The sequence below is a fragment of the Mycobacterium angelicum genome, from assembly GCF_002086155.1.
GTDB lineage: Bacteria > Actinomycetota > Actinomycetes > Mycobacteriales > Mycobacteriaceae > Mycobacterium > Mycobacterium angelicum.
In genome coordinates this window covers 1-57,671 of sequence record NZ_MVHE01000006.1, presented here as the reverse complement: position 1 = coordinate 57,671, position 57,671 = coordinate 1, and the positions used below count along the sequence as shown (strand labels likewise).

Genomic DNA, 57,671 nt, shown 5'->3' with positions numbered 1-57,671 from the left:
AGCGCGGCGTACGTCTTGGCGCCCGCGCGGTTTACCGCGGCGCCGTCGACGAACTGATCGACATGGTCCAGCGTCACCGGCTCGCCCGCGGCCAGGGCTGCCATCATCGCGGCGGCCCCGGCGGGCTCGATGCCCAGCACGGCCGTGTTGCTGGTCCGCTCGGCCAGATAAGTGGTGATGCCCGCAATGCAGCCGCCCCCGCCCACCGGTACCACCACCAGGTCGGGCTCCTCGTCGAGCGCCTCGAGTATCTCCACGGCGATGGTGCCCTGCCCGGCCATGGTGCGCACGTCGTCGTACGGCGGTACCAGCGTGGCACCGGTGCGTGCGACGTCATCGAGGGCGGCCGCGGCGGCCAGATCGTACGTCGATCCCCCGACGATCAGCTCGATGAACTTCCCGCCGTGGTAGCGGATCCGGTCCCGCTTCTGCTTGGGCGTCTTGGCCGGCACATAGACACGGCCGTGCACACCCAGTGACCGGCACGCGTATGCGAAGCCCTGAGCGTGGTTGCCTGCAGACGAACACACCACGCCGGTGGCAAGTTCCTCATCGGACAGCTGCACCAACAGGTTGTAGGCGCCGCGCAGCTTGTAGGAGCGCACCACCTGCAGGTCTTCGCGTTTGAGGTAGACGGTCGCACCGGTGATCTCCGACAGCCGATCGCTGAGCTGTAACGGAGTGGGCGTAATGACCGGAGCAATCCGCTTCGCCGCGCCGTCGATGTCAGCCGCAGACAGCGGTGACGGGTGCAGGCTCCTGCTCAGTTCAGCGGACACCGGTCAATGGTGCCATGCCAGGCACAAGGCGATATCAGCTCACCGGGGTCAGCACGAACACCGGAATCTGACGCTCGGTCTTCTTCTGGTACTCGGCGTAGTCCGGCCAGGCCTCGACGGCCCGTTCCCACCAGGCTGCCTTCTCGTCGCCGAACACTTCCCGGGCGTCATAATCGCGGGTGACGGCGCCGTCCTGCAGCTCGACTCGCGGATTCTTCACCACGTTGTGGTACCAAACCGGGTTCTTCGGGGCGCCGCCCAGCGAGGCCACGATCGCGTACTCGCCCGCGTGCTCGACCCGCATGAGCGGGGTCTTGCGGAGTTTGCCCGTCTTGGCTCCGAGCGTGGTCAGCAAGATGATCGGCTTGCCCTTCATATCGGCAGCTTCGGAGCCACCGGATTCGGCGAACTTCTCGGCTTGCTCGCGGGACCAATCCCAGGGGCTCGGGGCGTATTCACCGGAAAGCGGCATGCCCACCACTCTATGCCCGCCCCTTATGAGCTCGGCCACATCCAATGTTTCGAGTGCCCGAAAATAAGACTGGCGGGTACTCTCAATTCATGACCGGGCCGGCCCTGAAAAGTTCTGAAGTGCTGATCGCGGGTGTCCCCTGGCCACGGCACAAGCTGTACGCGATAGTCGCGGGGTTTATCGCGCTACTGCTGGTCGGAGCGCTGACGACGAGTGCCGCACCTGCGGTGCTGGGTGGCACCGCGGTTGCCATCGTGGTGGCGGTAGCGGTCAGAGCGGTTGACTACCGGCGCGGCTGACGCTCGTTCTCGCCAATTCGGCAATCACGTTGACCCGCCTTATTGCGGTGGCAATCTCGTCGGCGAATTCGCGCCGGCGCTTGGCAATGTGCTCATGATCGCCGCCGCCAACCAGTTCGCGGTGCCGCGCCAGCCGCAGCGCCGTCTTGAACAGCTCCATCGACCTCGACTCGGCATTGGCGATCCGGCGCTGCAGCTCCCACTGCTTGCCCACCTCTAGACATTCGCCCAGGAACGCGTCCTCGTCGAGTTCTTCGTCCTCGAGCGCGGCCAACCGGTCGGCGACGATGTGGTAGGCGTCGAGGAACGGGCGCAACACCAAGTGAGCCAACAGCAGATCGGCCGATTCCAACAGCCGTCGCACATCGCTTGCATTGGCCGCCTTGCTGGTGTCGGCCACCGGCCCGATCAACCGCACCTCGTCGGCGAGCTCCTTTTCGAACTGGGCGCGGCCGGAGAACAGGAATTCGAATTTCAGCAACTCGCGCAAGCTCAGCGCCTCGTCACGCACGGTAGCCGGGGCCACGGTGCCGTCCTGCGCTGCCGCGGCGTCCTCGGTGGCCGCCAGCAGCGCGGTCTCGGCAATGGCGCGGTCAACCAGGATGTGGATCGCGGTATTGCGGTAGAACGCCGCGACCAGATTCCGGTCCGCCCCGATCCCCCAGACCGCCTCGGTGCCGGCGTCGTAGACGCTGGCCACGCCCGACGCGACCATCTGATGCAGGGTCCAGCGGATCGTCGAGCGGTTGGTCAGGTCCGCGGCGCCGGCGACCGTCCAGTTACGCGCCGCGATGTAGCTGGCCAGCGGACGCACCGTGGCAAGCACCTCGCTGATGGACAACGAGCGGTCGGCACCCAGCAGCGCCAGGCTCACCACCGCCGTCGGGGTGACCGGCGTGGCGCGGTTGATCCGGTGCTCGACGTCCAGTGCGATGCGTTCGACGACGGTCTCGGTGCCCGACGGGTCGGCGCGCAGTTCATCGAGCCGTTTCCGCAGCGGCAGCGGGTCGCCGAAATCGAGATAGGCCCGGCCCAGCCGCTCACCTTGCTGCCTCGACAGCCGGATCAGGAACCGCAGGTCTTCGGGCCGCTTCACCGCGCCGTAGGCCTCGCTGGTCATGGCCTCCACCTCGTGCAACTGGTCGTACACGATGGAGGTGGGCACCAAATACACTTCGGGACCGTCGATTTCGTCGACGGCGTCGGTGAGGTAACGCAGGATGCCGAATACCGGAGGCCGCAGCTTGCCGGTCCTGGTCCGCCCGCCTTCGATCGACCAGGTCAGGTTGACGTGGTTCTGCACCAGCTGCGCGGTGTATGCGCGCAGCACGAACCGGTAGACCGGGATGTCCTTGGTCTGCCGTCGGATGAAGATCGTCCCGGTGCGCTTGGCGAAGCCACCCATCGGGAAGAAGTTGAGGTTCGCCCCGCCGAAGGTCAGTGCCGCCGACAGGCGGTTGGCCACGATGACCTCGGGCAGCAGTAAACCATCGAGATAGGAGCGATGTGAAAACGCAAACGCCAGCGTCGCCTTGCGATCCAGGGCGCGCAGCGCCGCGATCTGGTCCTCATCGACCAGCACGTCGTAGGCCCGCATCAGCCACCGGCTGAAGCCGCGCCAGGCCTGCACCGCGCGCTCGTCCATCGACGCGGCCACCTCGCGCAGGTAGCCGGCCGCCTCCACCCGCACACTTTCGGGGTCGCGGCCCAGCTCGTCGGCCAGCGCGTCCAGCCGCTCGCCGAACCATTGAGCGTCCAGCAGCTGGCCAACCTCGGCCGGGTCCGTCGACAGCGGTGTCGTGGACTCCTCGACAATGCCGCTGCGCTGCAACAACTTTCGCAGCCCGACCCGCCCGACCTCCCGTGCAGTCACCGCTTCTCCCCCATCACGCCGGTTGGACCGTTGACGCCGAGGCCGGCTCGTGGACTCCCGGCCCCGGCTCAGTTGCGTACAGTTCGTCGATCTCCGCAGAGTATTTGACGAGAATCGGCCGGCGCTTGAGCTTCATCGTCAGCGTGATCTCGTCACCACCCGGCTCCCACAAGCTGGGCAGGACGCGAAAGCGCTTGATCTGCTCGACCCGCGAGAGTTTCGCGTTGCCCTCGGCCACCCCGGCGGCGATGCGCGCGATCACCTCGGGGTCCGCGGCCAGGGCCGCCGGCGACGCGTCGGACAGTCCGTGCTGCGCCGCATACGGGCCGACCGAATCGGCGTCGAACACCAAAAGCGCTGTGTTGTAAGGCTTTCCGTCGCCGATCGCCATCATCACGCCCACCATCGGGCATGCGGCCAGGATGGTGTTCTCGATATTGGCCGGCGACATGTTCTTTCCGGCCGCGTTGATGATCAACTCCTTCTTGCGGTCCACCACCCGTAAGTACCCATCGGAGTCGACCTCAATGATGTCTCCGGTGTGCAGCCAGCCGTCGGCGTCGATCGCCTCGGCGGTCTTCTCCGGCTCGCTGCGGTAGCCCTTCATCACCAAAGGACCGCGGATTAGATACTCTCCGTCGTCGGCGATCTTGCCCTCCAAGCCGGGCAGCAGCTTGCCGACGCTACCCAGGCGTGCGTCGCGAGGATGACTGACGCTGGCTGCGCAGCTGAGTTCGGACATGCCCCAGATTTCGGCGATCGGTATACCGATGCCGGCGAAAAACGCAAGCGTCTCCCTGGGGATCGGCGCCGCACCCGAGACCGCCCAGCGCAACTCGCCGAAACCGAGCCGCTCGCGCAGCCTGGACAGCACCAGCTCGTCCGCTTTGGCCCATTCGGCCGCGGCCTCATCCGGCAGCGGCTGATCGGCAAGCAGCGCCGCGGCGCGTCGCGAGGCAACCGTCATCGCCCACTGCAGCGCCGCCTGCTTCGTCTCATCGGTTTCGTGGCCGACCATGAATTCGATTCCGGCCTTGAGCTTTTCCCATACCCGTGGCACGGCGCCCCACACGGTGGGGCGGACGTCGGACAGCGCGGCCGCGATCTTGCGCCCGTCGCCGACCACCGTGACCTGGGTGCCGAACATCTCCTGCAGGTACAGGCCCATCATCCGGTCGGCGATGTGCGCGGTGGGCAGGAAGGAGGTGACCCGGTCACCGAATTCGACGCCCAGCACGTCTGCCAATCCGTATCCCTCGAACAGCAGATTGGTGTGCGTCATCTCGACGCCCTTGGGGTTTCCCGTGGTGCCGGAGGTATAGATCAGCGTGATGACATCCCCGGGTTGCACGGCCCGCCAAGTGGACTCGAAGTCGAAGTCCGGCTTGGCCGCCGCATAGAGGTCGTCCACCGAAAGCGTTCCGGCCGGCGACCCGTCGATGCAGACGATGTGCTCAAGGGGTGCGCCGCTGGCCCTGATCCGGTCGACGTACTGCTCCTCGCAGATCGCGACCTTGGTGCCGGCGTTGTCGAACAGGTACGTCAGCTGTTCGGCGGGAAGGGTGTTGTACACCGAAAACGATGTGGCGCCAACATGTTGGGCACCCACCTCCAGCGGATAGAACTCAATGCGGTTCGCCATCATCAGCGAAACTGTGTCGCCGCGGCGCACGCCCAAACCGGCGAGGCCAGCTGCCACCTGGCGCACCTGCGTGGCGTACTCGCGCCAGGTCAGCGTCTGGGTATCGCCCGGTGTGCGCATTGCCACGGCCTCCGGGTCGATGACCGCATTGCGTTGAAATGCCTCGCACATGGTCGCCGGACGCTCCGTCGTTCGCTTCACACCGGTGAGCGTACGTCCGAGGTCAAAGGGCACGGAATACCCTCTCCTACGCCGGGGCGGCGATCCGGGCACCGGCCGCAGCCGGGCCGTAGCCCGCCCGCGGCTGAATTACATTTACTGCCAACGACTTTGCGCCGTTCGAGGCCTTGGGCGTCCGCGCCCAGGACGGGGCTTGGGCGATATCAGCCCTGGCCAGGGCATTGCTGGGTACGATCTGGCCGTGCCCAGCAATGCGGCCTCCCGCCCTGCGATCTGCCTCAACATGATCGTGCGGAACGAGGCACGGGTGGTGACTGAGGTGCTCGACGTGGTCGGGCCCTACATCAGCTCGTGGGTGATCGTGGACACCGGCTCGACCGACGGTACCCAGGACCTGATCCGAAACCACATGGCCCGGCTGGGCATCCCGGGTCGACTGCACGAACGGCCGTGGCGCAACTTCGGCGACAACCGGACCGAAGCCCTGGCACTTGCGCAGGGGCACGGCGACTACGTCTGGGTGATGGACGCCGACGACACGGTTTTGGGCGTACCCGACTTCTCCCGGCTCGACGCCGACGTCTACTGGCTGCGCTGCGTGGACACCACTTCCGACATCTTCTGGCGACCGCTGCTGTTCCGCGACGGCGCACCCGTGCGCTGGGTGGGCGTCACCCATGAATACGCCGCCTGGGACCGCTCCTGCGTCGAGGTGAAGTTGGCCGGCGACTACTACGTCCAGTACCGAAACATCGGCGCCCGCAACGCATCTGGAACCAAGCACACCAACGACCGCGATCTGCTGCTGGCCGAGGTCGAGCGCAACCCCGAGGATGCGCGATCGGTCTTCTACCTGGCGCAGACCTATTTCTGTCTGCGCGATTTCGCCCAGGCACGCCAGTGGTACGCCCGGCGAACCGAGCTGGGCGGCTATGCAGAAGAGGTCTACTACTCGCTGTGGCGGATAGCCGTGTCAATGGCGCAACTCGGCGAACCGTGGCCGAATGTTCAAGACGCCTACCTGCGGGCCTGGGAGTTCCGGCCGACCCGAGCCGAGCCGCTGTATGAAATCGCCCGCCAGTACCGCATCGATCAGCGCTACACGCTGGGCCACCTGTTCGCCGAGCGCGCCGCCGCCATCCCCTTCCCCGACGAGGACACGTTGTTCGTCTGCGGAAACATCTATGCCTGGCACGCCACCGACGAGCAGGCGGTTTGCGCATCCTGGATCGGCAAGGACACCGAAGCCTTCGCCCTGTGCCGGCGCCTGGCGGCCCTGCCCGACATTCCCGAGGACGACCGGCAACGGATCATCCGCAACCGCGACGGCTGCGTGCCGACGATGCTCGATGCGGCGTTGGCGTATCCGGCCACCACGCTGGTGCAGTCCCTGCGAGACGGTGTCCGGCGTGACGCCGAGGTGACCGTCAGCGTGGTTGCCGGTCCGGATCGCGCCGGCACCGAGCAGACGCTGAACTCATTCCTGAACTGCTGCACCGACATTTCGCGGGTCGGGCGCTTCCTGGTGATCGATGCCGGCCTCTCGCCCCAGGATCGGACACTGTTGGGCGAGCGCTACGGATTTCTCGAATTCGCCGATCCCGCGACCGGTGTTCGACTAGCGCGAATCCGCGCTCAGATCGGCGGGCGGTGCTGGCTGCATCTGGGTCAAGGCTGGCAGTTCTTTGCACCGGAGAACCTGATCAGCCGCCTCATCGGGGTCCTCGACGCCGAACCGCAGACATTCCAGGTGGGTATCAACTTCGCGGATGCGACGCAGCTGACCGGCATCTGCGGGGCCGAGCAAGAGGTGCGCCGAGCAGCCGATGCCGGTCGCTACGTCCTAGCCGACGAGCTCGCGCGCGGCCCGGCGATGTTCGACACGGCACGACTGGATCTGGCGGGCGGTCTGGATGACACCGCTGCCGATCCGATCGCCGAACTTGGCACGCGGGCCGGCGCCGCCGGACTGCATGCCGCCAGCCTCGACGAGGTGCTCTGCATCAACGCGCTATCTGACGCAGCGCAGCCTCGGCCCGAGGTGAACACCGAAGCGACCCCCTACACCCCGGCCTTCTACCACTGGCAGGCGGCGGGATCGGCCGCCTCGGCCCGGGTGATCGTGCCGATGCTGGCCGCGCTGACCCGGCCCGGTTCGGTGCTCGACGTCGGTTGCGGGGTCGGCGGCTGGGTCGGCGTCTGGCTGGATAGCGGCGCCGACGCGATCGGTGTGGACGGCGACTATGTCCCGCTGGACCAGTTGTGCGTCGCCCCGGATCGGTTCAGGGCTCATGACCTGACCACCCCGCTGGACCTGGGCCGTCGATTCGACATGGTCACGTGCCTTGAAGTCGCCGAACACCTACCCCCGGAGGCCGCCGAGACCCTCGTCGACAGCCTGTGCGGGCATGCCGACACCATCGCCTTCTCCGCGGCCGTTCCGGGCCAGGGCGGCACCGGCCATCTGAACGAGCGATGGCCGACGTATTGGGCCAAGCTGTTCGCCGCCCACGGCTATCGGCCATACGACCTGCTGCGCAGCAAGTTGTGGTGGGACGAGCGGTGTGAGTGGTGGTACCGCCAGAACCTGCTCGTCTACGCCACGGACGAAGTGGCCCGCGAGCGCGGGTGGCCCGAAACGACCGGGCCGCTGGACATGGTTCATCCCGAGCTGTTCACGGCGCACGGCGGGCAGTGATGCCGTTCAGACCGGCACTGCTGTGTGAATCCCGCACGTGCAGGCGTCGATCGACGGACACGTGCACCGCATGCCCCACTCGATGACGGCTCGTGCTTTGGCCAGCGACGCCATTTGGCTGTCGATTTCGGCCAGCTTCGCCTCGGCCAGTGCGCGGCTGACGGGCCGGCCCGGCTCGTCGTCGGCGAACAGCAGCTGGATCTCGTCCAGGGCGAACCCCGCGGCCTTGCACAGCCGGATCACTTCGAGGCGCGCCAGAACCGACTCGTCGTAGCGGCGTTGGCCGCCGAGCCGCCCCGGCGCCGGCAGCAAGCCGAGCTTCTCGTAGAAGCGCAGTGTGGTCGCGGCGACCCCGGTCTCGCGCGCCACCTCTCCAATGGTCAGGCCCACGGTCATCTCCCATGCTTGACTTAGAGTCAACTCTAAGTCGTTAACTGAGTGTCATGCACACACTTCATGCGCTGGAAAGCGCCCAGTACGCGGTGCTGCGAACTTTTCGCCGCGACGGCACGCCCATCGACACCCCCATCTGGTTCGCTTTCGACGGCGACGCGTTGCTATTCCGCACCAAGGTCGGTCCCAAGACCAAGCGACTGACCGCCCGGCCCGAGGTTGAACTCGCCGCGTGCGACTACCGGGGCCGGGTGCGGCCAGGAGCGCCGACGATGGCCGGACGGGCCACTGTGCTGTCCGGTGCAGAGGCCGAGCGAGCCAACCGCGTGCTGCACAAGCGATATGGCTGGCAGTGGAACATCGTGCCGCTGCTCAAGATTCCGGGCGTGACCAATGTCCACCGGGATTTGCCGTTTCGGGAAAAGCTGCGGCGCGCGCGTGATCGCGGGGTTTGGCGCGACAGCGTCATCGTCCGGATCGACCGTGCATAATGTTGCCGACGCGGCGATGACGCCGGGGCCGATTGCGGTCACCGTTCGAGCGCTTCGACGCCGTGCACGGTCGGTGCTACGGTGACTGAATCGAGCACTCTCACTTCTGATTTGAGGGTTGGTATCCATGGCGAACTCTGTGATGGGCGACCTGGTCAGCCAGTTGCGCATAGCGAGTCATCGGTTCCACGACTGGGCCTATCCCGATGAGCTGAGTCATGACCTCTTTCGCGCCTTCATGAAGACCTCGCACGACGTCGGTGGTGAACCGGACGCCCCGGCAACATACGAGGAGAAGGAAGAGGAGCAGTGGGAGCTTGACACGTTTGTGACGTGTGAGGTCCTCGGCTGGCGCGGCATCTGGACGTCGGAGGAGCGCAGAAGGCTGGGCAACGTCGACGTCGGGCGGATGCAGTATCTCGGCTTCCCCTACTACGGCCGCTGGGTACTGGCAGCGGCGCGCTGCCTAATCGACAAGCGCCACATCACCCTTGGTGAGTTGATCGAGCGAGCAAGCGAGGTACGCGCACGCGCTGACGCCGGCAAGACACCACTGGAACCCATGCCGCGCTCGGCCGGTGACGCGGAGGCGGTCCCGAGGAACGAGCATCACCTCGATGCCCTCGGCAAGGGAGATCCGCAATGTTTCGCGGGAATGGCCGGCGCCGCCAGATTCGCGGTCGGCGACCCGGTGCTGGTGCGCGATCTGCCCACCATCTTTTACACGCGCACCCAGGAATACCTGCGCGGTAAGCCGGGCACGGTGGTCAAAGTGACGTATGAGAGTTTGGCGGCCGAAGACGAGGCGTTCGACCGCGAGGACCAAGCTCCGGAGTGGTTCTACATTGTGCGGTTCAAGATGGCCGACCTGTGGGAGCCCTACCAGGGCAGCCCGAACGACACGCTGCAAGCGGAGATATCGGAACGTTGGCTGCAGCCACTAGATGATCGGGATAACTAGATGACACACGACGGCGAGGCCGGCCAGGTGGCTGAACGCCACGGGGCACCGATGGTTGAGGAAGTGACCGACTTCGAGGTGCTGGAAATCGCGTTGCGCGAGTTGGCGATCGAGAAGGGCCTCTTTACCGCCGAAGATCATCGCCACTACACCGAGTTCGTCGAGCAGATCGGACCGGCGCCGGGCGCCCGGTTCGTCGCCAAGGCCTGGGTCGATCCGGACTTCAAGAAGCTGGCCCTCGATGACGCGATCGCCGCCAGCCGTGAGGTGGGAATCGACTGGTTACATCCCACCGGCTTCGGAACGCCGAGCGACTTCACCGCACTGCACGTGCTCGAGGACACTCCGACGCTGCATCACGTGATCGTGTGCACGCTGTGCTCCTGCTATCCCCGGCCGCTGCTGGGAAACTCGCCCGAGTGGTACCGGACGCCGAACTACCGGCGCCGCATCGTGCGCTGGCCGCGCCAAGTGCTCGCCGAGTTCGGCCTGTACCTGCCGGACAGCGTCGAGATCCGCGTCGAAGACTCCAATTCCAAACACAGGTTCCTCGTCCTGCCGGTCCGGCCGGAAGGGACAGACGGCTGGAGCGAGGAGCGGCTCGCCGAGATCGTGACCCGTGACTGCATGATCGGTGTCGCTCTGCCCAAGCCTGGGGTGACATCCAACGCGGACCGGCCGGTGCATCCCGCGGTCCGCCCGGCCGAAAACTACTGAGGGCCAACGGATGCCACCCGAGGTCGACATCACCGAGACCACTGTGCAAACGTTGGCGCGCATTGCCGAAGGCGGACAGGCCTGGCCGCAGGTGGCTGAGAAGTATGGCGTGACGAATCCGGTACCACCCTGGAAGTCCAGCCTCGAAGGGATGTGCGAGGCGCTCGACAGGGCAGGAACAGCGCTATTGCCGCTGACGCGCCGGCAAGACGAGGACCGTCTTGCCGAAGGGGTGTATGCAAACCTGCCGTATCCCGAGACTCAGCTGATTGCGCTGGCGCATTCCCTCATCGCCCGAGACGTCATCGACGAGACCGCACTGGCCGAGCGCATGGCGGCAGTTCGTGCGCGGCTGGAAGCCGGCTAGCCTAACCGCCGAGGCACCCCGGACCGAGCAGCTCCTTGAGGTCACCCATCAGCGCCGGCGACGGCGTCACCCGCAGCGACTGATCCAGTTCCAGCGTGGTGATCCGATCGCCGCTGATGAGCCGGAGATGCACCTGGGAGGTTCCGGGGTGGCGGGCCAGCACTTGCTTGAGCGCACTGACCTTGTCGATGGTGCACTGCCGGGTGGGCAGGCTGACGGCCAGTGGCCGGTCCGTCTGGGCGCTGGAAAAGTCCGGCACCACAAGCTCATTGGCGATCAAGCTGGTGCGGTCATCGCGGATGGCCACCTTCGCATTGACCAGCACCACGGCGTCGTCGGCGATGTCGGCGCCGTAGTTGGAGTATGTGTGCGGAAAGAACATCACCTCGATACCGCCGGTGAGGTCCTCCAATTGCGCTGAGGCCCAGGGCATTCCGTTCTTGTTGACGCGACGGTTCACCGAGGCCAGGATGCCGCCGACGCGCACCTGGGTGTCGTTGGGAATGTCGCCGTCCAGGATCGCCGGAATGGCGGTGTCGACCTGGGTGGCGAGCAGGTGCGCGACCTTGTTGAGCGGGTGCCCGGACACGTACAGCCCCAGCATCTCGCGCTCTAAGGCGAGCTTGTGTTTGTCCTCCCACTCGTCGTCGGGCACCTTGATGGTGAACACCGCATCGCCGGCGCCCTCCCCGTCCGAGCCGCCGAATAGGTCGAACTGGCCCATCGCCTCGGCTTTCTTGGTGCCCAGCACGGAGTCCACCGCGTCGGTGTGCACCAGGAACAGCCCCTTGCGGGCGTGGCCGAGGGAATCGAACGCGCCCGCCTTGATCAGCGACTCGGTGACTTTCTTGTTGCACGCCGAGATGTCGATCTTGTTCAGGTAATCCGAGAAGTCGGTGAACTTGCCCTTGTCGCTGCGGGTGTTGATCAGCGAGCCGACGACGTTGGCACCGACATTGCGCACCGCGCCCAGCCCGAAGCGGATATCGGCGCCCACCGAGGCAAAGTTCACCAGAGATTCGTTAACGTCCGGCGGCAACACCGTAATGCCCAGCTTGCGGCAGTCGGCCAGGTACACGGCCGCCTTGTCCTTGTCATCGCCGACCGAGGTCAGCAGGCCGGCCATGTATTCGCCGGGATAGTTGGCCTTCAGGTAGGCCGTCCAGTAGGAGACCAGGCCGTAGCCGGCCGCGTGCGACTTGTTGAACGCATAACCGGCGAACGGAAGAATGGTGTCCCACAACGCTTTCACCGCACGCTCGGAGAAACCGTTGGCGGTCATGCCTTCGTAGAAGCCCTTGTACTCGGCTTCCAGCACTTCGAGTTTCTTCTTGCCCATCGCTTTGCGCAGCGCGTCGGCCTTGCCCATCGTGTAGGAGGCGACCTTCTGGGCGATGAACATGATCTGCTCTTGATAGACGATCAGCCCGTAGGTTTCGGCGAGGATTTCACGCAGCGGTTCTTCGAGCTCGGGATGGATCGGCTTGATCGGCTGGCGGTTGTTCTTGCGGTCGGCGTAGTCGTTGTGGGCGTTCATGCCCATCGGCCCTGGGCGGTACAGCGCCAGCACGGCGACGATGTCGTTGAACTCGGTGGGCTGCATGCGGCGCAGCAGATCGCGCATCGGCCCGCCGTCGAGCTGGAACACGCCCAGGGTGTCGCCGCGGCCCAGCAGCTCGTAGGTGGGGCCGTCGTCCAGGGGCACCGACTCCAGGTCGAGGTCAATTCCCTTGTTGGCCTTGATGTTCTCGATCGCATCGCCGATGATCGTCAGGTTGCGCAGGCCCAGGAAGTCCATCTTCAACAAACCGATGGCCTCGCACGACGGGTAGTCCCAGCCGGTGATGATGGCGCCGTCCTGCGGGCGTTTCCACAGCGGGATGGCCTCGGTCAGCGGCTCGCTGCTCATGATCACCGCGCACGCGTGCACGCCGGCGTTGCGGATCAGGCCCTCCAGGCCGCGGGCCGTCTGGTAGATGGTGCGCACGTCCGGGTCGGTTTCAATCAGGCTGCGGACCTCAGCCGCTTCCTTGAACCGCTCGTGGGCGGGATCGGTGATCCCGGACAGCGGAATGTCTTTGGCCATGATGGCCGGCGGCAGTGCCTTGGTGATCCGGTCGGCAATGGCGAACCCTGGCTGCCCGTAGTGGATTCGCGCCGAATCCTTCAGGGCCGCTTTGGTTTTGATGGTGCCGAAGGTGATGACCTGGGCGACGCGATCCTGGCCCCACTTTTCGGCGGCGTAGCGCACCATCTCACCGCGGCGACGGTCGTCGAAGTCGATGTCGATGTCGGGGGCCGACGGGCGCTCGGGGTTGAGGAAGCGCTCGAACAGCAGACCGTGTGGGATGGGGTCGATGTTGGTGATGCCCAGTGCGTAGGCGACCAGCGAACCCGCCGCCGACCCACGGCCCGGCCCGACGCGGATATCTATTGACCGCGCGTGGTTGATCAGATCGGCCACGATCAGGAAGTACGCCGGGAAACCCTTGTCGCAGATGACCTTGATCTCGTACTCGGCGCGGTCGAGATAGTCCTGGCCGGCACCGGCCGGAAACCGTCGCCGTAGCCCCGCCATCACCTCGTGGTGCAGCCAGGACGCCTGGTCGTGCCCCTCGGGCACCGGGAAGATCGGCATCCGGTCGCGCGGCGTCCACACGTCGGCGTAGGACTGCACCCGCTCGGCGATCAGCAGGGTCGAGTCGCACGCGCCGGGCACCTCGTCGTCCCAGATCTTGCGCATCTCGGCAGCGGACTTCAGGTAGTAGCCGTCGCCGTCGAACTTGAACCGGTTGGGATCCGACAGCGTCTTACCGGTCTGCACACACAACAGCGCCTCGTGGTTGTGCGCGGCGTCGCGGGTGACGTAGTGGCAGTCGTTGGTGGCCAGCGGCGGGATGTTCAGCTTGCGGCCGATCTCCAGCAGACCCTCGCGGACCCGCTGTTCGATGGACAGCCCGTGGTCCATGAGTTCGAGGAAGTAATTGTCGGCCCCGAAGATCTCGCGCCACTTGGCCGCCGACTCCAGCGCTTCGTCGACATGGCCCAGCCGCAGCCGGGTCTGCACCTCGCCGGACGGGCATCCGGTGGTAGCGATGATGCCCTCGGCGTGTTCGGCGACGAGTTCGGCGTCCATGCGTGACCACTTGCCGAGCTGGCCTTCGAAGGAGGCCAGCGAGGACAGCTTGAAGAGGTTGCGCAGGCCGGTCGCGTTCTCGGCCACCATCGTCAGGTGCGTGTACGAGCCGCTGCCGGAGACGTCGTCGGATTTCTGGCTGGGATCACCCCAGAGAATCCGGCGGGTATCGAAACGGGAAGCGGGCGCTATATAGGCCTCCACGCCGATGATCGGCTTGACCCCGGCCTTGGTCGCGGTGTTGTAGAACTCGCTGGCGCCGAACATGTTTCCGTGATCGGTCATCCCGATCGCGGGCATCTCCAGCCGCTCCACCTCGGCCAGCATCGGGGTGATCTTCGCGGCACCGTCGAGCATCGAATACTCGGTGTGGTTGTGCAGGTGCACGAAGGAGGACCCCGACGAAGAACCGTTCATAGGGACGCCAGTCTATGACCGAGCACCGACACAGGTTGGGCGTGTCGCGAAGTGTGTCTCGGCCGAATCTGGCCAGGGGGCCTTACAGGTTTTTGGACTCAGCTCCAGAACCGCGCACTCTCAGCGGGTTTCGCATCCACCATCCACCACTCGGCGATATTGCCGTCCGAGATTCGCAGCAGGTGGGCCGCCTAGTTGTGCGGTGACATCGGCAGCGAGCAACTGTTCCATCGCGTCGAGGTCAGCGGCTGAGAAAGCTTGAACGAACCGCTGGGCAACCGCGGTCGCTTGGTGCGAAGCCAATGGTCTCTACGCGTAGCGCTCGACGAACAACTTCAGCGACTTTTCCACGTCGCCCTTGACGGCACGTGCCGCGGCCGAACCGACGGGACCGAACAGCGCCCGCCCGCCCAGCTCGAGGCGCAAACCCATGGTGGACCCGTCTTCGTTCGCCGTCACGGTGACCGTCACGCCGTACTTCGCTCCGCCCTTGCCGTTGCCCGACATCGCCATCTCGTGCGGGGGGTCCCACTTGGTGACGGTCCAGGTCACCCTGTTGCGCAACCCCTTGGACCTTGCCACGCCGACGATTTCGGTTCCTTCGTTGATCTCGTCGGGCAGCTCACTGCGCCAGCCCTCGTGCATCACGAGCCATTCGCCCAACTCCGACAGGTCCGACACGTGGTCCCACATGTCCTGGGGGCTCATCGGTACGTCGGAGCTCATCTCAACGGAAGCCATTGGCTGAGCCTAACCGGCGGCGTCGCACAACAGCGATCTCTGGCCGGCGGCGAAGCCAAGCCGCCGGGTTACGCTCGGCGGCAAGCGTCAATTGGGGGTGGGTGTGGTCGAGGACTCGGCGGTCAGCCAACCAGCCGATGCTCGGGTGGGTTCGCTGTTCGGGCCCTATCGGCTCGTCCGGCTCTTGGGCAGCGGCGGATTCGGCGAGGTGTATGAAGCCGAAGACACCACCATGAACCGCACCGTGGCGCTGAAGTTGCTGGGCAGCACTTTTTCCCAGAACCCCGTGTTCCGCGAACGGCTATTCCGCGAGGCTCACACCGCCGGGCGGCTGCGCGAACCGCACGTGCTGCCCATCCACCGCTGCGGCGAGATCGACGGTCAGGTCTACATCGACATGCGCCTGGTGCGCGGCGTCGACCTTGAGACGGTGCTGCAACGCGAGGGCAGGCTGGAGCCGGCCCGGGCGGTGACCATCGTCCGCCAGGTCGCCGCGGCTCTGGATGCCGCCCACGCCGAGAGGGTGATTCATCGCGACGTCAAACCCGCCAACATCCTGGTCGCGGGCGACGACTTCGCGAGCCTGGTCGACTTCGGGCTGGCCAACGCGGCGGGCGACGCTCGGCTCACCAAGCCCGGCAGCGCCGTCGGCACCTTCGACTATGTCGCCCCGGAACGACTCACCAATGCCCCGGTGGATCACCGCTGCGACGTCTACGCGCTTGCCTGCGTGCTCTACGAATTCCTCACCGGCCAGCCGCCGTACGCCCAGCACCGCGATCTGCATGAGCTGATGAACGCGCACATCTCCGCGCCGATCCCGCTGCCCAGCCAGCAGCGGCCCGAAGTTCCGCCGGGATTCGACGAAGTCATCGCGCGCGGCCTGGCCAAAAACCCCGACGCCCGCTACCGCAGCGCCGGCGAACTGGCGGCCGCCGCCGAGCGCGCCCTGGGAGCCGGTCCGCCTCGGCAGCCGCAGTACGCGCCGATTACGGCACCCTGGCAGCATCCGCCGCACCCGCTCGGGCCCACTCAAGCGCCAACCCTGACTCCGCCCCTCCCCTACCTGCCCCCCCGACGGGCGAAATCCCGGCGCCGCACCGTGATCACCGTCACCGCGATCACTCTCGTCGCGGCCGTCGCGGCGGTCCTGGCGATCTGGGTGGTCCCGTGGCCCGGCTCAGCCCCGCATCCGGCGACGAGCAAGCCGCGCCCGTCGTCGACGACCCCCACCACACTGCCGTTCCCCGCGTTGACGGAGGCCCGCGGCGTAGCAGTGGACGCTGCCGGCACCGTCTACGCCGCCGAGCTGGGGGTGCAGGTCCCCGAAGGCCAGATCCTGAAACTGGTTCCGGGCCAAACGACCACAACCGAGCTCCCGTTCGGGGAGATCTACGCCTTCGGGGTGGCGGTGGACGGGGCAGGCAATGTGTACGCGGCAGACACTCACGCGCCCGGCGTGTGGAAGCTGGCGCCGGGTGCGCGGGGTCCCTCGCTGGTGCCGTTCGGCCATCTGGGCAATCCGGTCGGCGTGGCGGTGGGCAAGGACGGCAGCCTCTTCGTCGCCGACCAGGGGTCGAAGCAGGTGCTCAAGCTCGCCGCCGGCGCGACGAGCCCAACCCGGTTGATGCCTACCACTGCTTTGAGTTCGCCTGCGGCCGTGGCGGTGGACGACGACGGCGCTCTCTACATCGTCGACTCCGACGAGCGGCGGGTGCTGAAGTTATCCGCTGGAGCCGACACCCCCACCGAGTTGCCGTTCGCGGGACTCGATCGCCCCTATGGCGTCGCGGTGGACAAGGACAAGAACGTCTACGTCTCGGACCCCAACAAGCATCGGCTGTTGAAACTGCCCGCGGGCGCGACCACCGCCGGCGACTTAAATTTCCCCGGGCTCAACTACCCGTTCGGTGTGGCAGTCGACCAGGACGGCGACATCTTTGTCGTCGACTGCCAACGCGTCGACAAGTGCGCGACAGGCAAGGTGCTGGAATTGGGGGCGGCCTCGTGAACCAGTCGCCGGGATCCCGGGTCGGTACGCGGTTCGGGCCGTATCTGCTGTTGAAGCTGCTGGGCCGCGGCGGATTCGGCGAGGTTTACCAAGCCGAGGACACCACCATGAACCGCGTGGTGGCGTTGAAACTGCTGAGCAGCAGCTACTCGCACAACCCGGCGTTTCGGGAACGCTTGTTCAGGGAGGCCCACACCGCCGGCCGATTGCACGAACCACACGTGGTGCCCATCCACAGCTGCGGGGAGATCGACGGGCAGCTCTACATCGACATGCGCCTCATCGACGGCACCGACCTGCAGGGCGTGCTCGATCGCGGCGGGGCGCTGGACCCAGCCCGAGCGGTGAACATCGTGCGCCAAATCGCCGGGGCGCTGGACGCCGCCCACGCTCAGCAGGTGATTCACCGCGACGTCAAGCCGGCCAACATTCTGCTCGGCAATGACGACTTCGCCTGCCTGGTGGATTTCGGGTTGGCCAACGCCGCGACCGACACCAAGCTCACCAGCGAAGGCACGACCATCGGTTCGTTCGCGTACCTGGCGCCCGAACGACTCGCGTCCGGCCGGGTCACCCCCGGAGCCGACATCTACGCGTTGGCTTGTGTGCTGCACGAATGCCTGACCGGGTCGATGCCTTATCTCCGCGACGAGATACCCGCGCTGGTCGCCGCGCACTTGACCGCCCCGCCGCCGCGCCCCAGCCAGCAACGTCCCGGGGTTCCAGCGGGATTCGACGAGGTCATCGCGCGCGGCATGGCCAAGAACCCCGACCATCGGTTCCGCACGGCCGGCGAACTGGCCGCCGCAGCGCAGCGCGCCCTGAATACCGCTGTGCCGGAACGCATTTGGTCACCACAATTCGCGCGGACGGCACCAGCGCGTCCTGGCCGTTCCCGTCGGCGCGGCGCGTTTATCGCCGCCGTGGGTGCCGTGACAGCCGTCTTAGCGGGTATCGCCGTCATCGTCGCGATCGTCGGCCACCGGGCCCCCGCCCAACGGGCCACCAACACGAGCCGAGCACCGCAACCCACGTCCACCACATTGCCGGCGACACCGAGTGCCCTCCCGCCGCTCAAGGCGACCCCGCTGCCGGTGGTGGGCTCCGGGAGCCTCGGTGGTGTGGCGGTAGACAAGGACGGCAACGTCTATGTCCTCGACCCGCTGAACCCCAGGGTGCTGAAGTTGGCCGCCGGCGCATCGGCACCCAGCGAGATGCCGTTCCGCGGGCTCACCAAGCCCAAGCAGGTGACGGTCAACGCGGCCGGCGATGTGTTCGTGACCGACTGGAACCGTGCGGGAGCGGGCCGGGTGCTGAAACTGGCTGCGGGAGCCAGCGCACCCACCGAGCTGCCGTTCAGCGGCATTCTGCCCACCGGGGTCGCCGCCGACCCAGCCGGCAATGTGTACGTGGCCAGCCGCTACCAGGTACTGGAACTGGCCGTCGGCGCCGCCGACCCGAGCGTGCTGCCGTTCGGCAACGGCCTCTACGAAAGTGTTGCGGTGGACAACGCAGGTGCCGTCTATGCCGCCGACGCGGGCCGGGTGCTCAAACTGGCCCCGGGCGCGGCCTCCCCCACCCAGCTGCCGTTCGGCCAACTCGGCCGGGCCCAGTTCCTGGCGATCGACGCCGCCGGCAATGTCTACGTCGCCGACAATGCAGACCTCATGGGCCGGTTGGTGAAACTCCCGCTGGGCGCCGCCGCGTCGATTCCGCTGTTCGCACCGGAGCGCCAGGAGTTCGGCGGCATGGCGGTGGACGCCGCCGGCAATATCTATCTGACCGAGAACAATCGACTACTGAAGGTGGCTTCGCAGTGACGGCCGCGGGTCCCGGCGGACACACCACTCTCAAAGCGGTGCTGACCCAGGGTGGGCCGCTCGACGCGGCGCGCGCGGTGCACATCGTCGGCCAAATCGCCGCGGCGGTCGACGAGACCTACCGCAAGCGGGCGCCTCACCGCGAGGTCACCCTGGCCACCGTCCTGCTGTCCGCTAACGGCTACGCCCATCTGGCCGACGCCACCGGCCCCGGCTCCCCCGAACCGGCGATCGACGAGACGGCTTACCGCACCGACATCCGCGCGCTGGCCGCCGTACTTTACGAATGCTTGACCGGGTCGCCCCCCAATCGGCCGGAGGGCGCCGACGCACCACCGAGCCGGCAGCGACCAGGCATCCCGGTCGGCTTCGACCAGGTCATTGCCCGCGGACTGGCCGAAAATCCGGATACCTGCTTCCGCAGCGCCGGTGAGCTTGCCGCCGCCGCGCAAACAGCCCTGGCCAGCACACCGCACTACACCCCGAGCAACCGGCCGACCAGCCCGGACACCGCCACCCCCGACCGCGACGGGCCCACCCAAACAATTCGGCTGGCCCCCACCGCGCCGCCAGCTGGTATCAATCATGTTGCTCCCCAATGGCATCCGAGGGCAGCCCCGTTCCCGCCGGCCCCACGCTCGCAGACAGCCTCGAAACGGCCGCGATACATTGCGATCGCGATAGCCGTGGTCCTCACCGTCGGCGTGGTCGTCAGCGGCGCCGTCGTGATACCCCGACTCGTGGGGCAGACCAACACCACTACCGCCACCGCCGGGCCGGCTCGCCAATCCAGCCCGCCGACTCGATACACCTACACTTCCCAGCCCGTCGAGCTGCCATTCCCCGGCCTCAAGGTGCCGCAGAATGTGGCGGCCGACGGGGCCGGCAACGTGTACGTGCTGACCTCGATTCCCGATCCCGGCGATACGGGTCTGAGCTTCTCCACGGTGCGGCAGATCTTTCGGCTGGCCCCCGGTGCGGCGAGCGCGAGCACGCTCGACGTTCCCGGTGTCGATATCCGCATGGCCGAAGACCTGGCAGTCGATACCGTCGGCAAGCTTTACCTCAGCGACCACCGCAATGTATGGGAGTGGACGGTAGGTTCGGCCAGCCCGATCCGGCTGCCGTTCCGTGGATTCGTCACCGTCGATGCTGTCGCGGTGGACCCCGCCGGCATCGTGTACGCGGTCGGCGCCCTGTCCGGCACATATGACCTGCGGTATGGAGCCAAGAAGCTCGCCCCGGGAGACACTCGGTCGACTGATCTGCCGTTCACCGATCTCTATCTGCCGCGCGGGATAGCAGCCGACAAAGCCGGCAATGTCTACATCGGCGACAGCGTCAAGGGCAGTGCCAAAGGCCGGGTCCTCAAACTCGCCGCCGGTACCGCCACTCCCGCACCGCTGCCCTTCCCAGAACTCAAAGAACCCTCAGCTGTGGCAGTCGATACGGCCGGAAACCTTTTCGTAGCAGACACTTTCACCACTGGCGTGTTCGAGCTGCCGGTCGGCGCCACCAATCCGGTCACGGTGCCCGTCGGTGTGCGCGCCCGCGGTGTGACGTTTGACCCGGCGAACAATCTGTACGTCGTCTCAGCGACCACCCAAGACGAATCCGACCACGTGACCAAACCGGGCCAGGTACTCAAAGTGCCGCCCGACCGCTAGCGCGACCGGCCCCCGCTTCGTCAATGAGCGGTTTCACGGGTACGGTCCGAGCCATGAGTCTTGTTGCGGAAGGACTTTGGCTTTCCTCAGATGAACTACCCTCGGCGCGCGACTTCTTGACGTCTGCGGGTTTCGGTGGCGCCGCGGCGCTGGCCGCAGTGCTCATCCTGGCGCTGATCGCGATGTTCGCCGCCCGCCGCGCCACCAAGCGGCACCGGGCACTGATTGAGCAACAAGAGCGCCACCACCAAGAGCTTCGCGAAGACGAGCAGCGCGCCGCGGCAATTGCGCGATGCTGGCAGCGGCTGGTATGGGTGGTGGAAACCGCGGGGATGGAACCGGCGTCCAGCGAAAGTGCCACGCTGGGCCTGGGTCCCGAACTTGCCCTGGAACTGCTGCGCGGGCTGCTCCGCGACGCCGAGCAGCTCGGCGATGAAACGCTGGCCGCATCCGTGATGGTGTATCTCAATCAATTCTCTTTGGTGCTGGCACAGCAGGCCGGCTCACTTGCTGGCCTGACGGCCGCTCGGCCGGCACCGGAGGCGAATCTGGGCGAAGATTCGACTCAGGTGATCCCCACGCCGCCACCGCCGCCACCGGGGCCACCGTCACCGGGGCCATCGGCGCCACCGCCGCCACCGCCGCCACCGCCGCCAGCCGACGAACCCCCCGACGTCGCCGCGGTCAAGGGAAGGCGTTGGCGCGGGTGACCACCACACGCCAACACATCGAGGACCTCGATCCCGAGGCGTGGGCGGCTCTGGCCAAACGCGCCGCCGCGGTTGCGGTAGCCGCAGCCGACCGGCTCGAGAAACCCGCCCCCGCCGAGTTGCTCGCGGTCGCGGCGATGAGCGAGCCGGATCTGGTCGCACACCGCAACCGCACGGGGCCGGACCGTAAGCGGTTGTCGGCCGTAATGCGGCTGGTCGAGGCGGACCACTTGCGGGTATTGGCCGAGGGGCACGCCCGCGAGGCCCAACAGGGAAAGAAAGACGCCGAAGCCGCCGCGGCGCTGGCGCGCACGGAACTCCAACAAGCCGCACGAGATGCCACGACAGCCCACGAGCACGCCCGTGAGGTACAGGCGCAGGCGGCGCGGCGGGAAGCGGAGCGGTCCGCGGAGCGGGCAACCAGCCAGCGGGACTTCGAACAGTTGCGCACCGAGCTCGAACGGGTCCGTGCCGATGCTGCGGCCGAGGTCGCCGCGGCACGTGAGCAGGTCAACGCCGCCGAGGCGCGCGCCGAGGAGCGCACCCGAGAACGCACCTCCGAAAAAGCGACCGCTCGGCAGGCCTTCGAACAATTGCGCCTCGAGCTCGAACAGCTCCGTGCTGACACTGCCGCCGAGGTCGCCGCTGCAGGCGAACGGGTCAGCGCCGCCGAAGCGCGCGCCCAACAGCGAGCCGACGAGCGGGCGGCCGAGCGCGCGACCGCGCAGCAGGCGCTGGCCCGGCTGAGTGCTGAGCTGGAACAGGTCCGGGCCGACGCGGCGTCGGAGGTCGCCGCGGCGCGCGGGCAGGCCAGCGGTGAGATCGCGGCCGCCCACCAAGCTGCCGAGGCCGAGGTTTCGCGGACCCGCGCCGAAGTCGCCGAAGCCATCCAGGCCGTCGCGCAGGCGCGGGCTGAGGTCGAGCAGATCCGGGCGGCCACACAGGCCGACGGCTCGGCACTGCAACTGCTGGCCATTCCGATTCCACCCCTGGGCGCATCTGCCTATACGGGACGGATTGAGCATGCGGTTTCCGTGCTGCGGCAGATCGACTACGTGCTGGAAGCCGGTCTCGTCGAAGACTCCGGTGCCGATGCCGGGGCAGGGCGGCGCGTCGACGTCGAGCTGGTGCGCAACCTGCTGCGCACCGTGCAGGAGCAGGCCGGGGATCTATCCGAGGAGTTGCGCAACCTGCCGTCGTACTACAGCGCACAGTGGCAGGCCGAGGCCGCCAACACTTACGCCAACGCCGCCGCCAACGCGTACGGCGCTCTGCTGCAACGGATTGCCACGGTTACCGAGCAACTGCGCCACCAGGACGAAAACACCGACGTCGTCGAACTCGTCACCGCGATGCTCGACGAGCACCCCTGGCGCAGATACTGATCCCGGCCACACATCAGCGGCCGGGCCCACCCCGCAACTTGTTGCCGATCCGGATCCCGGGCAGGAGCAGGGTCCGTGGGATGTATCGGCCGCCGGTGCTCATGACCTTGGGCACCAAGCCGGGTACCACGGTGCGCTTACCGGCGAGCATCCCGCCGATCGCGGCCTCGGCGACTTCCTGCGGCGAGACCTGGGCGAGGGGAATGTTGAACCGCTCGGCGCTGGCGATCTCAGCCCATTCGGTGGGTACCGGACCGGGGCACAGCGCGGTCACCGAAACGCCCGTCCCGTGCAGCTCCTCCTGAACGGCTTCGGAGAAGGTCAGCACGAAGGCCTTGGTGGCCGAGTAGACCGCCATGTAGGGCATCGGCTGGAAGCCGGCGATAGAAGCGATGTTGAGCACCGCTCCGGCACCGCGCTCCACCATGCCAGGCAGCACCGCGTGGGTGAGTTCCATCAACGCCAGCGCATTGAGGGTCACTTCCTCGCTTTCCCGTTCGAACGGCAACTCGTAGAAGACCCCGCTGGTGCCGAAACCCGCACTGTTGCACAGGCCCCCGATCGGGTCGCTGCGCAGCCGATCGGCCAGCTGGGCCCGGGATTGGGCGTCGGACAGGTCGAGGGGCAGCACCTCGACGCCGACGTCGTACTCGTCGCCCAGTTGGTCGGCGAGCTCGTCGAGACGTTCGCGGCGCCGCGCGACCAGCATCAGCGGAAAGCCGCGACCGGCCAGGCCTTTGGCCAGTTCGACACCGATGCCGGACGAGGCGCCGGTGATGACGACGGTGGACTCTGTGCTCGGTTTCGGCAGACTCATGACGTCACCAATGTATCCCTCGGGTCGCCTGCAGGAAGGTTTCGCTGCGCTTGTCGAGACCTGATGTGTCGCTTGCGGATTCGCTGCCCTTGGCCGCGGCGGAGTCCTGGAACATGCCGAAGGCGCGGTTACGCACCCGGTCCATCACTGCCGGGTTCACCGCGTCGGCCACCGCGGCGAACTGACCGAACGGCGAGCTGGACCGCCGCGGCCGGTGCACGATCGCGTCGGTGATCACGCCGGCGGCCTGATCCGGTGTCAGTGCCGGGAACTTGTCGTACATGGTGGTTGGGCTGATCATCGGGGTCCGTACCAGCGCCATGTGCACGGTGGTGAAGCGGATGTTCTCGTTGACGACTTCGGCCTGCAGCGCGTCGCACAGGCTGTCCAGCGCGGCCTTGCTTGCGATGTAAGCGCCGAAGCGGGGGGCGCGCGTCTGCACGCCGACCGACGAGACGTTGATGATCTGGCCGTAGCCGCGTTCGCGCATCCCGGGAATGAACTTGAGGATGAGCTGAACCGCGCCCAGGTAGTTCAGCTGCATGGTCCGCTGGTAGTCGTGGATGCGGTCGTAGGACAGTTCCAGGGATCGCCGAATCGACCGCCCCGCGTTGTTGATCAGGATGTCGACGCCGCCCAGGTCGGCGAGCACCTTGTCGGCCATCGCTGCGATCGCGTCCATGTCGGACAGGTCGCACGGGTAGACGTGGGCGTCTCCGCCGTTGCCGCGGATGTCGTCGGCAACTTTTTCCAGGTTCTCCAGCGTCCGCGCGACCAGCGCCACCGTGCCGCCGGCTTCGGCGATCTTGTGTGCGGCCGCCTCGCCGATGCCCGAGGACCCGCCGGTGATGAGGATGGTTCTGCCCTCGACGGCGTCGTTGAGTTTGCGGCCCTGTACCGCATCGAGCAGGTTGCGCAGATAAAACGGGCGATATCGCCCAGCCGAATTCGGCGTGTTGATGATGTTGGACACCGTTGCGAACGGTTTTTCCACGAGGTTCGTCAGGTCACCGAGATTCATCGATTGTCGCTCCTGATAGCAAGGATGTGACACGGGTCATACGGCCAACCTAGGGCATCCGCCGCCGTGGGGGTGCACAGGGGGGCGTCGACGCCGGACGTGAACCCCGTCACACCGCAATCAGCTTGTTACGTAAGGCAATCCGGGCGTGATCGGTGCCTAACTGTCGCGCAACCTGGCCATGGTTGCCTGACGCGATGGGACTACTCTCACGCTTGCGCAAACGCGCGCCGGTCAGCATCTACGACAAAATCGGTGGCCACGAGGCGATCGAGGTCGTCGTCGAGGACTTCTATGTCCGCGTGCTGGCCGACGATCAATTGTCGGGGTTCTTCGCCGGAACGAACATGAGCCGGCTGAAAGGCAAACAGGCGGAGTTCTTTGCGGCCGCCCTCGGCGGACCGGAGCCCTACACCGGCGCGCCGATGAAGCAGGTGCATCAGGGACGCGGAATCACCATGCACCACTTCAGCCTGGTCGCCGGACATCTGGGCGACGCGCTGAGCGCGGCCGGAGTTCCGTCGGCGACGGTGACCGAGATTCTCGGTCTCATCGCCCCGTTGGCCGCCGACGTCGCATCCGGAGAGACCAGCACGGCCAAGGTCTGAGCGCCCGGCCAATTCCGCCCGTTGTGGGCGTGTCGCGTTCCGCCTGCCAATGGCAACCGGTAGTCAGCACATATGAGACTGATCGCCGTGCTCGTGGCAGCCCTGGTTTTGAGTGCCTGCAGTTCGAAAGCGACGCCGCCGGCGTCCAGTTCGCCTTCCAGCGGATCACCGGCTGCAGCCCCGGCGGCCCCGGTTGCCGGGACGTCGCTCGACTGCGCCAAGCCGGCCAACGCCGCCCAGCAGCTGGTGTGCACCGACCCGAAGTTGACCGATCTCGACCACCGGTTGCAGGCGGCCTACACCCAGGCACTGGAGCGTCCGGGTGCGGACAAGGCGGCGCTGACTGCCGCGGAAAACAATTGGGCCGCAACTCGTGACCAGTGCGCGCAGAACCCCGACCTGTCCACCTGCGTGCTGCAGGCCTACCAGACGCGACTGGTCCAATTGGCCATCGCCGATCCCGCCACGTCGACACCCCAGGTGATCACCTATCGCTGCCCGGCCGACAAAGGCCCCCTGACCGCGCAGTTCTATAACCAGTTCGACCCCAAAGCGGCGGTACTGAATTGGAAAGGCGACCAGTACATCTTGTTCGTGGAAATGTCCGGCAGCGGCGCCCGGTACGGCCGCCAGGGCATCGAATACTGGGAGCACCAGGGTGAGGTGCGCCTGGACTTCAACGGCGACAAGTTCGTCTGTCAAACACCCTGAGCGCCATCAGGTTTCGTCGTCGCCAAGGGCGGCCAAGCGCCGGTTGAGATATCTGGCGACCCCGGCGTCCACGGTGAGGGCGATGGCCCTGCGGTAGGCGTCGGCCGCGGGCCGGCCGGCTTCGGCCAGCAGATGCGCACGGACACTCCACGCGGGCTGGAACTCTCCGACCGCCGGGTCGGTAATCGCGTCGAGGGCACGCAAGCCTGCCTCCGGTCCGTCCAGCTCGCTGTCCACGACGGCCAGCGAAACCATTGCACCCAACGACGGCGCGACACGCAGTAGCGCCCGGTGCAGCTTGCCTAGCGCCACCCAGTCGACCTGGCCGCCTGCCGCGCGGGCGCAGTGCGTCGATTGGATCGCCGCCTCGTACTGATAGCGGCCCGGCCGGCCGAGGCGGTGGGCGCGATGCAGTAGCGCCTCCCCGCGCGCGATCAGCGCCGCATCCCACAGCCTGCTGTCCTGTTGGTCCAGCGGGACGAATTCGCCGCTGCCGGTGCGCCGCGCCGATCTGCGGGACTCGGCCAGGCATACCAGCGCGGCCAGGCCCAGCGCTTCGGGCTCGTCGGGCAGCAATTCGGCCAGGACCAGCGCCAGGTGCAGCGCCTCGGCCGTCAACGACTCGATGGGCGCGCCCGCCGGCTCGAGCTGCCAATCGATCGCCCAGGCACCGTAGACGGCCTCCAGCACCGCCGGCAGCCGCTCGTCGAGATCGGCCCGGTCCGGGACGACGAACGGAATACGGGCGTCGCGGATCCGTCGTTTCGCGCGGACCAGCCGTTGTGCCATCGTCGCGGCCGGCACCGAGAACGCGCGCGCGATCGCGGCGGCCTCGATGCCGAGCACCGTCTGCAACATCAGCGGCGTTCGGCAGCTGGCGGCGATCGCGGGGTGCGCGCACACCAGCATCAGCTCGAGACGGCGATCGGGAATAGCGTCGGGGTCGCGCCATTCTTCCTCGAAAGTGGTTGCGGCGCTCTCTGTTTCGGGCAGCGGGCCGGTCATTCGGTACGCATGCGACTTCCAGCGGTCGCGCAACCGGTTGCGCGCCACGGTGAGTATCCACGCTTCCGGGTTTACCGGGACCCCTTGGCTGGGCCACCCGATGAGGGCGCGCTCGATTGCGTCGGCGATGGCGTCCTCGGCCGCCGCGATGTCGCCGGTCGGTGCGGCCAGCAGCGCCAGCAACCGGCCGTACGATTCGCTAACCACCGCGGCCACCCGGGCCGCCACCTCACTCAGGCTGGTACCAACCTTTGCCACTGGCGTAAGTGACTGCGACGGGCCGTATTTCGATCGAACCCCACGCGGCGGCCGGGCAGCGTTCGGCCCAGGACAGCGCGGCGTCGAGGTCTGGCACGTCGACGACGAAGACCCCACCGAGGCGTTCCTTCGTGTCGGCGAACGGGCCGTCCTGAATCCGCGGGGTACCCTCGCGCGCGGTGAAGGTGGTGGAGGCGTGCGCCGATTGCAGCACCTGGGTGCCTACCAGAACACCGGCGGCATCCAAGTCGTCGGCGTACTTGGCGAACGCCGCTCGCGCGGGCGCCATGTCTTCGTCGGTCAGCCCGATCTCGCCGCCCTCCTGATAGTGCATGAGCAGGCAATATTGCATGATGTGTCCCCTTTCGATACCGAGTCGATGGTGTCACCCGTATGACGATTGACCCGGCCTCCGATCGACAAGTGAGAGCGCCCACCAGAAATTCCTGCGGCCATCACACGTCCGGGTAAGAATGCACGTCATGGGCCGCTCATTCGAGTTTCTGGTGGCGGAGGCCCTCGCGGCACCAGTCGAGGGCTGGGATTTCTCCTGGCTCGATGGGCGTGCGACCGAGGAACGACCATCTTGGGGCTACCAACGGCTGATGAGCCAACGTTTGGCCAGCGCCTCAGCTGCATTGGACATCCACACCGGTGGCGGGGAGGTGCTGGCGGGTGCGGAGAAGTTCCCGCCGACGATGGCGGCCACCGAATCGTGGCCGCCGAACGCGGCGCTGGCCACCAAGCGATTGCATCCGCGCGGAGTGGTGGTTGTCGCGACGCGCGAGGAGCCGCCGCTGCCGTTCGCCGACGAGTCGTTCGACCTGGTGACCAGTCGGCACCCGATCACCGTGTGGTGGAGCGAGATTGCCCGGCTGCTGCGCCCGGGCGGTGTCTACTTCGCACAGCATGCCGGACCGGCGACGGTGTGCGAACTGATCACGCACGTGATCGGCCCCCAGCCCCAAGCGTGGTCCCAGCTCGAGCCGGCCGCCCAGCGGGCCCAGGCACATGCGGCCGGGCTGGAGATCGTGGACATGCGCATGGAGCGGCTCAGAGCTGAGTTCTTCGACATCGGCGCCATCATCTATTTCCTGCGCAAGCTCATCTGGACGGTACCGGACTTAACCGTCGAGCCCTACTACGAGCGGTTGCGCGAATTGCATGAACGCATCGAGGCCGAGGGGCGCTTCGTCACCCACCCGACGCGGGTTCTCGTCGAAGCGCGCAAACCGCACCGGGACTTCGATTGAGCAACCCGGTCACCCTTCGTCCCGTAACACGTCGAGCGCGCGCTGCAGATCGGGTGGGTACGGGCTGACGATCTCGATCCGCCGGCCATCCGCCGGATGGGCGAATGCCAGTGAACGCGCGTGCAGCCATTGGCGTTCCAGCCCAAGCTTTTTCGCCAGCGTCGGGTCGGCTCCGTAGACGAGGTCGCCACAGCAGGGATGGTGCAGGGCGGCGAAATGCACCCGAATCTGGTGCGTGCGACCGGTTTCCAGGTGCACGTCGAGAAGGCTGGCGGCGACGAAGGCCTCCAGGGTGTCGTAGTGGGTGAGGCTGTGTCGGCCGTTCTTGGTGACCGCGAACTTCCACTCATTGCCAGGGTGCCGGCCGATCGGCGCATCGATCGTGCCGCTGGACGGGTCCGGATGTCCTTGCACCAGCGCGTGGTACCGCTTGTCCACCGTGCGCTGTTTGAATGCCCGTTTGAGCACGGTGTATGCCCGCTCCGATATCGCCACCACCATCACGCCCGAGGTGCCGACGTCGAGGCGATGCACGATGCCCTGACGCTCGTGCACACCCGATGTGGTGATCCGGTATCCGGCGGCTGCCAAGCCGCCGAGGACGGTGGGGCCGGTCCAGCCCACCGAGGCGTGTGCCGCGACCGCCGCGGGTTTGTCCACGGCGACGATGTCGGCATCGGAATACAGAATCGTCATGCCCTCGATTTCGACGGGCGTGTTCTCCAGCGGGGCTGGCGCCTCGGGCAGCCGCACCTGCAGCCAGGCGCCGGACGTCAGGCGGTCGGATTTTCCTGCCTGTACTCCGTCCAGCTCGACGCCGCCGTCTTCGGCCAGCGCGGCTGCGGCGGTGCGGGACAGCCCCAGCAACCGGGCCAGGCCAGCGTCAACACGCATGCCCGCCAATCCTTCTGGAACCGGCATCGAACGATGGGGCATCAGCGTTGATCGGCTTTGCGGCCACCGGTTGCGCCTTCGGCTTTCCGCCGGCCCACGGTGTCGAAGTCGTAGCCGAAGATCGACAGGACCACAAGCAGGATCGCACCGCCTACCACCGACGGATCGGCGACATTGAACACCGGCCACCAGCCGACCGACAGAAAATCCACGACATGACCTCGCAGGGGCCCGGGCGCCCGGAAGAAGCGGTCCACCAGGTTGCCCATGGCGCCGCCCAGGATCATCCCGAGACCCAAAGCCCACCAAGGCGACACGAGCCGGCGTCCCATCCAGAAGATGCCAACCACCACTCCCGTCGCGATCAGTGTCAACACCCAGGTGTAGCCGGTGGCCATCGAAAATGCGGCCCCCGAGTTGCGCACCAAAGTCCAGGTGACGGTGTCGCCGATGATCGACACCGGCTGTCCGGGGGGCAGCAGTTTGACGGCCAGTACCTTAGTGACGATGTCGAGGACCAGAACGACCGCCGCGACCGACAACAGCAGGCGTAGCCGCCGCGGCGGTGCAGGAGCTTCTGGTTCGCCAGCGTCCCCGGTCCCCTTGGCTGAGGTCAGCGGATCCCCCGATCCGGTTGGTTCGTCACGCACTCTCCCATCATCCCCCAAACCCACCCTGGTCCCCGCACGCGGATGGGCGTCCCGCGCATGCGAGATGATGCCCTGATGGGCCGGCTGACCGTCATCGCCACCGGAGGGACGATATCGACCAGCACCGGCACGGACGGGGTACGCCGCCCCGCCCGCAGCGGTGTGGAACTGACATCCGGATTGGACGTGGATGTCGTGGATTTGATGTCCATCGACAGCTCGCAGCTGATACCGGCCGACTGGGATCGGATCCGCACCGCGATACAGGCTGCAATCGATGCTGATGCCGACGGCATCGTCGTCCTGCACGGCACGGACACAATGGAAGAAAGCGCGCTCTGGCTGGAGCTCACCTATTCGGGGAACGTACCGGTCGTACTGACCGGCGCAATGCGCAGCGCCGACGCCCCCGACGCCGACGGTCCGGGCAATCTGCGTCATGCGCTGGCGGTGGCGGCCAGCCCGCAGGCGCGCGACCTCGGCGTGTTGGTGTGTTTCGCGGGCCGCGTGTTGCAGCCGCTGGGCCTGCGCAAGGCGGTTACCGATGACCTGAGCGGGTTCTGCGGACAGCTGCTGGGCACCATCGACACGCAGTTAACCCTGACCGGCACTAAAACCCGGCCACATGCTGGCAACCTCAGCGCCGTAGCCGATGCGCCCCGCGTTGACATTGTCGCCGCGTATTTGGGCAGTGACTCGGTAGCGCTGGACGCGTATGTGGCTGCCGGGGCGCGTGCGGTGGTGTTGGAGGCACTGGGCTCCGGCAACGCCGGACGCGCGGTGATCGACGGAGTGCGCCGGCATTGCCGCGACGGGATCGTGGTTGCAGTGTCCACCCGCGTCGCCGGTGGGCGGGTCGGTGCGAATTACGGTCCCGGGCATGAGCTGGTTGAGGCCGGCGCAGTGATGGCGCCGCGGCTAGCACCGCCGCAAGTCCGGGTGCTGTTGATGGCGGCGCTGGCGGCCGAGCTACCGGTCGCCGACGTCGTCGGCCGCTGGGGGTGAACTCGACTCCTCGACCCTCAGTTCACCGACATAGGTGGGCCAGTCCAGGCTGTCCACCGGGTTGGCGCTGGTGACGTCGTCGGTGTCGATGGGGAAGGTGCGGGCCGGGCCCGGGCCCGTGGCACGAGTCTCGAACCGGATGGTGACCACACCGTGGCCCGCGCCCTGCACCCAGCCATGCCCGAACTCGCGGTGCGCGACGTCATCGCCGATCCGCCACGGCGCGGTGCCCGGGCCGGCCAGCTGCGCGGCGCGCATCGACTCGAAATCCTGATGGGCTTCCTCCGAGGTCTCCGGCGAAAAATCCAGATCCGGAAACAGCGACTCTTGGCGCACGTCGCTCAACCCCGAAAACCCAACGCCCAGCAGCCGAATCGGGCCGATCTGCAGCGGATCGAGCAGCAGCCGCCGGGCCACCACAAGCAGCGCTCCCGCCTCGGTCGTCGCATAAGGCAGCGTCGCGGAGCGGGTCAGCGTGCTCATGTCGGACTTCTTCAACTTCACCGTGACGGTCCGTGCGCCGCGGCCGTCGCGCAGTAGGCGTTGATGGGCGTGCTCGGCGATCGGCTCGATCGCCTCCTGCAGCTGGTCCAGGCTGGTCAGATCGACCGCGAAGGTGGATTCAGCGCTGATCTGTTTGGCTTCGGCCCGCTCGGTGACCGGGCGGTCGTCAATGCCGCCGGCCAGCCGATGCAGCGCGGGACCAATCGAGGCGCCGAGGATGTTGGCCGCTTCGGCGTCGGTCAGTGCGGCCAGTTCTCCGATCGTCTCGATACCGAGTCGATGTAGCTTCTCTTCGGCCACCGGGCCAATACCCCATAGCCGCCGCACCGGCAATCCGCCGAGCAACGGCTGTTCTTCGGCCCGCCGGACCACCCGAATTCCGTCGGGTTTGGCCAGGCCAGAGGCGATCTTGGCGATCTGCTTCCCCGAGCCCGCGCCCACCGAGGCGATCAGACCCGTCTCGTCGCGCACCCGGCGTCGCAGCTCCTCGCAGAACGTCTCGACATCCTCGGCCGACGCCCCGGCCAGTTGTTGCGGCTCGCCGAAGGCCTCGTCAAAAGACAGTTGCTCGACGACGGGAACCAGGCCGCGCACCGTGTCGAAGACGCGCCGGCTCGCCAACCCGTACACCACCCCGCGCGGCGGCAGCACCACTGCCGTCACGCCGATCAGCCGACGGGCCTGATGCATCGGCATCGCGGAGCGCGCGCCGAATACCCGCGCCTCATAGCTGGCCCCGGCCACCACGCCGCGGCCCCCCAAGCCGCCGACCAGTACCGGCCGGCCGCGCAGGGTGGGTCGGGTCAGTTGTTCGACGGATGCGAAGAACGCGTCCATGTCCAGGTGCAGCACCCAACGGGACTCCACGATTGCCGATGCTATTTCTCCTGGACGGGCTAACGTGCTTCCGTATGGCGATGAACTTGTGTCACAGGTTGTGCTGCAGCTCGAATCGCTGGGCGCGGGAAGTGGAAGAGCGCGTGTTGCCCTGGGCGCTCGCTGGCGTAGAACTGGGCGACAACACTCTGGAGATCGGACCGGGATACGGCGCGTTTCTGCGAATGCTGGTGAACAAGACAGCAAAGCTCACCGCGGTCGAAATTGACGCCTCGATGGCGCAGCGGCTGCAGGACCAGTACGGAAACCGCGCGCACATCATCAACGGCGACGGGACCGATACCGGTTTGCCCGCCGATGAGTTCAGCTCGGTGATGTCTTTCACGATGCTGCACCACGTCCCTACCGCCGAACTGCAGAACCGGCTGTTCGACGAGGCCTTCCGGGTGCTTCGCCCCGGCGGGGTCTTTGCCGGCAGCGACGGCGTGCCGTCGGTGATGTTCAGAATTTTGCACTTCCGCGACACCTGCAACCCGGTGCCGCCGGAGCACATGCCGGATCGATTGCGCGCAGCGGGATTTCACGATATCGACGTACTAGTCGATGCCGGCACGCAACGCTGGCGTGCAGTCAAACCGGATTCGTGAAAATTCCCCCGCCGAAGTAGTCGAAGTAGTCGAAGTAGTCCTTGGCCTGGTGATTCCTTCGCTAGACTGCGGACCACCGAGACGCCCCAGCGCCGAAAATGAGAAGGAACGTGTCGCCGTCCCATACCGAGTCCACTGCAGTGGCCCGATTCGGTGGTGATCCCTCGGCTGAACTCCGCCGACAGGTCAAGACATGGACAGATAATCCCGCCTTGGCCGAGCTCGTCGACATGTTTGGCGGCAGCCTCCCGCAGGAACTCAACCTCAGCGCTCGACTGGCGTTTCTGGACGAGTTCAGTGCCGTGTGGGATTACCGGGGGCGGGCGCGGGCCCGCGGTGCCGGCCGGTTGCACAGCCAGGATGCCGCCGGCGCGGTCAGGTGGTTGATTCCCCGCCTGGAATTACCTGGCTCGCAGTTGGACAAGATCACTGTGCTGGCCGGCGAGCTAGGGCTCACCGGCGAATCAACCCCGGAAGCAACCGAGTTCGACCATCTCCTGGTGATCGGCGGGGGTCGGTATACGAACCTGCTCCGGGCCGGCTACGCGCGTGAAATGGCTACCGGCCGGCGTGTGGGCCACGTGGTGTTGGCCGCCGCCTCACGCCGCCTACTGGACTCCGAACAAGACGCGGTTGCCGCCTGTGCTCCCGGGGCACAGACGGAATTCGATCTCCTGGTGGCCGCGGCAGCCGACGCGTTCGGACTCGACACCCGGCGAGCCCGGGACCACCGCGCGCGCGAACGCGCCGACCGGCCCCAGCGCGACCGCACGGTCTGGGAATTCGCACCCGATACCAATGACCTTGGTGTGCCAATCACTTTGCTCGAAACACCGTCGCCAGACCCGGAGAATCGTCGGGCCAACTCCGGTGACACGTACACGTTTGCCGCGCAGACGGTTGGCATGCATCGATCTACGTGCTTGCTGGTGACGGGTCAGCCGGTGGTCCCCTACCTACACTTCGAGGCATTGCGAACTCTGGCGCTGCCCTTCGGAATTCGCGTGGAGTCAGCGGGCTTCGGGGTGGAGCGGTACAACAGGCTCAGTGAATTGGACCAGCAACATCCGGCGAAGCTCCTGCAGGAGGTGCGCTCGACGATCCGATCCGGCCGAGCCTTAGTTGAACAGCTCGCGGCCCCGCAGGTCATGCCTACGTCCGACGGATGACGCCGGGTTGGTCAGGCGGATATGGTGCACGGCGTTACCGGAGCATAACTGCCCAGCACAGGCCGTGGGCGTCCCTGCGGCGGCCACGGCTGCAGCCCGATGTTCGCCAGATAGCGCAACGGGCTGGTGTGCTTACCGCCGACATGAACCTCGAAATGCAGGTACCCGTCCATTGATTCGGTTTCACTGCCCAATGTGCCGATCCGCGCGCCGGCGGTTATCTGATCCTCGACTGTGATCCGTCGGTCTCCAGCGGATCTGAAGACGTAGACGGTATCGACATTGGCGTTGCAGACCGTGATCGACCGAAGCCCGGTGCTATCGTCGAGATCGGCTGCACGACAAACTATTCCGGAAGAAACGGCATAGATCGGGGTCCCCGGCGCGGCGGCGAAGTCGACACCGGGGTGGAAGCCACCCGCCTTGGGGCCGTAGGCAGAACCGAAAGCCAGCCGCTCCCGGTCGATGGGCAGCCGCGCGCCCGGCTCGGCCGGGTCAAAGTCACCGCGCACTCGCCGCCAATAGTCGGCCTTCAACAGATCAATCTCTTCGAGCGCGTAGCCGAACAACAGTGCCCGGTCGTAGGGGACTCCGAAGTTCAACTGACAGTTCGGATCTAACCTGCGGTAGTGCTCGACCTTAGCGATCCGTTCGGCAAGTGAAGCCCACCCGGTGTGGACCAACCGAATCTCATTCACCAGTTCAATCCGGCCGTGGTCGGTGATGTTGGCCGGCCAGTGCGGATTATGCAGCGCCTTGGAGCCTGCACGTAGGCCCGGGCGCCAGCGCCAGAACGGCCCGCGCACGGATTCCGCGCTTCCCATGACTGGGATCATGTCCGGGAAGTCCGGATCGTCCCAGCGCGGAATCATCGGGCACATCAGCGCGGCGACGTCCGGCGGCAGGCGCGACAGGACACCGCGAATATCGACGTCGGACTCGACCAGCTGATCCGAATCGATCATCAAAATCCAGTCCGGGCGGCAGAAATCAGCCATCCGGTACAGCAATTCCAACCCGACGGACTCAGGAATCAGCCACGGCGTCGGCGGTAGATCCGAACGGGCGCGAACGACGTTCGTCACCGCAGAATGTCGCCTCAGGATCTGGCTGGTGTTATCCGTACTGCGGTCGTCAATCACATAGATGTCGTTGCAACAGCCGGATAACGAATCCAACGCTGCAGGCAACGTGCGCTCTCCGTTGTGCACACGAAGCAGCGCCAGAACCCGCATCGCCCCTCCGCTACCAGGGCGGGCCTCTGTCCGCCACCGTAACCGTATCGAGTACGCAAGAACTCAGGTTCCACCCTATGGCGCTTCGCCGATACCCGACCCGGAATTCGGCCACCCAATAATGGCGAAACGGTTGCTCTTCTCAAACCACGAGAGGCACCATCCCGGTAATGGATTTAGACCGAGTTGGCTAGCATACGGCCGTGGACGACAGGCTCGCATACCCCGATCAAGCCGCGTTTCTCGCACTGCGGGCACTTGGCTTTGCGACGCTCATTCAGTTCACCTGGGTTTACGACCGTGCAATTGATCTGGACGGGTTAGTCCGCTTTCAGCACAACCTCGGCTACGGCTTAATGGGACGCAGAATCGAACGATCGCCGTTGGGTTTCGCGCGTGATCGGTGGGTTCTGTCTGCGGCACCTCGGACTATCGACATGGCTGCGAAGCCGCGTCGACGCGCCGACCTCAGCGCGTGGGTGGACGAGCGGGCGCACTTGCCTATCGATCCGGAACACGGACCCAGCTGGCATCTCGGCGTCCTTCCGCTCGAGGACGGTGGGTTTGCGGTGAGTCTGGTGGCTTCCCACGTGGTTATCGACGGAGTGGGGATGTGCCTTGCGATCGCCGATGCCGTGGAAGGCAGGACCCGCGATCTGGGATATCGACCTGCGGGTTCGCGCACCTTCGGGCGGGCACTGATCGAGGACGGCTGGCACACCCTGGCCGCCACGCCGGAGTTGATGCGGGCATCGCTCGCAGGCGCGCGGTGGGCCTGGCGCAACCGCGCGGGCCTGTTCTCGTTCAGTGCGGCCACGCTCATTTCCGCCCGGGACTGGGGCGCCGATCAGGCTGTTGCAGTACCCACCCTCATCGCGTACCTCGACGCCGAAGAATGGGATGATCGCGCGAGACGCCTTGGTGGAACCAGTAATTCACTGCTGGCAGGATTTGCATCCAGACTCGCAGTCAGAGTTGGGCGGGTTCTTGACGATGGAACAGTAACCCTCTGGATGCCGGTAAACGAGCGCGCCCCAGCCGATTCGCGCGGAAACGCGTGGACGAGAGCGATCGTCAGGGTCGACGCGACGGGCGCGGCGCGAGACCTCAGCGAGATACGGGTCAAAATAAAAGAGGCACTTGTCGATCAGGCGCCAGGCTCCAACGAGTGGCTAGCGCTGTTGCCGCTGACATCGATGACACCGAAATGGCTTTACCGAAGGTTCATGGCTATGTTGTCGACAGTCAGCGATTTTCCGATCGATTGCTCCAATTCCGGTCAGCTCGACACCGCAGTGAACCGCCCGGACGGCACCGAGGCCGACTACCTGTTCGTGCAACCTGTCGAGCCCGGTATCCAGAAGAGCCGCCTTGAGCACATGGGTGGACAGCTGTTCCTGGGTTCGATGCGGATCCATGGAAAAATCTGCATCTCGATCACGGCTTATCTGGTCGGCCGGGAAAATTCCAAAGATGAGTTGCGCAAGCTAATATCACCCACCTTCGCCGAATTCGATCTGACCGCGGCGATCGACTGATTTTCTCGCCTAAGCGAGGCGAACGTCTCGGGCAATCGCTACCCGAACGCCGTCGCCGATCTCGACCCCATCGGCGGGTTCGCCGAATTCGAAGCTGGTGGCCAGGATTTCCCCGGCGATCAGATCGCGATGCGTGTGTGCCCAGTCCGCACGCTCGGACGGCACCGCGATGACGACCTGGATGCGGTCGGACACGTCGAGACCGGTCGTTTTACGTAGCTCCTGCAGCTCGCGGATGCGGTCCTTGGCCCAGCCTTCGGCTTCCAGCTCGGGAGTCACCGTGCCGTCAAGGACAACCAGACCGGTGCCACCCGGTAGTGCCGCGGTGAACTCGGGGTCGGCGGCCACCAGCCGCGAGCTGTACTCCTCGGGCTGCAACACGGCGGGTCCCGCGGTCAGCGTCCCATCCGGATTGACCACGCCTTCACCGGCCTTGACCGCCTTGATCGCCGCTTGCACGTCCTTGCCCAGGCGCGGACCGGCGACTCGTGCGTTGACGGTGAGCTCGAACCGGCCGTAGGTGTCGATCGCGTCGGTCAGTTCGACCTGCTTGACGTTGAGCTCGTCGCCGATCAGATCAGCGAACGGCTTCAGCCGTTGCGGATCCGCAACGGCCACAGTGAGTTTCGGCAGCGGCAGCCGGACGCGCAGTTTCTTGGCCTTGCGCAACGACGACGCGGCCGAGCAGACCTCACGCACCTGGTCCATGGCGGCAACCAAGTCGGCGTCGGCGGGCAGCTCTTCGCCGCGCGGCCAATCCGTCAAATGGACCGAACGCTCACCGGTCAGCCCGCGCCATACCATCTCGGTGGTCAGCGGAAGCAATGGAGCGGCCAGTCTCGCGGTCACCTCCAAAACGGTGTGCAGGGTGTCGATCGCGTCGACATCTTCCTCCCAGAACCGCGAACGCGACCGTCGCACATACCAGTTCGTCAACGCCTCGGCGAACAGGCGCAGCTGTTCGCAGGCGCCGGAGATGTCACAGACCTCCATCGAATCGGTGAGGTCGTCGCGCAGCTCAGCCAGCTTGGCCAGGATGTAGCGGTCCAGCACGTGGGACGAATCGGTGCGCCACACACCGACTTTCGGCGCGTACAGGGCCAGGAAGCTGTACGCGTTCCACAGCGGCAGCAAAACCTGCCGTACCCCCTCGCGGATGCCCTGTTCGGTGACGATCAGATTCCCGCCGCGCAGGATCGGCGAGGCCATCAGAAACCACCGCATGGCATCGGAGCCGTCGCGATCGAACACTTCGTTGACGTCGGGATAGTTGCGCCGCGACTTGCTCATCTTCTGGCCGTCGGAGCCCAGCACGATCCCATGTGCCACACAGCTTTTGAAGGCAGGCCGGTCGAACAGCGCGGTGGCCAGCACATGCAGCGTGTAGAACCAGCCGCGAGTCTGCCCGATGTACTCCACGATGAAATCGCCCGGGTAGTGACCTTCGAACCAGTCGTCACTCTCGAACGGGTAGTGCACCTGGGCGTACGGCATGGAACCCGAGTCGAACCACACATCCAGCACATCTGGAATGCGTCGCATGGTGCTACGGCCGGTCGGGTCGTCCGGGTTGGGGCGGGTGAGTTCGTCGATGTAGGGCCGGTGCAGATTGGTCGGCCGGACGCCGAAATCGCGCTCCAGCTCGTCCAGGCTGCCGTATACGTCGATGCGCGGGTAGGCCGGGTCGTCGGATTTCCACACCGGAATCGGCGTGCCCCAGTAGCGGTTTCGCGAGATCGACCAATCGCGCGCACCCTGCAGCCACTTGCCGAACTGGCCGTCTTTGACGTGTTCGGGATACCAGGTGATCTGCTGGTTCAGTTCCACCATGCGGTCGCGGAATTGGGTCACCTTGACGAACCACGACGACACCGCGCGATAGATCAACGGGTTTCGGCATCGCCAGCAGTGCGGGTAAGGGTGCTCGTAGGTCTCATGGCGCAGCAACACCGCGCCATTGACCGCCGCGGGCCCACTCTGATTCTTCAGATCACGGATGATGTGCGGGTTGGCCTCGAAGACGTGCTGCCCCTGGTAATCCGGGACGCTGGCGTCGAAGCGGCCCTTGGAGTCGACCGGGGTGACCGGCACGATGCCGACGGGGTCGGTGGTCGCCATGTCGTCTTCGCCGTATGCCGGCGCCATATGCACCAGCCCGGTGCCGTCCTCGGTGGTGACGAAGTCGGCCGAGAGCACCTGAAAGGCGTTGGGCGAGTCCATGAAATAGGCAAACGGCGGCAGATACCGGGTGCCCAGCAGATCCGCTCCCCGGTAGCTGCCCAATACCTCGGGCTCGTCACCGAGTTCACGCGCGTAGGCGGCGAGCCGCGCCTCGGCCAGCACGAAGCGCCGATCGCCGACCCTGACCTGGACATAGGTCACGTCCGGGTGTACGGCCACCGCGAGGTTGGACGGCAGCGTCCACGGTGTGGTCGTCCACACCAGCAGGTAAGCCCCATCCAGCGCGCCGCCCGCAACCTGGAAACCGACGGTCAAAGCGGGATCTTGGCGGCTTTGGTAGACGTCGTCGTCCATCCGCAGTTCGTGGTTGGACAGCGGGGTTTCGTCGCGCCAGCAGTAGGGCAACACCCGGTAGCCCTCGTATGCCAGGCCCTTGTCCCACAGCTGCTTGAAGGCCCACAGCACCGACTCCATATAGCTGATATCAAGCGTTTTGTAGTCGTTGTCGAAGTCGACCCAGCGGGCCTGCCGAGTGACGTAGGCCTGCCATTCGTCGGTGTAGCGCAACACCGATGCGCGGCAGGCATCGTTGAACGCGGCGATACCCATGACGTCGATCTGGGATTTGTCGGTGATGCCCAGCTCGCGCTCGACTTCGAGCTCGGCGGGCAGCCCGTGGGTGTCCCAGCCGAAGCGGCGTTCCACCTTGTAGCCGCGCATGGTGCGGTAGCGCGGCACGATGTCCTTGACGTAGCCGGTGAGCAGATGCCCGTAGTGCGGCAGGCCGTTGGCAAACGGCGGGCCGTCGTAGAAGACGTATTCCGGGGCGCCGTCACGGCGGGCGATGCTGGCCCGGAAGGTGTCGTCGCGAAACCAGTGGTCGAGGACCTCCAGCTCGAGGGCCGAGAAGTCGGGCGCGCCGCCGCCCAGCTTGCGATATGCCCTGGGGTCAGCGTTATCGGTCACAGTGCGTCGTCTCCCGTGTGCCACGTCAGGCCCGGGGACGACGATGCGCTGGTGCGCAACCGCCGCGGTACCACCCCGCTTGCCACGCTGACGCGTGACCGCTCAACTTGAGGCTGTGACGGGCCTACCCGTTCGGCTCTACTGGGCCTGGCTGGCTGTTCTTCCGAAGACTCCCCGGTGATGGCCGGATCGATGCCGTTGGGTCGATTCTACGGCTCCAAGGGGCTACCTGGCCGCAGGCGGTACCTGCAGTCGGGTTGCCCCTTGGAGCCGGGCTTGGTCGTCCATCGATTAGGCCTGACTAGGCCTGGATTTCGAGGATTCCGGCCCGCCACAGCGCTGCGTACATGTGGCGCAGCGGAACGGTCAGCAGCCGGGCCGCGCCGTCGACCAGCGGGTCGCCACCGGCGCCGAAAGGCTGGCTGTCGGTCCGGCGCGCCGCCTTCTTGGGCGCGGGCGCGGGGGCCTCGATCGGCGTGGTGTCGCGCACGACGTGCAGCTTGGGCGCGGCGGTTACGGTTACTACTTCGTCGTACAGAACAGCGGTCATGATCGCCTCCTAGCGGGGAATCAAGCGGAACGTCTGAGCTACTGGAACTGGCTTGGTTCCGTCTCGTAGCGGTTCCGATCTAGAGGCGCTTGCGTCTGCGATGACGACTCAGCGGAGAGCAGCGCGGCAGAGATCGGTTCGGGACGAAACGGTGCCCGGATATCGATCCGGACTATCACTGGAACTCATGCGTCCCTCACCTCCTCATGGCCACACCGCGTGCGGATAACCGCACGATTTACGCGCGCACAAAGGAGCACAGGAAAGACCGACGACCGTCGGAAAATCCGCACCCCTCTCGTCAGAGCTTTGGCACCACACGACGTGTCCGATGAATCGGAAGCCACCTGGGCTCAACCCTTAAGCCGGGAAGAGCTGTCCTGACCCGGGGCGTCTTTCGACGTTCGGGGTCAGTGGCCTGTGTTCGTGTAGCCGCCTCACCTAACGAGGTGCTTACCGGACCGATGATGCACGACCCATCCGACTCGGTCAACGTGATCGAGGTCCTGTGTCCGAATCTTTACGCTTTCACTAGGTCCGCTGACAGCAATTGGTCAGGTTTGTGGCCCCTGACCTGGTGTTATGAACGTCACAGTCAACCGTGTGAATCACGTAAGAATCGTCGCTGTGAGGTCACGACGGGCGCGGGCGTAGCCCGTCGAGCACCAGCGAAACGACGAAATCCGCTACCTCGGCGGCGCTGACGTCGTCGTCGGTGTTCAGGCGCCGATGCGCCAGTTGGCCCACCAGCGCGGCCATGGTGTAGGCGACCATCCGCGGTGGGGCCGCCACCACCTCGCCACCGTCTTGAGCAGCTACGACAAAGATTTCGATGTCGTCGATGAACCGCTCGTAGATCCCGCCCAGGTGCTTCTCGAATCGGTCGCCGAGGGCGTAGGCGTCGCGGAAAAGCAGCTTCACCGTGGCCTTGTCGGCTTCGAAGAACTCGAACGTCGCCTGCACAGCGGCTTGTAACAGGGTTCGGAACGGCGCTTCTCCCCCGGTTCCCCCGGTTCCCCCGGTCAAAGACGACAACGCCGCCCTCAGATGCGCCCGCAGGGCGTCTTCCTCGACGGCCATCAAGGCATGGAACAGGTCATCTTTGGAGTCGAAATACCAGTAGACCAAGCCATATGCCATGCCGGCCTGCTTGGCGATGTCGGCGATGGTGGTGGCATGAAAACCCTTGGCGGCGAACACTTCTTTGGCCGCGGCCATGATCTCCTCGCGCCGCTGCAACTTCTCTTCGTCGCTGACCGCACGCCGGCGCCGGGCACCGGCGCTGCTCACTTCACGTCACCTGTCAACGAGACCCTCGAGCCGCCCGATCGTGTCGATGAACTCCTCGACCATCTCGAGCACCACCGAGCGCGTCGGGCGCACCCGCTGTAGCGAACCGACAACCTGACCGACGAAGTAGGTCGCCAGCTCACGAGCCTTGGCGCCGGGCTGCCCCGCCGCCTGGTTGATGCGCAGCTGCGGCTCGTTGATCAGCGCATTCTGCAGCGGCATGCCGAGCGGTTTGGGTGTGTCGGGCCGGTCCCACTCGTCGGTCCAGGCCGTACGCAGCATGCGCGCGGGCTTACCGGTCATCGATCGGGACCGCACCGTGTCCGACGAGCTCGCGGCCAAGAACTTGTCCTTGACCACCGGCGGCGTCTCGGCTTCATCGGTGGTCAGCCACACCGAGCCACACCACACACCTTCGGCACCCAGTGCCAGGGCCGCAGCGATCTGGCGGCCGCGGGCGATTCCGCCCGCGGCCAGGACGGGCGTCGGCGCTACGGCGTCCACCACTTCTGGAACCAGCACCATCGTCGACACCTCGCCGGTGTGGCCGCCGGCTTCGGTGCCCTGCGCGACGATCAGGTCCACGCCCGCGGCCGCGTGGCGTCGTGCGTGTTCGGTGGTGCCGGCCAGCGCGGCGACCAGGACATCCCGCTCGTGCGCGCGCTCGACCAAGTCGCGCGGCGGTGGCCCGAGCGCGCTGGCGATAAGCCGGATGTCGTGGGCGAAGGCCACCTCCAGCAACGGCTCGTAGCCCTTAGGCGAGATGTTCAGCCCGCCACCGGAAGCCACGCGCTCGTCGGCCGGCGCCGCAATTCCGTACCTGGTCAACAGATCTTCGACGAAGGCGCGGTGCTCCTCGGGCAGCAGCTCCTGGACCTGCTTGGCGTTGATTCCGCCTTGCTCGGCGCCAACGTACTTGGGCGGCAACAACAAATCGACGCCGTAGGGCTTGCCGCCGGTCTGCTGCTCGATCCAGGTGAGTTCGCTATCCAACCTTTTGGGGCTGTGCGCGACGGCGCCGAGGACGCCGAAGCCACCGGCGTTGGTGACCGCGGCCACGACATCGCGGCAGTGGCTGAAGGCGCAGATCGGAAACTCAACGCCGAGCAATTCGGCGACTCTGGTTCGCATTTCGTGGACGCTAAAAGCTATTGATTGATATGTCAATCGAATCCGGTAGCCTACCCGCTATGCCCCAGCCGTTGACCGCCGAAGAGCAGCACAAGCGTCGTCAGGCGGTCCGCGATCTGATGCAGAGCACGCCGTTCATCGGCGGGCTCGGCCTCGTCTTCGAACGCTACGAACCCGACGACGTGACGATCCGGCTGCCGTTCCGGGAAGACCTCACCAATGACGGCATCTACTTTCACGGCGGGGGGATCGCCTCGGTGCTCGATACCGCCGGTGCCGCCGCCGCGTGGTCGAACCACGACTTCGACAAGGGCATGCGCGCCTCGACCGTCGCGATGAGCATTCAGTACACCGGCGCGGCCAAGCGGTCAGATCTGCTCTGCCAGGCGAGAACCGCGCGGCGGCGTAAGGAACTCATCTTCACCGAGATCACCGCCACCGACCCGGACGGCAATGTCGTCGCCCATGCCGTGCAGACCTACCGGATCGTCTGAACCCCAAGGCTTTACACCTGCGCCCAACGTGCACTCAGTGCGAAAAAATCGCCAAAATGTCGCAGTGATTACACGCTCGGTGAGCTACTAGGGCGAGACGCCGTCCGGCGGCCAACTCGCAACCCCTTCTTCCAGCGGGACCTGCAGACTCTTCAGGATCGACGCCACCATCCGCCACGCGCTTATTGCGGTGACGAGCTCGATCAGAACCGTTGTGTCACCCGGTAATTCGCGCTCACAGGCGGCCCAGCTCTCAGCACTGACCGCGCCGTCGCGCACCACGTCGTCGGTGGCCGCGAGGACGGCTCGCTCGGTCTCCCCGAAGCCGGAATAGCTCTCCCAATCCCGCACCCCGAGCAGGTCTTCGGCCGTCACACCGAGCCCGGATGCCACGCGCCAGTGCTGCGTCCATTCGTAGTCGCAGGCGGTGAGCCAGCCGATGCGCATGATCACCAGTTCGCGCAGCCTGGGTTCCAGCGCGCCGTGCCAAAGCATCGTGGCAAGCAGATCATTGAATGTCCGCGCCAGCCGTGGATGGTTCAGCAGAACCTGAAAGATGCTCAGGTCGGCCATGTAATCGGGCACACCGGCTTCGTCGGCTGCGGCCTTGGCCTCGGCGACCGGCAGCAGGGGCACCCGGGTCGGCTTCATGGATGTCATGGTGTGAGCACTCCGTGTATTGGCGGCAGGGTGTCGCGTTCTCCGGCCATGGTAGCCAGCAAATCCTCGGCCTCTTCGAGGCGCACGCAACGGCGTGGCACGCTTTCGAAGGGGTAGCGACCGGAACGCAAGAGATCGAGCGCGGCCCGGTAGGCGGGGGTATCCACGCCGAGGGCCCCGATCACCCGTAGCTCCTTGACCACGACCACGTCGGGGGAAAACCCCGGCGCGCCGCTGCCGAAGCCACGCGTCCCGGCGACGACGACGGTTCCGGCGGGACGGGCCAGCGCGATCGCTTGCGCGAACGCTGCCGGCGCCTTCGCGGTCACGTCGACGACGACGTCGGCCAGTCCGCCGGTCTCGCGCGACAGGGCGGCCACCGGATCGTCGAGCGTGACGTCGACGGCCAGGTCGGCTCCGAACTGCGCGGCCAGCGCCAACCGTTCGGCGTCACGGGGACCCGCTCCGGTCACCATCACGAACCCCGCGCCGGCCTCCTTTGCCGCCGCGGCGGTGCACAGGCCCCGGATACCCGGGCCCAGGACCGCGACGACATCACCTGGCTTGGTACCCGGAACCGTTGCACCCCAACGTATTCCAGCGCCCAACGGATTGAACAGGGCAGCCACCTCCGGGCGCAGGTCACCGCCCACCGGCAACACCATCGAATCGGCTGCCAGATACTGGTATTCGCCGTAGCCGCCCCACAGTCCGGGCGCGCGGTCAGCCGGAATGAAGCCGTACATGTCGGCGAGCCCGTGACGTATGCAGCGCCGGTACTCCCCCGAAACACACTGCGGGCATTGGCGACAGGACTGGAACACCTCGACGGCCACCCGATCGCCCGCGGACACGCCCCAGCGCTGGGCCGCTCGCGCTCCGATCACCTCGATCGTCCCGACCGTCTCGTGGCCGGGCACGAACGCAAAGCCGCCGGACAGCTCGCCGGTGTACTGCTCGTGATCGGTCCCGCACAGCCCGCAGGCCTCGACCCGCACCAGGGCGTCCTCGGCGCCGATATCCGGAAGGGGAAACTCGCGAACGACCAAGCTGCGCGGGGCGTCTAGCACCAAAGCCCGCGCAACCGAGCCGTCCGGCATGGCGCTAAGCGTCCAGGCGGCTGAACTCGCGTTGCCGGTAAAGCTCGACGCACTGTGCGCGCCTGATCTTGCCGCTGGTGGTGATCGGAATCGACCCGGGCGACACCAGCACGAGGTCGGCCACGCTCAGTCCGTGCGACTTGTAGATCGCCGCGTTCACATCCTGCTTGATGACGCGCAGCCGGTCCTTGGCGTCCTCGTCGGAGTCGCCGCGCTTCTTGACTTCGACAATGGCAACCAGCTTCTCGGCGCTGCCGTCCGGAACCCCGATCGCCGCGCAGCGGCCCGCGGTAATCTCCTGGATCGTCGCTTCGATGTCGTCGGGAGAGTGGTTGCGCCCGTAGATGATCAGCAGATCCTTGATGCGTCCGAGGATGTACAGCTCGCCGTCGGACAAGAAGCCCGAATCTCCGGTTCGCAGCCAAGGGCCTTCGGGCGTGCCCTCCACCGGGTTGGCGATCTTGGCGCCGAAGGTGCGGTCGGTCTCTTCGGCTTTCTGCCAGTAGCCGGCCGCGACGTTTTCGCCGTGCACCCAGATCTCGCCGACCGCGCCGTCCGGGCATTCGGTGCCCGTGTCGGCGTCGACGATGCGCACCGCCAGCGACTTCGGCGCACCGTAACTGACCAGCGGGGTGCCGCCTTCGGTCGACGACGGGACGGCTTGGCCGGCGGGCAATTTCTCGGATTCGAAGTAACCGATTTTGGGTGGTTCAGTCGCGGTACGGGTCGCGATGTACACCGTCGCTTCGGCCATCCCATACGCCGGCCGCAGTGCCTTGGCGGGAAAGTTGAAGGGCGCGAACCGATCGGCGAAGCGCTTGAGGGTGGCGGGCTGCACTCGCTCGCTGCCGTCGAGGATGCTGTGTGCGCCACTGAGATCGAGGCCGGCCATGTCCTCGTCCGACGTCTTGCGCACCGCCAGCTCGAACGCGAAGTTCGGCCCGCCCGAAGCCGTACACCCATTGCGCGCCAGCAGTTGAATCCAGCGGGCCGGCCGCTGCAGGAACCCCACCGGACTGGTGAGCACGGTGGGCTTGCCGATCAGGATCGGCATGATGGCGCCCAACAGCAGACCCATGTCGTGATACAGCGGCAGCCAGGACACCACCGTGAGGTCCGACGGGACCACTCCCCCCTCGCCGGCAAAGAAATCGGCGACCATCTGAGCGAAATTGGCGAAGACGTTCTTGTTCGTAATGCCCACCCCGGCCGGCGCCCGGGTGGAGCCCGAAGTGTATTGCAGATATTGGATCTCCGGCGCGTCCTTGACGCCACGCGAGCCACCCGGCCGCGGCCGTGCATCCAGCTCCAGCAAATCAAGTTCGACGAGTGCCGGTGCGTTTTGTCCGGGATGCGGCTGCGCGTGCGGGGCGACATTGTCGACGACGGCCGACGTGGTCAGCAGGACAGTCGGCGACGTGTCGCTCAGCACCGAAATCGTCCGCTCATCGTGGGCGCCGCCGTAGGGAACCGTGAGCGGAACGGCGGTGAATCCGGCGTGCAGCGCACCCAGAAATCCGACGATGTATTCGAGGCCCTGCGGCGCGAGAATGACTGCCCGATCACCGGTCGAGCCGCAATCCTTGATTTGATCGGCAACGTTGAGCATTCGCCGATACAGCTGTGACCAGGTCAATGTCTGGGCAACGCCGTCCCAATCTTGCTCGTAATCGATGTAGGTGATTGCCGCATCGTTGGGGTTCAGACTGGCGCGCTCGCGCAGCACAGTGGGAATGGAAGAGCCGACCACGTGCAGCAACACTACCTGTTTCGCCTTCGCCGCAACCCCGGTTTGCCCGCCCCAGCACCTGCCGCACCCTCGCCGGACAAAACGTCGGCGCGTTGCTCCCCGATCTGGTGGCCCTGAGCAGGGAAGATGGCCGTCAAAGACTGAGCGCTGCACGCAATCGCCGAGGGGATCAAGCCATGGGTGTCACTCCGATCGCAGTCATCGGCATGGCATGCCGGCTCCCCAAAGGCGTTGATTCCCCGGACCGGTTCTGGGAGGCGTTGCTGTCCGGCGACGACCTGATCACCGAGATTCCCAGCGATCGATGGGACGCCGACGAGCACTTCGACCCCGAGCAGGGTGCGCCGGGCCGGTCGGTGTCGCGCTGGGGCGGATTCCTCGACGATGTCGCGGGCTTTGATGCCGAGTTCTTCGGTATCAGCGAACGAGAAGCCACCGCGATCGATCCGCAGCACCGACTGCTGATGCATACCTCATGGGAGGCCGTGGAGCATGCCGGCCTGGATCCCAAAGCGTTGACCGGCTCGCTGACCGGTGTGTTCGTCGGCATGTGCCACGACGACTACGCGTTCGTAACCGACCAGGCAGGCGCCCGGGCTGACGCGTACGCGTTCACCGGAACCGCCTTCAGCATGGCGTCGGGCCGGGTGTCCTACGCCATGGGGTTGCGCGGTCCGGCGATGACCGTGGACACCGCCTGTTCGTCGAGTTTGCTTGCGGTGCATATGGCTTGCCGCAGTTTGCATGAGCAGGAGAGCGACCTGGCGCTGGCCGGCGGTTGCCTGGTGATGCTGGAACCGCACGTGTTCAGCTCGGCCTCGGCGCTGGGCATGTTGTCTCCCACCGGCCGCTGCCGCACGTTCGACGCCGCAGCTGACGGGTTCGTCCGTTCCGAGGGCTGCGCCATGGTGCTGCTCAAGCGACTGCCCGACGCCCAGCGAGACGGCGACCGCATCCTCGCGGTGCTGCGCGGCACGGCCACCAACCAGGACGGCCGAACCGACACCATCGCAAGCCCGTCGCGCGACGCGCAGGTCGAGGCCTACCGCGCGGCGCTGGCCGCGGCCGAGGTGGACGCCGACACCGTCGGCATGGTCGAGGCACACGGCACCGGCACCCCGGTTGGCGACCCGATCGAATTCACCAGTCTGGCAGCGGTTTACGGCGCCAACGGGACTCGATGCGCGCTCGGATCCGCGAAGAGCAACCTTGGTCATGCCGAGGCCGCCGCCGGCGCGGTGGGAATCATCAAAGCGATCCTGTCGGTGCAACATGGCGTGGTGCCGGCGATGCTGCACCACACCCGGCTGCCCGACGAGCTCGCCCGGATCGACACCGGACTCTTTGTGCCGCAAGAGATTACGGCGTGGCCCGTCGAGGCGCCGACGAACGGCGATCAACCCCGGCGAGCGGCCGTGTCCTCGTACGGCATGTCCGGCACCAATGTGCACGTCATCGTTGAGCAGGCGGGCCAAACCGCAGCGGAAGCCTCTCCGACGCGGCCGGCAGGACCCGAATTGTTTGTGCTGTCAGCAACTTCGGCCGCGGCGCTGCGCCACACCTCGCGCCGGCTGGCGGACTGGATCGACCAGCACCCCGACCCGGTGCCATTGCCGGATCTGAGCTACACCCTGGCACGCCGACGGGGCCACCGTCCGGTGCGCACGGCGGTGGTCGCGGCCGGTCACACCGAGCTGATCGTGCGCTTGCGTGAGGTCGCCGACGGCGACACTCCCTACCAGGCAGCGGTCGGCCAGGATGACCGCGGACCAGTGTGGATCTTCTCCGGCCAGGGTTCGCAGTGGGCCGCGATGGGCACGGATCTGCTGGCCAGCGAGCCGGTTTTCGCCGCGACTATCGCGGCGATCGAGCCGCTGATCGCCCAGGAATCGGGTTTCTCGGTCACCGAGGCGATGACCGCACCCCAGACCGTCACCGGAATCGATCGGGTCCAGCCGACGCTGTTCGCCATGCAGGTCGCGCTGGCAGCCACCATGAGGTCTTACGGCATCACGCCGGGTGCGGTCATCGGCCACTCACTCGGTGAAGTGGCCGCCGCCGTCGTCGCCGGAGCGCTGTCCCTGGAAGACGGAGTGCGCGTCATCTGCCGCCGTTCTGCCCTGTGCACCCGCATCCGGGGCATCGGCGCGATGGCGGCGGTGGAGTTGCCCGCCCAGCAGGTGCGCGAGGAGCTGGCCAAGCGCGGCGTCAGGGACGTCGTGATCGCCGTCGTCGCCTCGCCGCAGTCCACCGTGATCGGCGGGGCCATTCAGACGGTTCGCGACCTCGTCGCGGCGTGGGAAGACCGCGACGTGCTGGCCCGCGAGGTCGCCGTCGACGTGGCCTCGCACACCCCGCAGGTCGATTCGATACTCGACGAGTTGTCCCGGGTGCTGGCCGACGTCACGCCGTTGGCACCGCAGGTCCCCTACTACTCGGCCACCCTGTTCGATCCTCGCGAGCGGCCGGTGTGTGATGCCCGGTATTGGTCGGACAACCTCCGTCACACCGTGCGCTTCTCCGCGGCGGTGCGGGCCGCCCTGGAAGACGGGTATCGGGTGTTCGGCGAGCTGTCACCACACCCGCTACTGACCCGTGCCGTCGACCAGACCGCAGCGAGCCTGGACGTTCCGGCGGCAGCCCTGGCCGCTATGCGGCGCGAACAGCCGCTGCCACACGGCATGCGCGCCCTGGTGGGCGACCTGTACAGCGCGGGTGCGGCGGTCGACTTCTCGGTCACCCATCCCGCCGGGCAGTTGACGGACGCGCCGCTGCCCACGTGGACCAGCCGTCGCCTGCTGCTGGAGCCGGCGGGCCGGCCTACGGGTGCCAACACCTCCAATACTGTTGTGGTGCACCCACTTTTGGGCTCGCACGTGCAGCTGCTGGAGGAGCCGCAGCGGCATGCGTGGCAAGCAGACGTGGGCACCGCCGCACTGCCGTGGGTGGGCGACCACCAGATAAACGGCGTGGCCGCGCTTCCTGGGGCCGCCTATTGCGAGATGGCGCTGGCCGCGGCCCGCTGCGTCCTTGGCGAGGCGTCCGAAGTCCGCGATATCCGCTTCGAGCAGATGCTGTTGCTGGACGAACAGACCCCGGTCGGTGCAGTCGCGTCGATGGCCGGCGACGGTGTCGCCGCCTTCGAGGTGGAGACGTTGCAGCAGGGCGAGCGGTTGCGGCGGGCCAGCGCGACGCTGGGTGCCGTCGCAGCTGACGAGCCGCCAGCGGCGCGAAATATCAGCGCCCTGCTGACGGCCCATCCGCATCGCATCGACGGCGATCAGCTGCGCGAGTGGTTCGACGCGCGCGGTGTCCAATTCGGTCCCGCGTTCACCGGCTTGGCCGCGGCCTACTTATCGGAAGGCGCAATCGACGCCGTGCTGGCCGAGGTCGCCCTGCCGACGTCCGTGCGGACCCAGCAAGCCGGATTCGATGTGCATCCCGCGCTGCTGGATGCGTGTTTTCAATCGGTCGCGGCCCACCCGGCCGTGCAGGAGCTGGGCAACGGCGGCCTACTGCTCCCGTTGGGTGTGCGCTACTTGCGCACCTACGCGGCCACCCGCACTGCCCGCTACTGCCTCACCACGGTGACCGCGTGCACGACCGACGTCGAGGCAGACATCGACGTCATGGACGAGCACGGGAGCGTCCTGCTGGTGGTGCGCGGGCTGCTGATGGGCACGGGTTGCTCGGAGAGCGCCGAGCAGGATCGGCTGCTGGGTGAGCGGCTGCTGACCATCGAATGGCAGCGTCGCGAGCCGCCCGAAATCGAGACCCCGCCAACGGGCACCTGGCTGCTGATCGACATCGATGCCGCTGTCGATGCACCCGGTACGCCGTTGGCGAGGCAGTTGAGCGATGCGTTGACGCGACACGGCGCGACGGTTGTCAACGCCACGGAATTACGGCCCGGCTTCGAGCACCTAGTCGTTCTGACCGGGCGGCCGACCGGCGACGGCGTTCTGGCCAGCGACAACGTCGAGCAGCTCGTGCGCATCGCCGGGGAGCTGGCCGACCTGCCCGGCCAGGCGCCGAGGTTGTATGTGGTGACCCGCGGCGCCCAGACGGTACTCGCCGATGACCGCGCAAATCTGCAGCAGGCCGGGTTGCGCGGGCTGTTGCGGGTGATCGGCGCCGAGCACCCGCATCTGCATACCTCCCACATCGACATCGACGAACAGACCGACGCCGGGCGGCTGGGCCGCCAACTGCTGGCCGGCTGCGACGAAGACGAGACCGCCTGGCGCACCGGCCAGTGGTACACCGCACGGTTGTGCCCCGCTCCCCTGCGCCCCGACGAACGACCCGCAACCATCGTCGACCATGCCCGGGACGGAATGCGGACCGACATTCGCACCCGCGGCGACCTGGAGACGATGGAATTCGTTGCCTTCGAACGAGTTTCGCCGGGCCCGGGACAGATCGAGGTCGCGGTCACCGCGTCCAGCATTAACTTCGCCGATGTTCTCGGCGTATTCGGCCGCTACCGCACCAGCTTCGGACCGCAGCCGGGACTGGGTACCGATTTCGCCGGTGTGGTGACCGCGGTCGGACCTGACGTCACGACGCTGAAAGTCGGTGACCGGGTCGGTGGCCTCTCCCCGCACGGCTGTTGGGCGACGTTCGTCAGCTGCGACGCCCGCCTGGCCGCCAAGATTCCCGCGGGCATCACCGACGCCCAAGCCGCCGCGGTCAGCACCGCAACGGCGACCGCCTGGTATGGGCTGCACCACCTGGCCCGGATCAAGGCCGGCGACAAGGTGCTGATCCATTCCGGGACCGGCGGCGTCGGACAGGCGGCGATCGCGATCGCGCGCGCAGCGGGGGCCGAGATATTCGCCACCGCCGGCAGTCCGCAGCGCCGGAAGATGCTGCGCGACATGGGTATCGAGCATGTATATGACTCGCGCACCGTCGAGTTCGCCGAACAGATCCGCCGCGACACCGCCGGCGGGGTCTCGGGGGGCTCAGACGGCTTGGATATCGTGCTCAACTCACTGACCGGGGCGGCGCAACGGGCCGGGGTGGACCTGCTCACCTTCGGCGGCCGGTTCATCGAGATCGGCAAGCGCGACATCTACGGCGATACCCGGCTTGGACTCTTCCCGTTCCGCCGAAACCTGACGTTTTTCGCTCTTGACCTGTGGTTGATGTCGATCACCCACCCACACGAGGTGCGGGAGCTGTTGGAAACGGTGTACCGGCTGACCGCCGACGGCGTGCTCCCGATACCGGCGAGCACGCATTACCCGCTCGGCGAGGCAGCAACCGCACTGCGGATCATGAGCGCGGCCGAACACACCGGCAAGCTCATCCTCGACATACCGCAAGCCGGAAACAGCAGCGTCGTGATCCCCCCTGAGCAGGCTCGCGTCTTCCGTCCCGACGGCGCCTACATCATCACCGGCGGTTTGGGCGGCCTCGGGTTGTTCCTCACCGAGAAGATGGCGGCCGCCGGCGCCGGCCGCATTGTGCTCAACTCTCGCGGCGTACCCAACCAAAAGGCAATGGAGACAATAGAACTCATCCGCGCCACCGGCTCTGACATCGTGGTGGAGTGCGGCGATATCGCCCTCGCCGACACCGCGCAGCGGCTGGTCACCGCGGCAACGGCCACCGGGCTGTCGTTGCGTGGTGTGCTGCACGCTGCTGCGGTCGTCGAAGATGCCACCCTGACCAACATCACCGCCGAGTTGATCGAGCGGGTGTGGGCGCCAAAGGTTCACGGCGCGTGGAATCTGCATCAGGCGACGGCAGCCGCACCGCTGGACTGGTTCTGCGTGTTCTCCTCGGCGGCCGCACTGCTGGGCTCACCGGGTCAGGGTGCATATGCCGCCGCCAATAGCTGGCTGGACGCGTTCGCCCACTGGCGACGGGCCCAAGGGCTTCCGGCCACCGCGATCGCGTGGGGTGCGTGGGCCGAGATCGGCCGGGGCGCAAGCCTGGCCGAAAGCGGCGACACCACGATGATCACTCCCGACGAGGGGGCCCGCGCGTTCGAGGCGCTGCTGAGCCACACCCGCGGATACAGCGGCTACGCACCGATCGCCGGATCGCCGTGGTTGACCGCCCTGGCCCAACGGAGCCGATTCGCCGACGCATTCCGCTCCGCCGGGGTAAAGCACTCGGCCCACGGCAAGTTCCGCGCCGAACTCTCCGAGCTCGCCCACGACGAGTGGCCAATCCGCTTCAGGCGGCTCATCTCCGAACAAGTGGGGCTGATCCTGCGCCGCTCCGTCGACCCTGACCGGCCACTTTCCCAGTACGGGCTTGACTCGCTGGGCAACCTCGAATTGCGAACCCGCATCGAAACCGAAACCGGCATCCGCATCCATTCGACCGACATCACCACGGTGCGCGGCTTGGCGGATCACCTGTGCCAGACGCTGACGCCAACCGGAAACGCCGCGGCCGCAATGTAAGGCTCAGCGGCCGACATGAAATAACCTGGGATTCAGGGCTGAACCGAAGGAGCGATGTTGGTTGTCTTGGGCCACTTGGGTCTAGAGACCGTCGGCAATTGGGCTCCCGACCCCGGCTCGGTGTGGCGCTGGCACCCCACACCCGCCGCACTGGAAACGGCACGCCAAGCACCGATAAGTGCTGTGCCGCCAAGCTATATCCAAGCCCGCCACCTCCGCGGCTATCGCGACCAGGCCGCACGCGGCCGTGAAATGTCACGACTCGTGGTCGCCGCCTTGGATTTCCGCGGCCAATGCGACATCCGCGCGATGACCTATGTCCTCAATTCGCACCTCCGCCGACATGACACATTCCGAAGTTGGTTCGAATTCACCGACACTGCGCGCATCGTCAGACATACGATCGGCAATCCCACTGATATCGAACTGATTCCGGCTGAGCACGGCGAGATGACGCCCAAGCAATGGCAGGACTACATACTGGCGACGCCGAGCCCGCTGGAGTGGGATTGCTTCAGGTTCGCAGTCATTCAGCGCGACGACCACTTCACCTTCTGTTTCAGCGTCGACCATCTCCATGTCGATGCGACATTTCTGGGTGCCGTGTTCTGGGAGATCCAGGGTTTGTACGACGCACTGATGGACGGCGGCGGCCCGATTCCCTTACCGAGCGTCGGCAGCTACGACGAGTACTGCCTGCGGGAGCGCGCCCACACGTCGGCGCTGACATTGGCCTCACCGGAGATTCGGCAATGGATCGAATTCTTCGAAAGCGATGCGGGAACGCTGCCCGCATTCCCGCTGCCACTGGGTGACACCTCGCTGGTCACCAGGGGTGAATTGCTTTCGCTGCAACTGATGGACGCACGCCAGACCGCCCGATTCGAAGCGGCCTGCACCAGCGCCGGCGCCCGGTTCAGCGGTGGCGTGTTCGCGGTCGCCGCACTCACCGAATACGAACTCACCGGGTCAGACACCTACCGCGCCGTCACCCCGACCAGCACCCGCAGCACCCCGGATGAGCTGATGACCACGGGCTGGTTCGTCGGCCACATCCCGTTCACGGTGGAGGTCGGGCCGTCGTTTGCTGAGACTGCCCGTCGCGCACAAAAATCCTTCGATGCCGGCACCCCGCTGGCCAACGTGCCGTTCGAGCGGGTACTGGAACTAGCACCGTGGCTCGAGGCGACCCCACGAGGCGGCTTTCCCATGCTGTCGTTCCTGGACGCCGGGGTGCCTCCGCTTTCAGCTGTGATCGCAATGAATCTGGAACGAATGAATGCCAAAGTCTTCAGCGATGGCAGGATCGCGGCGCGAGTGTGTATGTGGGTCAACAAGTTTCAGAACGAGACCACAGTGACCGCGTCGTTCCCGAACAATCCGATCGCCCATGAATCGGTGACGCGCTACCTCGAAGAAATGAGGTCGGTGTGCGTCCAGGTGGCCGACGGCCTGATCGACCGCCCCAGCGAGATCGCGGTTGCCCCCCGCCTGGGCCAGCTTCAGCGGCAACGGCCCTGATCACGGCTGAAAAGAGCGGGCCCGGAATATCTCGATTCCGGCCTCTGCGGGCGCCGAAAGGCATAGCCTGAACATCGGAGTCGGACCGCTTTCCACACTTCGGCGATTCGCCTTCCAAAGCAGCAGAAAATCGCGTGGTATTTGACGTGGTTCAGGGCCCCGCTGGCTACCAAAGCCGGCCCCGACCGGCGGCCCCCTCCACCGTCGCTTTGTGACCAAAAGGCAGGGAAGGTGGCATCGGGCCGCGCGGTGCACAGCGCGCTCTGGAACACCCGTACACATCCGCCGATTAGTGCCACATGCTGGCACTTTGCCTATTGACTCGACAGTCAACAAGGCCTGTAGCCGTCGCGAAATTGACGTCACCGGCAGGAAGTTTTTTTGTACGTACGCACGATTTTTCCACGCGTGCGAAAACAACCGGCTACGCTGCTGATCACGCCAATCACCAATCCGTTTGGCTGAAGTGTGGGGGTCGATGGGAGCGCCCGGTGCTGCGATTGGCGCAGCCCGGAGCAAGGTTCGACGATGCGCCACCGAAAAAGCATGGACGCGGGTAAGGAGACGAGAAGAACCGTGGATACGACACGCGTTACGCCGGTTGCCGTCATCGGTATGGCGTGCCGGCTGCCGGGGGGCATCGACTCACCTGAGCTGTTGTGGGAGGCGTTGCTACGCGGCGACGATCTGGTCACCGAGATTCCCCCGGACCGCTGGAACGCGGATGAGTACTACGACCCCGAGCCCGGCGTGCCCGGCCGGACGGTATCCAAGTGGGGCGCGTTCATCGACGACGTCGCGGGTTTCGACGCCGATTTCTTCGGAATCAGCGAGCAGGAGGCCACCGCGCTGGACCCGCAGCATCGCTTGCTGCTGGAAACCGCGTGGGAAGCCATGGAGCACGCCGGTAACACCCGGGCCGAGCTGGTCGACACGCAGACCGGCGTGTTCATGGGAATGACGAGCGGCGACTACACCCTGCAGACCGCCGACGCCAACGCGCTGGACGGGCCCTACGGATTCACCGGCAACAACTACAGCTTCGCCTCCGGGCGGATCTCCTACACGTTGGGGCTGCACGGCCCGGCGATGACCGTCGACACGGCATGCTCGTCCGGCCTGGTCGCCGTGCACTCGGCCTGCCGCAGCCTGCACGAGAGCGAGTGCGAACTGGCACTGGCCGGCGGCGTCTCGTTGACGATGGACCCGCGCAGGTTTGTCTCCGGCTCGCTACTGGGTATGGGGTCTCCTACGGGACATTGTCATGCGTTCGACGTCGCAGCGGATGGGTTCGTAGTCGGTGAGGCTTGCGTAGTGCTGTTGCTCAAGCGTTTAGCTGATGCACAGCGAGACGGCGACCGGGTTCTGGCCGTCATCCGCGGCACGTCGTCCAACCAGGACGGCCGCACCGTCAACATCGCCACCCCATCCGGACCCGCACAGGTTGCGGCTTACCGCGCCGCACTCGCCGCGGGAGCCGTGGACCCCTCCACCATCGGCATGGTGGAAGCGCACGGCACCGGTACTCCTATCGGCGATCCGATCGAGTACGCCAGTCTGGCCGAGGTTTACGGCATCGACCGCCCCTGCGCACTCGCATCGCTGAAAACCAATTTCGGGCACACCCAGTCGGCCTCCGGTGCGCTTGGACTGATGAAGGCGATCCTCGCCCTGCAGCACGGTGAGGTTCCACAAAACATCCACTTCACCCAGCTGCCCGACGAGATGGCTGCCATCGAGACCAATCTCTTTGTGCCAAAGGCGAATACACCGTGGCCGGACAACGGCTCCGGCGAGCCGCGGCGGGCGGCGGTGTCGTCATACGGCATGTCGGGAACCAATGCTCACGCCATCATCGAGCAAGCTCCCGCGGGTGCGGCACAGGACGCTGGGACAACCGAATCCGGCGCGGCCGGCCCGCAGGTGTTTGCGCTGTCGGCCACCTCACCGGAAGGACTGCAGCAAACCGCTGCGCGACTGGCGGATTGGGCGACCGAGCGCGCAGGCGAGGTCGACCTGGCCGACGTGGGCTTCACGCTTGCTCGCCGGCGCGGGCACCGGCCGGTACGCACGGCCGTCATCGCCGGCGGCCCCGAGGAACTGTCCGCGGCCCTGCGTGAGGTCGCCGAAAGCGAAACCCCATACCTGCCCGCGGTCGGTCAGGATGATCGCGGTCCGGTGTGGGTGTTCTCCGGGCAGGGTTCGCAGTGGGCGGCGATGGGGGCTGACCTGCTGGCCAGTGAGCCGGTGTTCGCCGCCACCATCGCCACGCTCGAGCCGCTGATAGCCGCCGAGTCGGGCTTTTCGGTGACCGAAGCGATCACGGCACCGGAGGTCGTCACCGGTATAGACCGCGTACAGCCGACTCTGTTCGCCGTCCAGGTCGCCCTGGCGGCGGCGATGAAGTCCTACGGCGTACAGCCCGGAGCGGTCATCGGCCACTCCATGGGCGAGTCCGCGGCCGCGGTGGTCGCCGGCGCGCTGTCGCTGGAAGACGGGGTGCGGGTGATCTGCCGGCGCTCGAAGCTGATGACACGCATTGCCGGCAGTGGCGCGATGGCATCGGTGGAACTGCCTGCCCAGCAAGTGATTACGGAATTGATGTCCCGCACGGTCGACGACGTCGTGGTCGCCGTTGTCGCCTCGCCGCAGTCCACGGTGATCGGCGGGGCCACCCAGACGGTGCGCGATCTGG

At 66.4% G+C, this 57,671-nt stretch carries 44 protein-coding genes and 1 riboswitch (1 of these 45 running past the window's edge); of the genes, 22 read left to right on the top strand and 22 right to left on the bottom strand.

The window, feature by feature from the left end:
* Positions 1-779, bottom strand: the 5' portion of a protein-coding gene (ilvA, locus tag BST12_RS06340) for a threonine ammonia-lyase (protein ID WP_083112163.1). Its footprint begins 505 nt before the window's first position; the window shows 779 of its 1,284 coding nt (coding positions 1-779); the start codon lies at positions 777-779; its stop codon lies off the left edge, out of view.
* Between the two features lie 34 nt (positions 780-813).
* Complete coding sequence (locus BST12_RS06335; protein ID WP_083112376.1) at positions 814-1,251, bottom strand: nitroreductase family deazaflavin-dependent oxidoreductase; 438 nt, start codon at positions 1,249-1,251, stop codon at positions 814-816.
* A gap of 89 nt (positions 1,252-1,340) precedes the next feature.
* Between BST12_RS06335 and BST12_RS06330 the strand changes: the two genes are divergently transcribed.
* A complete protein-coding gene (locus BST12_RS06330) occupies positions 1,341-1,550 on the top strand; it encodes a hypothetical protein (RefSeq protein WP_083112162.1) in 210 nt (69 codons plus the stop codon).
* Here the strand turns inward: BST12_RS06330 and BST12_RS06325 are convergent.
* Both BST12_RS06325 and fadD11 read right to left on the bottom strand, forming a co-directional pair.
* Entirely contained in the window at positions 1,522-3,423 is a 1,902-nt protein-coding gene (locus BST12_RS06325) for a lysophospholipid acyltransferase (RefSeq protein WP_083112161.1), read from the bottom strand. The two genes, BST12_RS06330 and BST12_RS06325, sit on opposite strands and share 29 nt — an antisense overlap.
* Positions 3,424-3,436: 13 nt before the next feature.
* Entirely contained in the window at positions 3,437-5,236 is a 1,800-nt protein-coding gene (gene fadD11 / locus BST12_RS06320) for a fatty acid--CoA ligase FadD11 (protein ID WP_083112375.1), read from the bottom strand.
* A gap of 250 nt (positions 5,237-5,486) precedes the next feature.
* Between fadD11 and BST12_RS06315 the strand changes: the two genes are divergently transcribed.
* Positions 5,487-7,943, top strand: coding sequence for a glycosyltransferase (locus BST12_RS06315; protein WP_083112160.1), 2,457 nt, complete (start codon positions 5,487-5,489; stop codon positions 7,941-7,943).
* Between the two features lie 6 nt (positions 7,944-7,949).
* Here BST12_RS06315 and BST12_RS06310 read toward each other — a convergent pair whose 3' ends face one another.
* The gene (locus BST12_RS06310) at positions 7,950-8,339 is read right to left on the bottom strand and encodes a helix-turn-helix domain-containing protein (protein ID WP_083112159.1); all 390 of its coding nucleotides are present in this window, start codon (positions 8,337-8,339) and stop codon (positions 7,950-7,952) included.
* 47 nt (positions 8,340-8,386) lie between these two features.
* Between BST12_RS06310 and BST12_RS06305 the strand changes: the two genes are divergently transcribed.
* From BST12_RS06305 to BST12_RS06290, 4 genes are all read left to right on the top strand, one after another.
* Positions 8,387-8,827 (top strand): PPOX class F420-dependent oxidoreductase, encoded by a 441-nt coding sequence (locus tag BST12_RS06305; RefSeq protein ID WP_083112158.1) that lies wholly within the window; start codon positions 8,387-8,389, stop codon positions 8,825-8,827.
* Between the two features lie 127 nt (positions 8,828-8,954).
* On the top strand, positions 8,955-9,788 hold the full coding sequence (locus BST12_RS06300; RefSeq protein ID WP_083112157.1) for an SH3-like domain-containing protein: 834 nt from the start codon (positions 8,955-8,957) through the stop codon (positions 9,786-9,788).
* A complete protein-coding gene (scnC, locus tag BST12_RS06295) occupies positions 9,789-10,505 on the top strand; it encodes a thiocyanate hydrolase subunit gamma (RefSeq protein WP_083112156.1) in 717 nt (238 codons plus the stop codon).
* 10 nt (positions 10,506-10,515) lie between these two features.
* Positions 10,516-10,872: a thiocyanate hydrolase gene (locus BST12_RS06290; protein WP_083112155.1), complete on the top strand. Its 357-nt coding sequence runs from the start codon at positions 10,516-10,518 to the stop codon at positions 10,870-10,872.
* A 1-nt stretch (position 10,873) separates the two neighbouring features.
* Here the strand turns inward: BST12_RS06290 and dnaE are convergent, their stop codons facing one another.
* Both dnaE and BST12_RS06275 read right to left on the bottom strand, forming a co-directional pair.
* Positions 10,874-14,425 (bottom strand): DNA polymerase III subunit alpha, encoded by a 3,552-nt coding sequence (gene dnaE / locus BST12_RS06285; protein WP_083112154.1) that lies wholly within the window; start codon positions 14,423-14,425, stop codon positions 10,874-10,876.
* Positions 14,426-14,734: 309 nt separating this feature from the next.
* Entirely contained in the window at positions 14,735-15,166 is a 432-nt protein-coding gene (locus BST12_RS06275; protein WP_083112153.1) for a type II toxin-antitoxin system Rv0910 family toxin, read from the bottom strand.
* A 103-nt stretch (positions 15,167-15,269) separates the two neighbouring features.
* Here BST12_RS06275 and BST12_RS06270 point away from each other — a divergent pair, with 103 nt between their 5' ends.
* From BST12_RS06270 to BST12_RS06250, 5 genes are read left to right on the top strand one after another with little or no spacing between them, the layout of a single operon-like run.
* Positions 15,270-17,177 (top strand): serine/threonine-protein kinase PknD, encoded by a 1,908-nt coding sequence (locus tag BST12_RS06270; RefSeq protein ID WP_083112374.1) that lies wholly within the window; start codon positions 15,270-15,272, stop codon positions 17,175-17,177.
* A complete protein-coding gene (locus tag BST12_RS34175; RefSeq protein WP_083112152.1) occupies positions 17,174-18,997 on the top strand; it encodes a serine/threonine-protein kinase in 1,824 nt (607 codons plus the stop codon). Before BST12_RS06270 ends, BST12_RS34175 begins: the two co-directional genes overlap by 4 nt.
* The gene (locus BST12_RS06260) at positions 18,994-20,664 is read left to right on the top strand and encodes a hypothetical protein (protein WP_083112151.1); all 1,671 of its coding nucleotides are present in this window, start codon (positions 18,994-18,996) and stop codon (positions 20,662-20,664) included. The genes BST12_RS34175 and BST12_RS06260 overlap by 4 nt, the downstream gene beginning before the upstream one ends.
* Positions 20,665-20,717: 53 nt before the next feature.
* The gene (locus BST12_RS32800; protein WP_211281221.1) at positions 20,718-21,374 is read left to right on the top strand and encodes a hypothetical protein; all 657 of its coding nucleotides are present in this window, start codon (positions 20,718-20,720) and stop codon (positions 21,372-21,374) included.
* Positions 21,371-22,759, top strand: coding sequence for a coiled-coil domain-containing protein (locus BST12_RS06250; RefSeq protein WP_083112149.1), 1,389 nt, complete (start codon positions 21,371-21,373; stop codon positions 22,757-22,759). The genes BST12_RS32800 and BST12_RS06250 overlap by 4 nt, the downstream gene beginning before the upstream one ends.
* Positions 22,760-22,772: 13 nt before the next feature.
* On the opposite strand, the gene BST12_RS06245 is transcribed toward BST12_RS06250, so the two are convergent.
* Together BST12_RS06245 and BST12_RS06240 are read right to left on the bottom strand one after the other, a co-directional pair.
* Complete coding sequence (locus BST12_RS06245; protein WP_083112148.1) at positions 22,773-23,576, bottom strand: SDR family NAD(P)-dependent oxidoreductase; 804 nt, start codon at positions 23,574-23,576, stop codon at positions 22,773-22,775.
* Positions 23,577-23,580: 4 nt separating this feature from the next.
* The gene (locus BST12_RS06240) at positions 23,581-24,597 is read right to left on the bottom strand and encodes an SDR family NAD(P)-dependent oxidoreductase (RefSeq protein ID WP_083112147.1); all 1,017 of its coding nucleotides are present in this window, start codon (positions 24,595-24,597) and stop codon (positions 23,581-23,583) included.
* Between the two features lie 197 nt (positions 24,598-24,794).
* Between BST12_RS06240 and BST12_RS06235 the strand changes: the two genes are divergently transcribed.
* Both BST12_RS06235 and BST12_RS06230 read left to right on the top strand, forming a co-directional pair.
* Positions 24,795-25,205 (top strand): group I truncated hemoglobin, encoded by a 411-nt coding sequence (locus BST12_RS06235; protein WP_083112146.1) that lies wholly within the window; start codon positions 24,795-24,797, stop codon positions 25,203-25,205.
* Positions 25,206-25,277: 72 nt separating this feature from the next.
* Positions 25,278-25,916, top strand: coding sequence for a lysozyme inhibitor LprI family protein (locus BST12_RS06230; protein WP_083112145.1), 639 nt, complete (start codon positions 25,278-25,280; stop codon positions 25,914-25,916).
* A 6-nt stretch (positions 25,917-25,922) separates the two neighbouring features.
* Here BST12_RS06230 and BST12_RS06225 read toward each other — a convergent pair whose 3' ends face one another.
* Both BST12_RS06225 and BST12_RS06220 read right to left on the bottom strand, forming a co-directional pair.
* The gene (locus BST12_RS06225) at positions 25,923-27,104 is read right to left on the bottom strand and encodes an RNA polymerase sigma factor (protein WP_083112373.1); all 1,182 of its coding nucleotides are present in this window, start codon (positions 27,102-27,104) and stop codon (positions 25,923-25,925) included.
* Positions 27,105-27,150: 46 nt separating this feature from the next.
* Positions 27,151-27,531, bottom strand: coding sequence for a YciI family protein (locus BST12_RS06220; RefSeq protein WP_083112144.1), 381 nt, complete (start codon positions 27,529-27,531; stop codon positions 27,151-27,153).
* Positions 27,532-27,661: 130 nt separating this feature from the next.
* On the opposite strand from BST12_RS06220, the gene BST12_RS06215 reads away from it, so the two are divergent.
* Entirely contained in the window at positions 27,662-28,432 is a 771-nt protein-coding gene (locus BST12_RS06215; RefSeq protein ID WP_083112372.1) for a class I SAM-dependent methyltransferase, read from the top strand.
* A gap of 9 nt (positions 28,433-28,441) precedes the next feature.
* Here BST12_RS06215 and BST12_RS06210 read toward each other — a convergent pair whose 3' ends face one another.
* Together BST12_RS06210 and lspA are read right to left on the bottom strand one after the other, a co-directional pair.
* On the bottom strand, positions 28,442-29,368 hold the full coding sequence (locus tag BST12_RS06210; RefSeq protein ID WP_083112143.1) for an RluA family pseudouridine synthase: 927 nt from the start codon (positions 29,366-29,368) through the stop codon (positions 28,442-28,444).
* The gene (gene lspA, locus BST12_RS06205; RefSeq protein WP_083112142.1) at positions 29,368-29,976 is read right to left on the bottom strand and encodes a signal peptidase II; all 609 of its coding nucleotides are present in this window, start codon (positions 29,974-29,976) and stop codon (positions 29,368-29,370) included. The genes BST12_RS06210 and lspA overlap by 1 nt, the downstream gene beginning before the upstream one ends.
* A gap of 75 nt (positions 29,977-30,051) precedes the next feature.
* On the opposite strand from lspA, the gene BST12_RS06200 reads away from it, so the two are divergent.
* Entirely contained in the window at positions 30,052-30,981 is a 930-nt protein-coding gene (locus tag BST12_RS06200; protein ID WP_083112371.1) for an asparaginase, read from the top strand.
* Here the strand turns inward: BST12_RS06200 and BST12_RS06195 are convergent.
* Positions 30,946-32,352, bottom strand: coding sequence for a DNA polymerase IV (locus BST12_RS06195; RefSeq protein ID WP_083112141.1), 1,407 nt, complete (start codon positions 32,350-32,352; stop codon positions 30,946-30,948). The genes BST12_RS06200 and BST12_RS06195 overlap by 36 nt on opposite strands.
* Before the next feature lie 44 nt (positions 32,353-32,396).
* On the opposite strand from BST12_RS06195, the gene BST12_RS06190 reads away from it, so the two are divergent.
* Positions 32,397-32,969 carry a class I SAM-dependent methyltransferase gene (locus BST12_RS06190; RefSeq protein WP_083112140.1) on the top strand — a complete coding sequence of 191 codons (573 nt, stop codon included), beginning with the start codon at positions 32,397-32,399 and terminating at the stop codon, positions 32,967-32,969.
* Positions 32,970-33,067: 98 nt separating this feature from the next.
* Positions 33,068-34,138 (top strand): hypothetical protein, encoded by a 1,071-nt coding sequence (locus BST12_RS06185; RefSeq protein ID WP_139801514.1) that lies wholly within the window; start codon positions 33,068-33,070, stop codon positions 34,136-34,138.
* A gap of 11 nt (positions 34,139-34,149) precedes the next feature.
* On the opposite strand, the gene BST12_RS06180 is transcribed toward BST12_RS06185, so the two are convergent.
* The gene (locus BST12_RS06180; RefSeq protein ID WP_083112138.1) at positions 34,150-35,373 is read right to left on the bottom strand and encodes a peptidoglycan DD-metalloendopeptidase family protein; all 1,224 of its coding nucleotides are present in this window, start codon (positions 35,371-35,373) and stop codon (positions 34,150-34,152) included.
* Between the two features lie 203 nt (positions 35,374-35,576).
* Here BST12_RS06180 and BST12_RS06175 point away from each other — a divergent pair, with 203 nt between their 5' ends.
* A complete protein-coding gene (locus BST12_RS06175) occupies positions 35,577-36,911 on the top strand; it encodes a condensation domain-containing protein (RefSeq protein WP_083112137.1) in 1,335 nt (444 codons plus the stop codon).
* A gap of 9 nt (positions 36,912-36,920) precedes the next feature.
* Here the strand turns inward: BST12_RS06175 and ileS are convergent, their stop codons facing one another.
* From ileS to BST12_RS06155, 4 genes are all read right to left on the bottom strand, one after another.
* Positions 36,921-40,058, bottom strand: a complete 3,138-nt coding sequence (gene ileS, locus BST12_RS06170) for an isoleucine--tRNA ligase (RefSeq protein WP_083112136.1) — start codon at positions 40,056-40,058, stop codon at positions 36,921-36,923.
* A gap of 301 nt (positions 40,059-40,359) precedes the next feature.
* On the bottom strand, positions 40,360-40,608 hold the full coding sequence (locus tag BST12_RS06165; RefSeq protein WP_083112135.1) for an Rv1535 family protein: 249 nt from the start codon (positions 40,606-40,608) through the stop codon (positions 40,360-40,362).
* A gap of 286 nt (positions 40,609-40,894) precedes the next feature.
* Positions 40,895-41,064: riboswitch (M-box (ykoK) riboswitch) on the bottom strand.
* 177 nt (positions 41,065-41,241) lie between these two features.
* Positions 41,242-41,898, bottom strand: coding sequence for a TetR/AcrR family transcriptional regulator (locus BST12_RS06160; protein ID WP_083112134.1), 657 nt, complete (start codon positions 41,896-41,898; stop codon positions 41,242-41,244).
* A 6-nt stretch (positions 41,899-41,904) separates the two neighbouring features.
* Positions 41,905-43,029, bottom strand: coding sequence for an NAD(P)H-dependent flavin oxidoreductase (locus BST12_RS06155; protein WP_083112133.1), 1,125 nt, complete (start codon positions 43,027-43,029; stop codon positions 41,905-41,907).
* Positions 43,030-43,088: 59 nt separating this feature from the next.
* Between BST12_RS06155 and BST12_RS06150 the strand changes: the two genes are divergently transcribed.
* A complete protein-coding gene (locus BST12_RS06150) occupies positions 43,089-43,523 on the top strand; it encodes a PaaI family thioesterase (protein ID WP_083112132.1) in 435 nt (144 codons plus the stop codon).
* 87 nt (positions 43,524-43,610) lie between these two features.
* On the opposite strand, the gene BST12_RS06145 is transcribed toward BST12_RS06150, so the two are convergent.
* Genes BST12_RS06145 through BST12_RS06135 form a run of 3 tightly spaced genes read right to left on the bottom strand, consistent with a single transcriptional unit; the run spans position 43,611 to position 47,033 of the window.
* The gene (locus tag BST12_RS06145) at positions 43,611-44,174 is read right to left on the bottom strand and encodes a carboxymuconolactone decarboxylase family protein (protein ID WP_083112131.1); all 564 of its coding nucleotides are present in this window, start codon (positions 44,172-44,174) and stop codon (positions 43,611-43,613) included.
* Between the two features lie 5 nt (positions 44,175-44,179).
* Entirely contained in the window at positions 44,180-45,283 is a 1,104-nt protein-coding gene (locus BST12_RS06140) for a zinc-dependent alcohol dehydrogenase (RefSeq protein WP_083112130.1), read from the bottom strand.
* Between the two features lie 4 nt (positions 45,284-45,287).
* The gene (locus tag BST12_RS06135) at positions 45,288-47,033 is read right to left on the bottom strand and encodes an AMP-binding protein (RefSeq protein WP_083112370.1); all 1,746 of its coding nucleotides are present in this window, start codon (positions 47,031-47,033) and stop codon (positions 45,288-45,290) included.
* 176 nt (positions 47,034-47,209) lie between these two features.
* Here BST12_RS06135 and pks2 point away from each other — a divergent pair, with 176 nt between their 5' ends.
* The 3 genes from pks2 to BST12_RS06120 form a co-directional block, all read left to right on the top strand.
* Entirely contained in the window at positions 47,210-53,455 is a 6,246-nt protein-coding gene (gene pks2, locus BST12_RS06130; protein WP_083112129.1) for a sulfolipid-1 biosynthesis phthioceranic/hydroxyphthioceranic acid synthase, read from the top strand.
* A 54-nt stretch (positions 53,456-53,509) separates the two neighbouring features.
* Complete coding sequence (locus BST12_RS06125) at positions 53,510-54,976, top strand: condensation domain-containing protein (RefSeq protein WP_170062064.1); 1,467 nt, start codon at positions 53,510-53,512, stop codon at positions 54,974-54,976.
* 546 nt (positions 54,977-55,522) lie between these two features.
* A partial coding sequence (locus BST12_RS06120; protein WP_139801524.1) for a type I polyketide synthase occupies positions 55,523-57,671 on the top strand: 2,149 nt, incomplete at its 3' end.

Excerpts from the sequence above, each read along its gene's own strand:
- BST12_RS06335 (WP_083112376.1), bottom strand. The coding sequence starts at position 1,251 with ATGCCGCTTTCCGGTGAATACGCCCCGAGCCCCTGGGATTGGTCCCGC.
- BST12_RS06330 (WP_083112162.1), top strand. The coding sequence starts at position 1,341 with ATGACCGGGCCGGCCCTGAAAAGTTCTGAAGTGCTGATCGCGGGTGTC.
- fadD11 (WP_083112375.1), bottom strand. The coding sequence starts at position 5,236 with ATGTGCGAGGCATTTCAACGCAATGCGGTCATCGACCCGGAGGCCGTG.
- BST12_RS06310 (WP_083112159.1), bottom strand. The coding sequence starts at position 8,339 with ATGACCGTGGGCCTGACCATTGGAGAGGTGGCGCGCGAGACCGGGGTC.
- BST12_RS06305 (WP_083112158.1), top strand. The coding sequence starts at position 8,387 with ATGCACACACTTCATGCGCTGGAAAGCGCCCAGTACGCGGTGCTGCGA.
- BST12_RS06300 (WP_083112157.1), top strand. The coding sequence starts at position 8,955 with ATGGCGAACTCTGTGATGGGCGACCTGGTCAGCCAGTTGCGCATAGCG.
- scnC (WP_083112156.1), top strand. The coding sequence starts at position 9,789 with ATGACACACGACGGCGAGGCCGGCCAGGTGGCTGAACGCCACGGGGCA.
- BST12_RS06290 (WP_083112155.1), top strand. The coding sequence starts at position 10,516 with ATGCCACCCGAGGTCGACATCACCGAGACCACTGTGCAAACGTTGGCG.
- dnaE (WP_083112154.1), bottom strand. The coding sequence starts at position 14,425 with ATGAACGGTTCTTCGTCGGGGTCCTCCTTCGTGCACCTGCACAACCAC.
- BST12_RS06275 (WP_083112153.1), bottom strand. The coding sequence starts at position 15,166 with ATGGCTTCCGTTGAGATGAGCTCCGACGTACCGATGAGCCCCCAGGAC.
- BST12_RS32800 (WP_211281221.1), top strand. The coding sequence starts at position 20,718 with ATGAGTCTTGTTGCGGAAGGACTTTGGCTTTCCTCAGATGAACTACCC.
- BST12_RS06245 (WP_083112148.1), bottom strand. The coding sequence starts at position 23,576 with ATGAGTCTGCCGAAACCGAGCACAGAGTCCACCGTCGTCATCACCGGC.
- BST12_RS06240 (WP_083112147.1), bottom strand. The coding sequence starts at position 24,597 with ATGAATCTCGGTGACCTGACGAACCTCGTGGAAAAACCGTTCGCAACG.
- BST12_RS06235 (WP_083112146.1), top strand. The coding sequence starts at position 24,795 with ATGGGACTACTCTCACGCTTGCGCAAACGCGCGCCGGTCAGCATCTAC.
- BST12_RS06230 (WP_083112145.1), top strand. The coding sequence starts at position 25,278 with ATGAGACTGATCGCCGTGCTCGTGGCAGCCCTGGTTTTGAGTGCCTGC.
- BST12_RS06220 (WP_083112144.1), bottom strand. The coding sequence starts at position 27,531 with ATGCAATATTGCCTGCTCATGCACTATCAGGAGGGCGGCGAGATCGGG.
- BST12_RS06215 (WP_083112372.1), top strand. The coding sequence starts at position 27,662 with ATGGGCCGCTCATTCGAGTTTCTGGTGGCGGAGGCCCTCGCGGCACCA.
- BST12_RS06210 (WP_083112143.1), bottom strand. The coding sequence starts at position 29,368 with ATGCCCCATCGTTCGATGCCGGTTCCAGAAGGATTGGCGGGCATGCGT.
- BST12_RS06200 (WP_083112371.1), top strand. The coding sequence starts at position 30,052 with ATGGGCCGGCTGACCGTCATCGCCACCGGAGGGACGATATCGACCAGC.
- BST12_RS06190 (WP_083112140.1), top strand. The coding sequence starts at position 32,397 with ATGGCGATGAACTTGTGTCACAGGTTGTGCTGCAGCTCGAATCGCTGG.
- BST12_RS06185 (WP_139801514.1), top strand. The coding sequence starts at position 33,068 with ATGAGAAGGAACGTGTCGCCGTCCCATACCGAGTCCACTGCAGTGGCC.
- BST12_RS06180 (WP_083112138.1), bottom strand. The coding sequence starts at position 35,373 with ATGCGGGTTCTGGCGCTGCTTCGTGTGCACAACGGAGAGCGCACGTTG.
- BST12_RS06165 (WP_083112135.1), bottom strand. The coding sequence starts at position 40,608 with ATGACCGCTGTTCTGTACGACGAAGTAGTAACCGTAACCGCCGCGCCC.
- BST12_RS06155 (WP_083112133.1), bottom strand. The coding sequence starts at position 43,029 with ATGCGAACCAGAGTCGCCGAATTGCTCGGCGTTGAGTTTCCGATCTGC.
- BST12_RS06150 (WP_083112132.1), top strand. The coding sequence starts at position 43,089 with ATGCCCCAGCCGTTGACCGCCGAAGAGCAGCACAAGCGTCGTCAGGCG.
- BST12_RS06145 (WP_083112131.1), bottom strand. The coding sequence starts at position 44,174 with ATGAAGCCGACCCGGGTGCCCCTGCTGCCGGTCGCCGAGGCCAAGGCC.
- BST12_RS06140 (WP_083112130.1), bottom strand. The coding sequence starts at position 45,283 with ATGCCGGACGGCTCGGTTGCGCGGGCTTTGGTGCTAGACGCCCCGCGC.
- pks2 (WP_083112129.1), top strand. The coding sequence starts at position 47,210 with ATGGGTGTCACTCCGATCGCAGTCATCGGCATGGCATGCCGGCTCCCC.
- BST12_RS06125 (WP_170062064.1), top strand. The coding sequence starts at position 53,510 with ATGTTGGTTGTCTTGGGCCACTTGGGTCTAGAGACCGTCGGCAATTGG.